Source organism: Fictibacillus sp. WQ 8-8 (genome assembly GCF_024494405.1).
Taxonomy (GTDB): domain Bacteria; phylum Bacillota; class Bacilli; order Bacillales; family Fictibacillaceae; genus Fictibacillus_C; species Fictibacillus_C marinisediminis.
In genome coordinates, this window is the sequence record NZ_JAMXKG010000014.1 from 1 (window position 1) to 57,671 (window position 57,671).

Sequence of the window (57,671 nt, forward strand, 5' to 3'; positions counted from 1 at the left end):
AAGTAAAAAACAACGGTTGATTATTAGTGCCATAGGCTTAGATAGGCTACTTTTGTAAATTGGTTATTACAGTACAGAGGATCAACTAAAGCACTGCTTCATTTCTATATTTTCGGGTGCTTTACTTGAAAAAATATTTCAACTGTTAAGCACACAGGAATCTAATAAAAGAAAGCAACCTGTTGTGGTTGCTTTCTAATTATTATTCTTGATTGTCTGCTGTTTTTGATTCTATGTTAGATCTGTCAATTGACTTTGTATATTTTTCTTTGTTGCCAGATTGGTCTGCATCTGTTCGTGTATTCCATATACTATATTTAAATGTATTTTCAATTGATTCATCCAATAATCTTTCCCGATTAGGGTCTTCATTAATATCTGTATCCATTTCCATTTCTTGTTTAAATATGCCGTATGTATCATCTTCTTTATTTTGATTACTATGTTGGACTGGTTTAGTTCGATTATCTTTTTGATGTGTCATAATAATCTCCTTCTGTAACAAGTATTTTAATTTAGTATGAACAATTGATCCAATATAATCCAATAAAGGGCAGGTCATTCAGGAAATTAGAAAGGGAAAAGGCGTTTCTAACAGGTGGAATGCATTTATTTCTATTTTGATCGATATCTATTCACCACAAACAACACAAAAAATGCAAATGTGATCCTTGCCGCCAAATTGCCCGAGCATAAACTCTTGCACAATCGTTTTTAGAAAATTAAGGTTTAATAGGTACACTTATGGTTTCACTTTGTTCTGAAGAAAAAATAAGAAAGACATTTGAATCAATTGTCTTGAATGGAGCTTGGAAGACGTAAAATAAGAACCAAAAAGGAAAGCTCAAGAGCGATCCTTTCTTGTAAAATTGGTTTCAAAATGTGTCTTATGTCTTATGTATTCTACATACAATCTCTTTTCGGTATCAGTTAGGACATAATCTTTTGAATTACTCCATGTATGATTTAGGACCTCATCTGGTTGACTTTGTTTAAAGTTAAAAATCTTTTCATCCTGAAGAGCTTTTTTTGTTTCTTTGTCTCCATTAATCAACCTTTAATCACCTCCAATTTACAATTAATTGAAAATTTCGACTTGAGTGGACAAATTCCTGCAAATGATATCCATCATTTGTAAATTATTTTCAGTGTTAACCGAACGTATATTCGCATATAATGAAAGTAGGAAGGTGATGAATATGCTTCGTGACCGCGGAAAGATGAAATGGCAAGGAATGTTCATGCCAGAACGTGTGAAAAGCTTGCGAGAATTTGATTGGGACAACAAAAAGAAAACGAAACCTGAACTGGATGAGCAGCAACTAGAGATTATGGAGGAAACAATCTGCGAGGCAATGGCTGAGAATTTGGATTTGTGCTTTACTTATTTTAGAGATGGGGATTTTCATTTGCTGATCGAAAGGTCCATTATTCAGTTGGACCGGATAGTGTGGGATATCGTCTGCCTGAAAAAAGCTTAATTTTTGGAGGAGATACCTTAACCACTACGGATGTAGCCGTCGCTCTTGGTAAGGTAAATTTAGGTGATTCCTCCAAGGTTGCTCATCTTGATAAGGAACTTTTAAATAAAGTTTATCTTAAGATGGTAGATCTTGTAGAAGAAGCCATTGATAGGATGAAAACAAGTGCAGCACCTGTACCCGTCATACTTGTTGGAGGCGGCAGCATTTTACTACCAGAAGAATTAAAAGGTGCATCTGAAGTTATTCGTCCGCAGCATTCCGGTGTTGCAAATGCTATCGGTGCGGCTATCGCACAGGTCAGCGGACAAATTGAAAAGGTTTATGCTTTAGATGGTGTTGGAAGAGAAAAAGCTTTGGAAATGGCCAAAGAAAAAGCGAAGTCTGAAGCGACAAATGCTGGTGCGGATCCAGAAACTCTCGTTATTGTTGATGTGGAAGATGTTCCGCTTGCATACATGCCTGGCAATGCGACTCGAATTCGTGTGAAAGCTGCCGGGGATTTAGCGAAAGAGGAAGTCAATGAGTGGGTCTGAGCCTTGCCAGTCGTGCTCGACTGACTCTTAACCTAGTATGTGCAAAACACCTCCCTCAATGCTATTTAGTGGAGGTGTTTTTCTTGTGGAAAAAAGTCGAGTTGAAGAGTGGTTTCCAGATTTTTTATCAACAATAAGGATTATTAAGTTTACGGGCAGGATAATTGGACTCATTAATGTAAATGGAGAATGTTATTTGAATGAAAGAAAAAAAGCTTGAAAACGAAAAACAGAAGGGTTCGTAAGAACGCCTTCTGTTAAATTATATCCGGCCTTGACAAAGGGATAACTTTTTATATTGGTTATCAATATATAAAGAATTGCAAAAGTGGGTATTATACAATGAAGTATTTATCGACTTTCTTCCGGTAACTTTGTATCCATTTATGTTGTCTTTTAACTACTTCATTTACTTTGACTTCATTGATGAACTTTTCAAACTGGGGCCTATCGTATCTATCTGTATATCGTTCTTTTAGATATTCCACGGTCCCAGCATTAAATTTTATAGTATCAAACACGCCCTCGAAGTCTTCATCCTCTTTTGGAACACCTACTATCTTTTTATGGATAGAGAACAATGGTGCCGTTGACTCTACCACTACCAAAATCGCATTTTCAAAATCAATTTTGGCCGTTTTCTTTTGACCCTTTCCATCTTGGAATTCTGGTTTTAATACATTTAATCCGTTTAGGTCAAATTCATGATGTAGGGGCACCTTTAAACAGAAGTCATATTTTATGTCTGATAGTTCTGTTCCTTTTACATGAGCAGACCTTTTAATGTCGAAAATTAGAAAGTGCTGCTTGTTAAACTCAACAATGTTCACCCAACGATTTTTTAAAACGCTAAGAATATTAATAAGTTCTAATTTCGTTAGTTCTAAATTGAGACTTGTAGAGTCTTTCTTTATTTCTTCCTTTTTTTGAAATAACATATCCCACACCTCCGTGTGCACATTGTATCATTCCTAACCCCTATTTAAAGGAGTAATATATAGGTATATTCCCAGTTACCGGTTATTCTTCAAGATGAAGGTTTAGAGAAAAATTTGTTTTGAAATTTATTATCGCACATTAAAGTGTCATATACTTAAAGACTACAAGCAACTTGAGCTGAATATAATTATTAAGAAACATATATAGAGGTGACTTCGTTTTGGAATGGAAACCTGACCGGTTATTATATATAATTCTTTTTTATGTAATGCTTAGTGGTTCTTTCATGCTTATGGATTATTCGTGATATTAGAGCAACTTTTTTTCTCCACTTACCCTCATGGAAAAGATTAACGTCAACGTTACCGTTGCAAAGATTGTGGGAAAACATTTACTGATGTGACGAATATTACGATGGGCAAAGGCGGTGTGGGGAAAACGTCTGATTTTTAGGACATTTTGCCTGATGCAGATTTGGACCTTGCGATTACGAATATTATCGGTGCAGCTTTCGGTTCCGCGGGCTGGAGCAATTCATGCAATCTTAACCAGAAGCACAAAGTTAAAAAAGAGGATAAGGCCATGTGAATGATGGCCATATGTATCACCTCTCTTTTTTCTATTCATAATATATTCTATTTTTTCCTTATAACCCCTTTTGACAACCTATTTTCTGCAGATACGTTAAAGGTATAAGATTTAGCACGGAGTTAATTGAGTGGCTGAAAAAGGATTTAAGGAGAACAGCTTTAGCAAGCTCTAAAAAGACTTTTCTCTATGACTAGGAAACTTTTAGGGTACTGCTGACAATGAATAACAAATGAAGCGGTGGAACGAGCTAGGAGCAATAAGAAAAACAGCTTGAAGGTTGTTGTATATCCAAACGGCTCGCAAGAAAACTAACAGTAGAAACCAAAATCCTCATAGATTAAGAAGAAAGATGATGCTTGAAACAATCAAGCGGTAGCCTGAACCGAGAGAACGGGTAAGGATCATTATAATTGAGTTTTTAATATCCAGTTTTCTTTGATCAGATCAACCCGCGGAAAACCCCCTAAATTATAAGCAGGCTGTCCGCAACATATCTGGCTTTGGGGAAAGGAAAAGCCGTTCGAGTAATTCCACTCTGGCTTTTCCTGCATTGCTCTGGAACATGTCAATCAGGCAGGTTGCAAAAAGGCTTACTTTCATCTTTCACCTCTCCTTGAAATCGTTCTATCTCTTTTACATTTGAAGCTGAATCGATAGATGACTAAGAGTATATAGCTTGACTAGAACAGGTCATCAGATGACCTATACACATATAGAAACAATATTCTAAATAATTTGATTAAATATTATCTCTTATGTGTGTGTTAATTAAATGTAATAATCTTAATATTTATAAAATTCTTAATAATGGTTGAAAAATATAATTAAGGCTGTTTTAATAAATGTAAGCGAAAACTAATCAGATACGCGAAAGTTTAATAAAGAGATCTAATCAGATAATGAATTTTACTTTTTATTTTGAAAGAAGTTACTTAAACGAATTTTTTTAAAATAATTCTGAAACGTTGTTTGTTATTACGAAACAAAAGGAGGAGTCAGTTTTGATCACAACAGATCTTTTTTCAGACTTAAAGTCTATGTTAGCTGAAGAAAGAATAGGGGAAAGCCAGGGGCATCCGCTTGGGAATGGCGGCCGAGTAACGGTTTACCCGGAAACAGAAGAAGAAATAGCAAGTATTCTAAAGTATGCAAACGATAATGGAATAAAATTAACTGTTACCGGGGGAGGAACGAAGAGAGGTTTTGGCGGACTGACTGAATCGGCTGATATCTTACTTTCATTATCAAATTATAAAGGCATTGTCGAACATACTGTAGGAGATATGACCTTAACAGTTAAAGCAGGTACTCCATTTAAAGAATTACAAGAGTACCTGGCACAAAATAATCAAAGAATTTCGCTGGACCCGGTATGGCCAGAAAACGCAACAATTGGCGGAATTATCGCATCAAATGAAAGCGGTCCCAAGAGACTGGGTTACGGCTCTTCCAGGGATGTGGTCATTGGACTCCGCCTTGTTTACCCGGATGGCAGCATAATCAGGGCCGGAGGGAAGGTAGTAAAAAATGTTGCTGGATATGATATGAACAAACTTTTTATAGGCTCCATGGGTACACTCGGCATTTTATCCGAAGTGACTCTGAAGCTAACGCCACTTCCAAAGTACGAAAGTCTTGTATTATTGGCTTTCCCTCTTGAAAGCCTTGATGAAATTCGGTCATTTGTGATAAAGCTGTTGGACTCGGTGATGGAACCAATCTCTCTTGAACTGTTAAATCCGGCATTATCACTAAGGTTAACAGGACAACAAAATGTTTATACCCTGGCGATTGCCTTTGAGGATGTGGAACCTTCTGTCCGCTACCAGGAGGAATATGTGAAGAGCATTCAACCTTCCAACTCAACGATGGCAGTGCTTCGACAAGACGAAGCTAAAACCTTCTGGGATAGATTTAGTAGAATTTCTCCAAATGGGACAGGACCTGCTGGTGGAGATCAATCAAAAGCAGCTTTGAAAATAGGTGTTGTTAACCTGGATGTTCTAAAGGTTATAAAAGAAAGCCACATATTGCACGAATCTAGCAAACTTACAGTAGAAGCGCATGGCGGGCTGGGACATGGATTATGCCAGGTAAACATAAAAGGTGCTGAAGAAGACATAGAACTGGCAATAAAACAGATGAGACAATTTGCTGAATCGTTGGGTGGCTATGCTATTGCAAAGCATCTCTCTTTTTCTCTGCGCCAAAAGCTGGATGTGTGGGGTGAAAAACCATCGCATTTCTTCCTATTAGAAGGTATTAAAACAAAAATTGATCCGAACAGGGTGCTTAACAATAAAAGATTCGTAGGGGGGATTTAATAGTGAGTGTAAAAGAAATGGATATAAAGCAAGATCCATCATGCACGAATAACAGTTTAAGCAACTATCTTTGGAAAGATGCGCCCGATGAAAACAAATGGGCAGATTGCGTACATTGTGGCATGTGCTTGGAATCATGCCCGACATATGAGCTGACCGGTCAAGAACAGCATTCTCCCCGCGGACGTGTCCATATTATCAAATCAGTAGCAGAAGGCAATCTTGAAGTGAATGAACAATTCATGGATCCAGTGTTTGCCTGTCTTGACTGCCGTGCTTGTACCACTGCCTGTCCAGCGAATGTCGATGTAGGTGGCTTGATTGAAGAGGCACGTGGACAAATTCGCCAGGCAATGCCATTGACAGGTGTGAAAGGAGCAGTTAGTAAAGTATTTCTTGAAGGGCTGTTTCCGTATCCAAACCGATTGAATGCAATGGGCGGGTTATTAAAGTTCTACCAAAAGAGCGGATTGCAGAAGGTTGCCCGTAAAACCGGGCTAATGAATATCATGCCACAGCATTTAGTTGAGATGGAAACCATTATGCCTGAAATTAAAAAGCCTGTACGCAAAAAATACAAGAATGATAATGTCGTCAAAGCAAAAGGTGAATCAAAGGCTGAAGTGGCATTTTTGACAGGCTGTGTGATGGACGTTATGTTCAGTGACATCAATCAGTCCACAATCAATGTTTTAACGCGAAATGGAAATGATGTCGCGATTCCGAAAAACCAGACCTGCTGTGGTGCGCTGCATGTGCATGCTGGTGACCGTGAAACAGGAAGAAAGCTTGCAAAGCAAAATATCGAAGCGTTTAAAGATGCCAAAAAAATTATCGTGAACGCGGCTGGCTGTGGCTGCATGATGAAGGAATATGAGGAATTGTTTCGTGAAGAGCCGGAATGGCATGCGAAAGCGCAAGAGTTCTCGGCCAAGGTAGAAGACATTTCGAAATATCTTCATGACACGGGCTATGAAAGACCGCAAGCGGAAATGAACACTCGTATTACGTACCACGATGCTTGTCATCTAGCCCATGGGCAAGGAGTGCGGGAGGAGCCCCGCAACATTCTGCTTGATATTCCAGGGGTAAAAATGGTCAACATGCCAAACTCGGACCGCTGTTGCGGAAGTGCTGGGATATACAATATTACCAATCCTGAAATGGCTGGTGCTGTGCTGGAAAGTAAAATGGAGAACGTACCCGAAGATGTGGAAATGATTTCAATGGGAAATCCTGGATGCATGCTCCAGATGGCAATGGGTGTAAATAAGTACGGAAGAAATCAAAAAGTCGTCCATACCATTCAGCTCCTGGATTGGGCTTATCAAAAAGAAGATACTCTCAAGGGGGGACAGTAATGTCATTAAAAAAAATCAAATCGAACGATCCTCATATAAAGAACCTGGCTGAAATCGTAGGAGGTGCCAGTTCGATACTGTATCACAAAGAGGATTTGCTTGCTTATGACTGTGACGGCTTTACGCTTCACAGGCATTTGCCAAAAGCCGTCGTGTTTCCGAAAGATACAGAGGAAGTGGCAGCAATCGTTAAGTACTGCTCCGATAATCAACTTCCGTTCCTGGCCCGTGGAGCAGGGACGGGATTAAGCGGGGGCGCAATACCATTGAATGAAGAAGTGATCATCAGTCTGGTCAGGATGAAGAAGCTATTAAGCGTCGACCTTGAAAATAGGCGAGCTGTTGTACAGCCAGGATTTGTCAATCTAAAACTGACAAACTCTATCTCGGATAAAGGCTATTACTATGCTCCCGATCCTTCGAGCCAATATTGCTGTACAATAGGAGGCAATGTGGCAGAGAATGCCGGAGGGGCACACTGCCTTAAATATGGAGTAACAACAAATCACATTTTAGGGTTAGAAGTTGTCCTGCCAAACGGTGAAATCATTGAAATTGGCGCCAATGGCATTCCTGACACACCGGGATACGACTTGCTGGGTCTGCTGACTGGTTCTGAAGGAACATTGGGAATCGTCACGAATATTACTGTGCGTATTTTAAAAAACCCGGAAGCGAAACAAACTGTACTTGCCTACTTTGATAAAGTAGAAGACGGAAGCCAGGCGGTCTCTGATATTATCTCAGCAGGAATCGTGCCAGCAGCACTTGAAATGATGGATAAAACAGCGATTGAGGGAGTGGAAGCCGCTGCATTCCCGGTGGGTCATCCACGGGATATTGAAGCTGTGCTGCTTATTGAAGTGGATGGAATCCTCGCAGGGATTGATGAGCAAATCAATCAAATTCTTGATGTATGCAACAGCAGAAATGTACGTGAAGTGAAGGTCGCCCAGGATGAACTCGAACGTGGGAGATGGTGGGCAAACCGTAAAACAGGATTTGGTGCGATGGGAGCCATTTCGCCGGACTATTTAGTGCAGGATGGCGTGATTCCTCGAAGCAAGCTGCCTGAGGTTTTGAACAAGATTAACCGGATCAGCGAAGAATTTGGCTTGCGGATCGCTAATATATTCCATGCAGGTGATGGGAATTTACATCCGCTAGTCCTATTCGATGCCAGGATACCTGGCGAAAGTGAAAAGGCGCTGGCTGCAGGAAGTGCCTGTCTCCAAGCGTGTGCGGATGTTGGGGGGACGATTACTGGCGAGCACGGAGTCGGAATCGAGAAACGGGAGGAAATGCGCTTTGTCTTTACTGATGAAGAAATTATTGCCCAGACTGATATCCGGGAAGTATTCAACCCTCATAACCTATTGAATGCGGGTAAGCTGTTCCCAATGCCGGGACGCTGTGTAGAAATTAAAAAAGATCTCAAAGAAAAAGAAGCGGCCATATCGTAAGAATTTTTGGAGGGACAGAGCAAATCACAAGGGATTCTTTTACATTACTGCTCCGTACCCTCCAAACGATGCAAAGAAAATGAAATAAAGTAAATTTTGTGAAAATTGTTGAAACAACACCTGATATTATGCTATCATTTTTTAAACAAATAGTGAAACATCGTTTCGTAATAACAAACAATACATCATGACATACATAAGTCGATCTTAGAAGAAGGAAACCCAAAACCTAGGATCTGTTAAAAAAGAGAACAAACAGATTATCTAAAGATTACATTGATTCCTGACCTAGAGATTTTTTACGCTAGATCGCTACAACTAACTGTTTATTAACAAGGAGGAAATTATAATGACAAACTATGTAAATTCAGGTAATCTTCAAGTTGCTTCAGAGCTATTTGAATTTATCAATTCAGAAGTTTTGCCAGGGAGTGAAGTCGACCGTCAGGAATTCTGGTCAGGTTTTGAAGAACTGATCAATGACTTGACACCGATCAACAAGGAGTTATTGGCACATCGCGATGAGCTACAGAACCAGATTAATGCCTGGTATCGGGAAAACATGGAAAGCTTTGATTTTGACAAATATAAAACATTTTTAAAAGATATTGGGTATCTTGAGCCGAAGGTTGAAGATTTCATGATTACGACTGAAGGTGTGGATGCTGAAATTGCTACTCAGGCTGGACCGCAATTGGTTGTTCCGGTTAATAATGCCCGCTATGCCATCAATGCAGCCAACGCCCGCTGGGGAAGCTTGTATGATGCCTTGTACGGTACAGATGCAATAAGTGAAGAAGATGGTGCAGATCACCAAGGCGGATATAATCCATTCCGTGGGAATAAGGTTATTGAGTTTGCAAGGGAATTTCTTGATCGTACGGTTCCATTAAAGGAAGCCTCCCATAAAGATGCTGTAAAATACAAAATTGAATCCGGAAAGTTGAATGTTGAACTCCGCAATGGAGAAGTAACAGGACTGGAAGACGAATCAAAATTAAGCGGCTATCAAGGACAGCCAGACGATCCGAGTGCGGTGCTATTAAACAATAACGGGCTTCACTGTGAAATTCAAATAGACCGTAATCATCCAATCGGAAAAACAGACGAAGCAGGCGTAAAGGATATTCTATTGGAGGCTGCTGTAACGACGATCATGGATTGTGAAGATTCAGTAACTGCGGTGGACGCCGAGGATAAGGTGTTGGTTTACCGTAACTGGTTAGGACTCATGAAAGGGGACTTAACCGCAACCTTCAAAAAAGGTGACAAAACAATGACACGGACCCTTAATCCTGATCGCACTTATTCATCTCCAACTGGAGAAGAATTGACTCTTTCAGGGCGCTCCGTTTTGTTTGTTCGTAATGTAGGGCACTTGATGACAAATAATGCAATACTTGATCAAAATAATGAGGAGATCCAGGAAGGAATTTTGGATGCGGTCATCACTAGCCTTATCGGAAAACATACTCTTTTAGGCAACGGTCGTTACCAAAACACCTCTGAAGGATCGATTTATATCGTTAAACCAAAAATGCATGGATCAAAAGAGGTTGCTTTTGCTAACCTGTTATTCGATCGAGTGGAGGATTTGCTCGGATTAAAACGCAATACTTTAAAAATAGGTGTTATGGATGAAGAGCGCCGCACATCCTTAAATCTGAAGGCTTGTATTAGCCAGGTTAAGGAAAGGGTTGTATTTATCAATACAGGATTCCTTGACCGTACTGGCGATGAAATCCATACTTCAATGGAAGCAGGCCCAGTGATTCGCAAAAATGATATGAAATCATCAACATGGCTGCAGGCTTATGAACAATCAAACGTTATTACAGGCCTTGCAAGCGGATTCCAGTCACGTGCCCAAATCGGAAAAGGAATGTGGGCTATGCCGGACTTGATGGATGATATGCTGAAACAGAAAATCGGTCATGTGAAAACAGGGGCTACAACCGCCTGGGTTCCATCACCAACTGCAGCTACACTGCATGCCCTTCATTATCATGAAGTGGATGTAAAACAGGTTCAAAATGAAAAGATCAATGCTCAAGTAAACGATTTAACGGATGAAATTCTGCAAATCCCAGTCGCAAAAAATCCTGAGTGGAGTGCCGAGGAAATCCAGGAAGAGATTGATAACAATGCTCAAACTATGCTAGGTTATGTTGTCCGCTGGGTAGAACAAGGCGTAGGCTGCTCCAAAGTCCCAGATATCAATGATGTCGGTCTTATGGAAGACCGTGCAACGTTGCGTATCTCCAGCCAGCATATGGCGAACTGGCTGCACCACGGCATTATTACCAAGGACCAGTTGCTTGAAACGCTTAAGCGTATGGCAAAAGTAGTAGATGAACAAAATGCTGGAGACCCTGCATATCGGCCAATGTCCTCGAATTTTGACGAGTCAGTCGCATTCCAGGCGGCCTGCGACCTTGTTTTTGAAGGCTATAATCAGCCAAGCGGCTATACGGAGCCAATCCTGCACCGCCGCCGCATCGAAGCAAAAGCTAAGTTTGCTGTAAAACAATAAGTATGTTGAGGGGACATTCTATTTTTTAGAATGTCCCGTTATACAACTTTGCTAATTTAATAGAAAGATTATTCTGTTGAAACGGAAAGAAAACATAATTACCGAAGACATCAGTTTCAACAACCGACATTCATTAAATAGAATGATAAGAATTGACAGGAGGAGTTGAAGCTATGAAAAACCTTCAGGAGCAATCACTGGACCTTCATAAAAGGTCTAAAGGAAAAATAAATGTAAACGTAAAAGTGCCAGTAGAGAATGCATTTGATTTGAGTTTGGCATATTCCCCTGGAGTGGCAGAACCATGTAAAGAAATCTTCCAGAATCCAGAAAAGATTTATGATTACACACTGAAAGGGAATCTTGTGGGAGTTGTTTCTGATGGATCGGCTGTATTAGGGCTTGGGGATATTGGTGCAGCCGCATCGATGCCTGTAATGGAAGGGAAGGCAGCATTGTTTAAAGCTTTCGCAGACATTGATGCTTTTCCGATATGTTTAAATACACAGGATGCAGAAGAAATAATTTCCATTGTCAAAGCGCTGGAACCAACTTTTGGAGGAATCAATTTAGAAGACATATCAGCTCCGAATTGCTTCATTATTGAGGAACGGCTAAGAAAGGAAATGAACATCCCTGTCTTTCATGATGATCAGCATGGAACTGCGATTGTTTCAGCAGCAGGGTTAATTAACGCATTAAAAGTGGTCAATAAACAGATTGATGAAATCCAAGTGGTTATCAATGGTGCCGGTGCAGCCGGAATCGCCATTACTAAGCTGCTGCTAAACTTGGGTGTGCAGGATATCATTATATGCGATACAAAAGGAGCGATCTATAAAGGCCGCGAAAATAGAATGAATCCCATTAAGGAAACCATTGCTGATATCACGAATAAAAACAGGATCACCGGCTCATTAGAGGATGTTATAAAAGGAACTGATGTTTTTGTCGGTGTATCAGTTGCTGATGCCGTTACAGTTGAAATGGTACAGTCCATGAATAAAGACAGCATTATTTTTGCAATGGCAAACCCTGTTCCTGAAATTATGCCTGTTTTAGCGAGGGAAGCTGGCGCAGCCGTTGTTGGTACAGGGCGTTCGGATTTACCTAACCAGGTTAATAATGTGCTTGCGTTTCCTGGGATTTTTAAAGGGGCACTTCAGGTGTTTGCCTCTGAAATCAATGAAGATATGAAGGTGGCGGCAGTTTATGCCATTGCCAATTTAATAAAACCAGAAGAACTCACGCCTGACTATGTTATCCCAAATGCTTTCGACGATCGAGTAGCTAAAGCTGTCGCAAATGCTGTCGCAGAGGCAGCCATACAATCGGGTGTTGCGAGGAAAAAAACGGAATTAGTAGTCTGAGAGGAGCAAAATACAATGAGATTTACTAGATTTACAGTTAATTCTTCCATTCATGCAGGTGTTATTGAAGAAGACACAATCAGAGAGATTTCAGGGGATATCTTTGGTGAATGGGACTATACAGGGCAAACATTTTCTGAGGGCGAAGTAAAGTTACTTGCACCATTGGAACCAAATCAAATCATTGGGATTGGTGCGAACTATGTATCGAAAGTGGAGGATATCCCGGAACAGCTACCGGAGATACCAGTATTCTTCTTCAAGCCAACTTCATCAGTCATCGGACCTGAAGAAGAAATTGTTATTCCAGAAGGGATCGATCAAGTAAAGTTTGAATCCGAATTAGCGATTGTTATTGGGAAAGAGGCAAAAAATGTATCTGAATCCGACGTTTTGGATTACGTATTTGGATACACAGTTGGAAATGACGTCACAGCACCACAGTTTTTCCACCAGGATGGCCATTGGACAATCGGCAAATCGTTTGATTCGTTCACTCCATTAGGCCCTGTTATTGAGACGGAGCTTGACCCTTTTAATGTAAAAGTCGAAGCAATACTCAATGGTGCTCAAAAACAAAACAGTGCAACAGAACTAATGATTATTCCAATTCGCAGAATGGTTTCCTATCTGACAAAAGTCATGACACTTAAACCAGGAGATGTAATCTTAACAGGCAGTCCTGTTGGTGCAGAACTCGTTGGAGCAGGCGATGTTATAGAATGTGAGATAAAGGAAGTTGGAACACTTCGTAACACGTTCGTTACCGCTAAGGAAGCGGCTAAAGTGTTTTAGAAAACGGTCGAATGCCCGGCAGAAATGGTGCTATAATAAAAGATATGATAGAGCACAGAGGTGAACAATTTGGAAAGAGAGAATATGGTAAAGTCTGTTAGCCGGGCATTAGATATCATTACACTTGTGAGTTTAAAAAAGGGTGGTTTGGGTGTAACAGAAATTGCCAATCAAATAGATATCAATAAAAGCTCTGTTTATCGAATCCTTTCAACACTTGTACAGTATGGATATATTGAACAAGATAGTGAAACAGGGCGTTATAAACTGGGTTACAAATTGCTTGAAGTTAGTTCCAAATTGCTTGAATCGATTGATCTGCGAGCAGAAGCTAGGCCTTACCTGCAGGAGCTGGAGAATCTCACGAATGAAGTAATCCATCTAGTTGTGTATGACCAGGGTGAAGTGGTCTATATTGAAAAGCTGGAAGGAAACGAAACACTGCGAATGCACTCAAAAGTTGGAAAAAGAGCACCCATGCATTGCACATCAGTGGGGAAAGCAATTCTCGCATATTTACCTACCAATGTCGTACAAGATATTCTTGATCGCAAGGGAATGCCTATGAATACTGACAAGACGATTACGAATAAAGATAATTTTCTTCAGGAATTGATAGAAGTTAGAAAAAGAGGCTATGCATTGGACATAGAAGAAAATGAATATGGCATTACTTGCATTGCAGTACCGATTTTTGATCATTTAGGAAAGGTAATTGCAGCTGTCAGCATATCCGGTCCGACAATGCGTATGACTAAAGAGCGAATGGAACAGCTACAGTCACAAATGATCCAGATAGGAAAGAAAATTTCGAAAAGGCTTGGGTTTGAAAGCAGGGTCATTTGATTAATCTTTATTGAAATTTGCCTGATTCTTTGAAAAAAGATATAAAAGGCAATTTTTTTGTTGAATTTTCAATTTTCTAAAAATTATTGAAATAATAAGAATTATTCGTATAATAATAAATAGCTTAGTGATGGTTGTATAACCATAAACCTATTGTTATACAACAATGTTGCTTTGTCGCAAACAAACAGAAACAGTGTTTCTTATTAAGCAACGGAAGGGGGTATTATTTTATAAGGATAAAGTTGGTAGGAGATTTTTGAAAAGAGCATAAGCTTAAAAGTTTATTATATGTTACATATCTAATGGTAATTGTTTTTCTAAATGTGAACCAATATCAACCAACCTATGAATTGCTAGTCATACACACTGCATGGTTCTTCAACACACCACCAATAGAAGGTCATAAACATCTGGACTCAACTACACAAAGTTGTATATATTTTCAGCAAAATTTAAAAGTATAACATTTAAAAAAAGCAGTATAGACACTGACGAAATTGACGTATATATACTGAGAAAAATGTAAGCGGTTACTTTTGGGAAACTTAAGTTATTTTTAACTTTTTATATTGGGGGTTAAGTTTATGATTTTTACACAGAATTTTAATGCTGTAGGAGATAGCCTCGTTCTATCCGCTCTAGTGGCAGTAATTCCAATCCTGTATTTTTTCTGGGCATTGGCAGTAAAGCGTATGAAAGGATACATTGCGGGGCTCACAACACTATTAATTGCTTTGGTGCTTGCGGTTGTTGCATTTGGAATGCCTGCACAAATGGCATTCATGTCTGCGACACATGGGGCAGTTTATGGGGTCTTGCCGATTGGCTGGATCATTATCAGTTCAGTTTTTCTTTATAAACTAACGGTAAAGACAGGTCAATTTGATATTATCCGTAACTCGGTTGTTGCACTTACTGAAGACCGTCGCCTTCAAGCACTATTGATAGCATTTTCATTCGGTGCATTCCTCGAAGGAGCTGCCGGTTTTGGTGCACCGGTTGCAATTTCTGCTGCGCTTTTGGTAGGTCTTGGTTTCAATCCTTTATATGCAGCGGGTTTATGTTTAATTGCCAATACAGCCCCAGTTGCATTTGGTGCGATTGGGGCACCAATCCTAGCGTTTGAAGGGCCTACTGGAATATCTGCTCAGGAAATTTCAAAAATGGTCGGGCGTCAATTACCGTTTTTATCAGTAGTCATACCATTTTACCTAATCGTGATTATGGCAGGCTTTAAGAAAACAATGGAAGTCATGCCTGCGATTTTAGTTACCGGTATTTCATTTGCCATAACTCAATTCTTGGTCTCCAACTATCTCGGGCCTGAACTTCCGGATATTTTGTCAGCACTTGTTTCATTGCTTGCTTTAGGTATCTTCCTTAAATTTTGGAAACCAAAAACAATTTTCCGTTTTTCGGCAGAATCAGAAATGGCTGCAGCTCTGGCTGCAGAAGAACCTGAACAGAAACCAACTTATACTGGGGGACAAATATTTAAAGCCTGGTCACCATTCCTGGTTTTAACAGGGATCATTTCCATTTGGGGGATTCCGTCAGTAAAGCTGGCCCTTACAGGACACTATGAAGGGACTAATCCAGTTTTAATAGCAATTAATTCAATCGGACATGCATTATCATTTGTGCCCAATGTACCTTTACTGAATAACAAGGTCATAAATGCTTCAGGAACCCCTGTGCCTGCCTTTTTCAAGCTGGAATTACTGGGAGCTGCTGGTACGGCGGTCCTGATTGCAGCTATCATTTCTAAGTTTATTGTGAAGATTTCATGGAAGAATTGGATTGCTACATTTGGTGAAACATTGAATGAACTTAAATTTCCGATTATCACAATCGCCTCGGTTGTTGCGTATGCGTATGTGACAAACTCTTCAGGAATGAGTACATCCATGGGGATGACATTGGCCAAGACAGGATTTTTATTCCCTTTCTTCTCCCCAATCCTGGGGTGGCTGGGTGTGTTCATTACGGGTTCTGATACGTCTTCCAACTTGCTGTTCGGAAACATGCAGAAGGTTACAGCTACTTCCATAGGCATGGATCCGGTTCTGGCCTTGGCAGCAAACTCTTCAGGAGGAGTTACTGGAAAGATGATTTCACCACAATCTATTGCGGTAGCTTGTGCCGCAGTTGGTATTGCAGGGAAAGAATCAGACCTGCTGCGCTTCACCTTCAAGCACAGTATTATACTGGTAATTTTAATTGGAGTCATGACATACTTGCAGAACGGTGTGTTATCCTGGATGATTCCTTAAGGGACTATATGTTCCGCACACAAATCCATCTTTGGGTTCGAACAATTTTTAACCATTATTCAAATTCGAAAAGGTAAATAGGCTTTTAAGCATCCATTATGGGTGCTTTTTTATTGCTGCCTAAAGATAGTAAGGATCGTTGCCGGAGTAAATACCATAAAGGTATTTAAATAGATATAGTGCAACGTTGATTGCGGGTATGAGTTTTGGGATAGAAATTCCACTAAAAAAGAGTCTTATAACCAACTCTAATGATCCATCCCAAAAACCACCGTTTATGGTACGTGGAACAATAGAGAGCACGCATAGCGGCCATGTGGAAGTTGTGAAAGCGGAGTTAAACAGGTACAAAAGTTCAATAACTACAAACCGGACTATAGGATACAAATATTTTGGTATGCACAAAGGTAGGCTCTTAACCCTTTAACTCGCCCTTAAGTTATATTAGGGGCAGAGGTTGATATTTTTAAGGGAGGGGAGTTAACGTGACCAATCAACAATTGACAGAAGAATTGAAAACGCTTATAGATCAATATGCAAATGGTAACCTGAGGGGTGAGAAATTACGCTTGCTCAAAAACATGCTCTTTGTCCTGGGAGACAAAGTAAGTGATGATATTGACCTTCATCGAAAACAAAAAGAAGAGGAAATGAAATAAGTTACTAGATAACCCTCCGAACCGACCACCATACAAAAAAGGAAAACTGAAATGGATTGGTTAGACAACGCCTTTAACAATACACAATGTAAAGTGCCCATTTATTATAATGCAATTATATGATTCCGAGAATGGGCATTAGGCCGTTATACGAGCCTTACTTGCTTAAAGCGTAATCTAGAGTAGTTGATTTTACTGAACATGTTCATTCTTAACTGTATGGCAAAAAAGAGGAGGGCATGCGGACGCATCCCTCGCTTTCTTGGTTTAGGGTTAAATCTAAACAGAGATTACTAGTTCTTCCCTATTTTAAAGTCGTAAGGAACTGGATTAAGGTTCTGCCAAAAGAGGGAGCTGTACATGTTATGGAAACTGTTTACGAGATTCAACGCATTAAGCAAGTGATTTCGGAACTTGAAGGAGGGGAAAAGTATTTGGTCCTTTTTCCGCAGGATGGCGCGAGAGTCGCTGCTTTATTCATCGGGGAGGATGATCGAGAAATGTTCTTCGTCATGTGCCTGAATACCAAGAACCGAGTAATTGCCATTCATCGCTGCCATGTCGGTGCCCTGAATTCCAGTATCGTTCATCCAAGGGGAGTCTGCAGCGATCTTGAATAATGCCTCTTCCATTCTTGTATATCATCAACATCCGAGCCAGGACACGATGCCTTCCCGTGAAGACATTGAGGTCACAGGAAGACTCGCAGCTGCCGGGAAACTCATCGGTATTGAAGTACTGGATGACCTATCATTAATGCGAAGGCGGAATACACTAGTCTGAAAGAAAAAGGCTATTTGTACATTTACAGGAAGGGAAGGAGATCTCCTTTCCTCTTTTTTTAGGGAGAGGCGAAAAATGATTTGTTTCGAAATTGAAAACACAAACAAATTTGCAAGCGGAAATGATTGTGTTGCCATTGAAAGAACATCCACACAAATTGTATGAAGTCTTCATAGATTATCTCACTTCAGTATTCTGCGGAATGGTCTGTTGTCTATATTTAAACATTATACTAAAGATTTTTTTCGTCACTACTTGCTGAAGAAGATGAGGACAACCTATAGCAGGCAAACGCTAGGCCAAGATAGAGACTGACTTAGAAAAGGAGGAGAGAGCTTGGAGGTAAGAAGGCATGTACTTATTTTCTGCAAATGGGTGTATGGAAAACAAGAGACGGAAGGCGGCTTACTACATTAAGGCTGGATGAATTGGAATTCGAATACTCAAAAATGTTGGACAAGAAAGATGAAAGTGTTTAGAGAAATTCTACAAAAGAAGGGTTCTCAATAAACCAGCTTTTGTATAGTTCCGGAATTTCACTTTTGCTTTTATAGGATCGGTACTTTTCATATTTGGAACTCTCTGCCATACTATACACTTTCTGGCGTGCATGAGAAGGGGCGAATTCAAGTGTGCCGGCTGGCAATCCGGTGTCAAAATTAAGGATCCACCCAAATTTAGATTTACGGTAACCGGTGATCAGCACATCCTCGAAAGAGTAATTGATTACTTTAAGCCAGTTTTTTGAGCGTTGACCAACCGTATAAGCAAAATCTTTCCTTTTGAGGACAATTCCCTCTAACGATTGACTACAGCATAGAGAGAAAAGCTGTTCACTGTTCAAACCTGAAAGCGACTTTACCTTTGCGATGGTTAGCTATATCTAAGTCTTGTACTTTATGTCTTATTCAGTTAATTCGTCTCCGGTTACAATCTTATCCTAATCATCCTCAAAACTAGTAAAAAACCACCGTCTTATTAGCATAAGGCGGTGGTTGTGGTACGACTATTTTTGTTTAATTACGATGATCCAAACGACACCTCTCAGGGTATTTAACTTAGAAAATCAACAGCCAGTTTGATAGAGGACCAAAGGGCAAGAACGGTACAAGCGACTAACAGCACATTTTCATACCATTTGTTGACATACTGCCCCAATGACTTTTTCTGATTCGTCATAATCAGAAGGCCTACGGATATTACTGGTAAACCAACCACGGATAGTATATTTATAAATACGACCAAACTAACGAACCCAGGCATACCTGGAATCGACCATATGACCGGAGTAATAAGGATAAAAATACTAAACCATTTGAACAATGGATCGTTTTGGGGTTTGTCACCGTATTTTTTCTTACGTTCTTTATTCGCGGTATGAAGGCCATCAATCGCGACTTTCGGAAATACCGTAGCAAAGGCAATCGCGCTACTAAATAACCCGCCGATGACACCAAGGTAGAACACAACAAATCCGAAAGTGCCTAGATGAACAGCAAGGGCTTGAGCGAGATCTTGAAGACTAGTGATTCGAATTCCGTTTGGTTTTAATACCTCCGCTCCAACCACCCATACGGCCAGGTCAAGAACGATAGCCACACAAATCGCGAATAACAAATCTCTACGTTGAAATTTTAAATGAATAGGTTTCGTCCATCCTTTTTCCTTAAAACCATATGGGTAGATAAAATTCGCAATAGAGCCAGAAACAGCACCTACAAGTGAAATCGCCATTAGAAAGGCACCGTATACACCAACGTCGTTAGGGATGCTAAAACCAACTGTTCCTTTTGCAATGGCACCCACATCCGGTGTCGCCATAATGGCTACCAGAATTAAACAAAAGGTTTTGAGTGCGAGTAATAACTTCATCCCATTTTCAAGCGTATTATATATACTACGTCCAATTAGAATAAAACCAGCAAGAACGACAATAATGGCCCACATAAAGACATTGCCAAAGCCTAAAAGATGAGTTAATCCCTCAGCAGCACCCTTGATCATGTAAGAGTTAAATAAATGGCCCATAATGAGGGCATATCCCCCAAGGAAATAAGGATAGAACTTGTGAAGGCGGCTGAAACCTTGTATAAGAGTAAGGCCTTCTACGTTACATAGTGTGTACCGTGACATGATGGAGACGATTACATAACGAATGATTAAAGAAAGGGCGAGGACCCACATGAGGGCATATCCGTAGTGGGCTCCAGCAATGGAAGAGTCAACGAGGTCCCCGGCTCCAAGCCATGCTAGAACAGCAATAACGCCCGGTCCAAATGAAGCCAATAATTCTTTAAATCTTTGTAATCTAGATTTCGCTGGAAATGCGGTTGACGTTTCAGGCGATAACTCAAGATTCGAATTTGGCTGATTTTCCATTCAACTAATCCTCCCTAAAGTTGATGTTCTAACCATATTTTTTCCAAACTCTTGAAACCGCTTTCAATTTTCAGGTGTTATTAAAATGAATTTGACCTACTCAGCTCTACAATCTACATTAACAAAATAGAGGCAATTACAGAGCCAGAAAGAAACTCAGCAAGCCAAAAATGGTCAGCGTATGCAGATACGGTTCGTTTTGGATATGAGGTTAAACTTCTTCTGGAAACGCCTTACGTTCATTCTCATTGCTTTCTATTTCAAAGTGGAGAAGAGGTAAAACAAGAATGCAAAAGAAACTACCAGGAAGAAGTTACAATATCTATGTATGTTCTAAAAAGAGTGATTGATAGATGTACGCTAAGTCAAGCCATTGCCTGGCTTGTACCCTTTCGTCTGGAACGACCATTTTTAATTATGATGTATAACTTCTCTTATTTTTCTTCAATATCTGATAATATCCCTTTTTACTGAATGGTCACAAAGCTAACTTGGACCCCTCAACCCCTTTTCTGTAACCCCCTTTCGTCTAAACATACGAAAACACTGAGCTTACGAACGTTTCTACTTCCTAAAACAGGGTGTTAGAGTACGTCTTCGCAATCATGACAGTTACCCGTCTTCACTGAAGTAGTAAGCGTTTACATAAACCATTGCAAATACTCGTGATGTCTTGTATACTTGTACTCAAAGTTTATTTTATATTCAGAATATTGTCAAATATTAATATTTTTTATGGAATTTTAATGGTTGAGTTCAAGATATTCAATAGCAGATTTAGAAAAGGTGGGAGGAAGCTCACAATGACGAACAGCCCTTTTAAACTGAGTTATAAAGAAGACCTTAATCTGGACCCTTTAGATCATACTCAAGCGTTTATCCCCCTTGGTGAAGCCGTGTACCAAAAATTAAAAACAGCCATTGTACAAGGTCACTTAATACCAGGACAGCTGTTAAGCGAAAACAAGATTGCAGAAAAGTTAGCTGTGAGTCGTACACCTGTCCGTGAAGCCATTCGGGTATTGGGATCTAAAAATTTAGTTACGTTTCTGCCAGGGAGAAAAGTTATTGTCTCGATCCCGACGGTCCAAGACATTAAAGAAGTTTTCGAAATTCGCCTACTTTTAGAAACAGAAGCATTGAGGAGAATAACGACCCAACATACAAAAATCATCGAACAAATGGAAGAGTCCGTCCAACTTGGGGAAGCGTACCGTAAACAAGGGGATCTCGTAAAAATGGGTGAGATGAACACTTGTTTCCATCTCACCATTATCTCTGCCCTTGAAAACCAAAGAGTGCAACACTTTATCGATTCACTTCATGAAACCATATCCCGGTTACGTTCTTATTCGCTAACAGCAGAGTGGAAGATCGATAGGGAAAAAGAACATAAGGAAATTGTTACGCTCGTAAAAAAGGGCTTTACGGAAGAAGCAGTATCCGTCTTAAAGCAGCATTTAACCACTTCTCAAGAAAATTTACTTACTTTATTTGCGCAGAAATAAGAGGAAAAAAGCAGTTTTTAGTTGTATACATGTATACAAAATAATATAGAGCAAAGGAGAATAAAACATGGATGATGCCATAACACTGGAAAAGGAAACCTTGGGCAGCCTAGCCAAGACTGCTGTAATCGATTGTGATGTACATAATGCCGTTCCTTCCATACAGGCTCTTTTCCCCTATCTACCAGACAGGTGGCGCGATTATGTGGTGGAACACGGAATTAAAAGCTTAGAACCCAATTATTACCCAAGGGGGGTTTCCTTATCTGCAAGGCCCGATTCGGTATTGCCAAACGGCGATCCTCCGGGTTCGGATCTTGAGGTTTTGCGACGACAGGTGCTGGAACCCTGGAATATGCAATATGCGATCCTTAATTGCCTTTACGGCGTACAGATGATCCACAATGAGGATTGGGCGGCAGCCATGGCCCGCGCGGTTAACGATTGGCAGATCGCTGAATGGTTGGATAAAGAACAAAGGTTGCGTGCCTCAATCGTCGTTGCCAGTCAGAATCCGGAGCAGGCGGCGGAGGAAATTCACCGATTAGGCCAACATCCCGGTTTCGTACAAGTTCTTTTGATGGTCCGTTCCGAAATGCTCTACGGAAAAAAACATTTCTGGCCGATTTACGAAGCAGCCCAGCAGTATGGGTTAGTGATCGGAATTCATGCCGGTGGAGTTACCGGTTATCCAACGATGCCTGTCGGTTGGCCCTCTTATTACCTTGAGGATTACGTCAGTCAATCACAAGCCTTCCAGTCGCAAATCGTCAGCCTGATATGTGAAGGTACTTTCCAAAAGTTTCCTCGCCTTCGAGTTACGCTTCTCGAAAGCGGTTTCGCCTGGATGCCCGCACTGATGTGGCGATTGGATAAGAATTGGAAAGGCTTACGCCGAGAAATTCCATGGGTGGACCGATTACCGTCAGAGATTATACGGGAACATTTTCGGTTGACGATCCAGCCGCTAGATGAATCACCAAAGCCCGAACACTTGCTGCAAACGATGGAACAAATGCGTTCCCAAGACATGCTGCTCTTTTCCACCGATTATCCTCATTGGCACTTCGATGAGAAAGAAGAGGCTCTCCCAGCCAATCTCCCGCCAAGCCTGGAGAAGAAGATTCTATCGGAAAACGCCCGCTCTTTTTACCGTTTTGATTGATAAATACAGGGATAATCCCTAGTGAGGAGGAACATACATGCCCATTGTAAATACTAAGTCGATAGAGGCCAAGCCAAAAACCGGAATCCGTTTCATCGACTGTGATATTCATAATGAAGTTCCGTCAAACGAGGTGCTTAAACAATACCTTCCGACACGTTGGAAGAATTATATGGACATGGTCGGCCTGCGAAGCTACCATGGCTTTGTTCAAAATATTCCATATCCAAAAGGGAATCCGGGTGGGACACGGGCAGACGCCTGGCCGTCGAACGGTCAAATACCCGGCTCCGACCTAAAGTTCATGAAAGAACAGCTATTGGATCCTTTGAATATGGAGATCGGTATCTTAAACTGCCTATATCGTGTCGGGGAACAGCTGAACGATGAATACGGAGCAGCACTGGCCCGCGCGGTCAACGATTGGCAGATGGCCGAATGGCTGGACAAAGAACCGAGGTTGCGCGCATCCATTGTCATCCCGTACGAGAACGCCGATCTGGCGGTAGAAGAAATTAATCGGCGCGCTAGCCATCCTGGTTTTGTGCAAGTGTTATTCATGCCCCGTACCCGGGAACCGATGGGTCGTCGCAAATATTGGAAAATCTTTGAGGCGGCGGAAAACCACGGACTACCAATCGCGATTCATTTTGGAGGTTTGGGCGGAAACGCAATCACCTCTTCTGGATTTCCTTCGTTTTATATCGAGGATCACACCGACATGGCTCAGGCGTTCCAATGCCAGGTCATTAGTATGGTTTGTGAAGGGGTGTTTGAACGGTTTCCCAACCTGCAAACTGTGATGCTCGAAGGCGGGTTTGCTTGGGTGCCTTCCTTGATGTGGCGGCTTGACAAGCACTGGAAGCGACTGCGTGAGGAAGTCCCTTTCTTGAAGCGAAAGCCGTCCGAATACATTCGAGGGCATATGCGATTTACCACCCAGCCGATAGAGGAGCCGCCAGTTCAGGACTATCTCCTTCAGGTAATCGATCACCTGGGATCCGATGACATGCTCATGTTTGCTACTGATTATCCGCACTGGGATTATGATGCACCCGATCATACATTTCGTGGAAAGTTTCCAGAAACCTTAAAACAGAAAATCTTTTATGAAAACGCTCGTTCTTTATACCGATTTCCGGAGAAGGAGTGATGAATCTATGAAAAAATACTTTGTGGCAACTGTCGATGAGATCCCACCCGGTCACCGAAAGATCATTTCTATTGCCGGAAGGTCTATCGGTATTTTTAACATAAACGGTGAATTTTTTGCCATTCGAAACCGGTGCCCTCATGGAGGGGCCCCGCTTTGTGAAGGAGAATTGTCCGGTTTTGTTCATTCCCCAGTCCCGGGGGAATACACCTACACTCGAAAAGGAGAGATTATCCGCTGTCCATGGCATCAATGGGAATTCGACGTCAAGACCGGACAATCATGGTTCGATCCAGTCAAAACCCGTGTTCGTTCTTACGACGCGAAGGTCGAACAAGGATGCGCTATCGCTGAACCTACAGGGACCAAATTGGAAGAAGGGCCTCACGTGGCGGAAACCTTCCATGTTTCCCTGGACAAAGATTATGTAGTGCTTGAGATGTGACCTTCAATGTTAAAGGTGAAATTAAGGTTCCATCACGTAAACCGTGGGGTTTGGAGAGATTTTAGTAAGGAAGGTTATACCGGCTTATTAGTATACTGTTTTGAAAATAAAAAAGGAGGTCTCAAATTATGTTGGACATGGATTGTGATGTATTAGTTATTGGAGGTGGCGTAACAGGCGTAGCCGCGGCGACCGCTGCCGCACGCAATGGTGCCAAGACGATTCTGCTCGAATCCAAACCGTTTCTGGGTGGTAATGCGACAACAGGACTTTGCTTACATAATTTTATTACACGATACGGTCGTCAAGTTGTGTTCGGAATCGCGCAGGAAATGGTGGATCGATTGATTAAAATGGGAGGCGCTGTCGGACATATTCCATATGGGGGGTTTGTTCATTCTGTCACTCCAGTGGATGGAGAACTATTCCGAATCCTATCCACTGAGATATTAGATGAAGCAGGGGTCATTGTATTTTTAGGGGTGAATGTAGTTGGAACTGTGCGTGACCGAGGAAATGTCACGGGCGTTCAAGTTGCGGTAAAGGGTGGGATACGAACCATTAGAGCCAAAACGTACATTGACGCAAGTGGAGATGCTGATGTTGTAGCAGCTGCCGGCGCAAACTATACGAAGGGCGATCGAAAAACTGGAAAAATGCAGCCCGTTTCGATGGTCCTTCGCTGTTATGGAACCAACAATAAGGAGATCGCTGAAGCCATCGCCGTCTCTACACCTGCAATGGCCACACGAGCTGACCATCCCGAACCGATTCCTGTTTACTTTAATGGGGCATTCAGTCAATGGAATGATATCATTCGTGAGAATCAGATCTTCCCGAATGAAGATCACAAAGTGTTTTTTAATACGGTTTGGCCGAATCACATCAATGTTAATACTTCTGCGGTGGTGGGTATTGATGGTACGGATCCCCTTTCGTTATCCCGCGCTACCGTTGAATTAACAAAACAAGTATATCGAATTAGTCAATTTCTAAAAGAAAATGTTCCCGGGTTCCAAAATGCCTACTTTGTTCCTTCGGCATTTGCAGGTGTAAGGGAAACACGAAGAATTGAAGGACTCTATGAGATTACGGACGAGGATGTTACCATAGGGCGAAAATTCGAAGATACCATCGGACAAATTTGCTTCCCTGTTGATATTCACGATCCCGATACGGGTCAGGCTTCTTTTTACCAAATCGGAGACGATGGAGCATTTGATATTCCATTCCGGGCATTAATTCCAAAAGGCCTACAAAATATCCTGGTGGCAGGGAGATGCGTTTCAGCTACATCTTTTGCCAACGGAGCCACTCGAAATATGGCGCCGTGTATAGTAATGGGTCAGAGTGCCGGCGTCGCAGCCGCTATGGCATCTCAGCAAAACCTGACTTTTACACAATTGAACATTCATAAACTTCAGGAAAAACTTGAGGAACAAGGTGTCTATTTAGGAGAACGAAGCAATAAAAGAGTCACACATCCCACCATCTGACTTAAAAAGTAAAAAAAGGAAAATAGGTAGTCTGTAAAAGACAAAAAGGATAGAATTGAGGATGAATCACACCATCTTTTGTACCTCTTTTTTTGCAAGTGGTAGATGATTACAATGGGAGGCCACTAAAGCCGTTTTTACAGAAGAGGGAGGACAAGCTGATTGGAAGGGGAAAAGGTCCTGCATTTTTCCAGCCCAGCATATCCGAACGATTAATAGATACTGGCTAAACAACAATCGAGGAACCATTATTGGTTCCTCGATTGTTGTTTTGTAAAAGAATGCGTACAGTAATTTCATTGATTCAAGCACCTAATTGTTGGGCTAAATCAATGAAATCTCTTGCTACCACATCATAGTTTTCTTCAGGCATTAGATTAGGGATTGCCTCACATCCATACTCCAATGGTCGAAAAACATAAGCTGTTTTCATCCCTAGCTTTTTGGCTGCCTGTAAGTCATGTTGATGCGCCGCAACCATCATGACTTCATTGGGTTGAAGATCAAGAAAGTCGATCGCCATGTGGTAAACGTTTGGATCGGGTTTGTAACTTTTGATCATTTCAGGGGACAAGATCAAATCCCAAGGTAGTCCACTATGTTTTGCCATATTGGTGAGTAAAGATACATTCCCGTTTGATAGTGGACTGATTATGAATTTTTGTTTCAAGCGTTGAAGACCTGGGACGGCATCACCCCATGGCTCCAAACGATGCCAGACTCGATTGAGGTGAATAATTTCTTCCTCTGTTAGATGGTTGATCTCAAATTCATCAAGAAGCTTTCGTAATACCATCAAATGCAATGAATCCAAATTCATCCACGAAAGCTCGCCGCTTAGAATACGATCCAAGTTGGGACGATAAGCCCCTCGCCAGGCATCAGCAAACTTCGGCGAATTCAGCTCAAGGCCTTTCATCTCATTCAATTTTTCGCCTTCTTTAATGATCGATGATCGATAGTCTACAACCGTTCCAAACACGTCAAAGGTAAGTGCTTTAATCCCGTTAGTTTTCATGTCATCATCACCATCCTTTTTTATGAATAGGATCCATACATTAACAAGAAGTATAGAGATATTTCACTCTATTACCTACGCTTTTAATAACTGCACCTTTGCTTTTCGTAAATCCTCTATTGTAGCGGAAACTGAAATTTGTTCCGGGCTTATCGCCACTTCAATAATGGAAGGTTTACCTGATTGGAGTGCTCGAGTAAACGCTGCCTCAAATTCTTCGTTAGAATCGATGTACTCACCATGGCCACCAAACAATTTAGCCAATTGGGCGTAGTCAGGATTTGTGAGCAACGTCCCGGAAATTCGCTCAGGATACTCGCGTTCTTGGTGCATCCGAATGGTGCCGTACATATTGTTATTATAGACTAACGCGATAACAGGAACCTTATAACGAACGGCTGTTTCAAATTCTTGCATGGTCATCATAAAACCGCCATCACCGGATAAGGAAACCACAACACGATCGGGATGTGCTAATTTAGCTCCAACTGCAGCGGGAAAACCATAACCCATGGCACCATTTGTCGGGCCAATATATGTTCCAGGTTGTTCAAACTGGTAAAATTGGTGTAACCAGCCACAAAAGTTTCCTGCATCGTTTGTTATAATGGCATCTGCAGGCGTTAGACGCTGAAGATCGGCTAGGAGTTTCTTCATATTTAATTTGCCACTTTGATCTAATTCGACATGAATCCATTGATCGTACAAACGGCGACGCTCGGAAATCCAATCCAGACGTTCTTGTTTAGTTTCTGGTTGATATTGGTTAGAAGCTTCAACTAACGCATTTAGTGCTTCTCCTGCATCTGCTACAATACCAAGAGCTGGATTATATACTTTGCCGATACTATTTGGGTCAATATCAATATGAATCATCGTTTGCTCCGTTGAAAATAACGAGTACCCTTGTGTCACAATTTCTGAAAAACGCATCCCCACTGCCACAATCAGATCAGCAGTTTTCACTGTTTCTAATATATTCTTAGGCGTACCCAGTCCAATATGGCCTAAATACTGCGAATGGTGGTTTGGAAATACATCATGGCGGCGGAAAGACGATAAAACAGGTAAAGCCATGGATTCCGCAAATTGAATCAATGGTTCGTGTGCGCCGCTACGAACTACACCGCCACCAGCAATCATAATAGGATGCTTGGCCTCAGAAATGAGAGAAAGTGCCCGAGCCACTTCATCTTTGCCTGGAGCTGGCTTTGGAATAGTGATGACTTGGCCAATGTCCATTTCCACTTCTGCATCGATGACATCCACTGGCAATCCGACCACAACCGGACCCGGTCTACCGCTTTTAGCAATCCGGAAAGCCCGTTGAACTAGCTCAGGAATTCGATGGGTGTCCGTAATTTCAATGGTCCACTTTGAAATCGGTGCAAAAAAGTTTTCTTGATTGACCTCCTGGAACCCTTCCCGTGTCCGAAAATGACTATGTACTTGTCCTAAAAACACCACCATAGGGGTTGAATCTTGCATGGCGGTATGGACACCGATAGAGAGGTTGGCTCCACCTACACCTCGTGTAGCCATACAAACGCCGGGCTTATTGGTTGCCTTCGCATATCCTTCTGCCATAAAACTGGCCCCGCCTTCATGGCGAGCGGAAATCAGGTTCATTTCCTCCGTTTCATAGATGGCATCTAATACACTTAAATAGCTTTCACCGGGCACACAAAAAACATGATCAACGCCTTCTCTACGAATACATTCAACAACCGCTTGAGCACCAGTCATTTTCTTTTTCATGTTTCGTTCACTCCTTGTTTGTTCTCTTTACAAAACGAGAGGGTACGTCGTATATGGTTACGCATCGCTTCTTCAGCACCATCAGGATCGTTTAAAGCTATTTTTGTAAATATTAAATGATGCTCTTCATAGGCACGGTCTAGTTCATTGACATTAGCTAACGCATGCTTTCTTACAACATTAGCAAAAGCCTTGAGGGAAGTTACCTGTTTTTCGATATAATCATTTTTGGCTGCCTTTATAATGTATTGATGGAATGCTTCATTACTTTTGCTTAATCCATCGCTGTTTTTATCCACCGTATAAACTTCCATTTGTTCTATGATGGTTCCCAGCTGTTTTTTTTGCTCCTCTGTAATCTTGGACGCGGCAAGCCGTGCAGCTACTCCCTCAAGCGAGGATCTCGCTAACGTGATCTCTTCCACCGACTTCATAATTTGGGTGGAAACAAAGGTGCCTCTTCTTGGACGTGTATAGACCAACCCTTCCAATTCCAGCCTGCGAAGCGCTTCTTTTATAGGGGTTGTACTAACGCCCAATTGTTCCGATAACGCCCGTTCTTTTAACTGCATTTTCGGGGTAAGTTGTTCCGACAAAATGCCTTTTTTAAGCGTTTCATAAACAACGTCTCTCACGGAACGGGTTTGTTTTTGTATCGTTTCATTCATCATGAAATTGTCAGCTTCCATGTTTATCTATCTCCCTTTTAAAGTCATTCAACATTCTAAATCCTTACCCTTACCTACGTTGCGAATTTCATGAAAAACTGACTCAGTCTGGAGGATAGTGAAAGTCTTTTAATTTTAAATAACGGTGTTAAACTCTCTTCTTACTTAAATTTTGCCTGTTTAGTTGTTTTCACCCCTTATCAAGAAATTTGAAGTCTGATATATCAGACTTTTTATTATAATGGTAAACTTAGTAAAGTTACGATGTCAACTAAATATTTTATATTTTTAAAATTTTCTGAACATGTTTGAGTAAGTTACCAAACAAAAAAGAGTTTACGAATGAACGATCTCACCCCAAAAGGCTATAAACAGTCTTAAAGGTCATGATTATCACCATCGAATACATCAGGCATACTAAGAGATACACAACGTCTCCACTACAACCGTTTGAAAAAACCTAGCTTCCGCTCCTTGTAATACTTTTATTTGTACAGTGGAATGAAATTACATAACTAAAACACATGAAAATCATGCAAATAATAGATTTGACAATTTGTTTTGGTAATCTTTATGATTAACCTTGAAAATCATTTTTTAGAAGTTAGGTAGAAATAATCCTTTTTTATTAAGACTGAAGGATATTTTTTCGCCAATGAATTTTTTTAGCAGTGGTCATTATTCTTTGAGAGGAACACTTATGATGAACTATGGAAATCGATTCAGAAAACGGCGGGTGATGAAATCATGAGTTCTATCAAACAGGGGACATCCGCGTTTCGCAAGACCAATCTCGCTTTATTTACGGGTGGCTGTATCACGTTTGCCAACTTATACTGCTTACAGACACTTCTTCCCGAGTTTACGAGGGAGTTCCACATCTCCCCAACTTTGGCTAGCCTTTCGATGTCGCTAACGACCATCGCCTTGGCAATCAGTATGTTGCTCGCAGGCTCCTTTTCCGAAGTGTGGGGACGCAAGTCAATAATGACATTTTCTATGTTCGCCGCATCCATTCTGGCCGTACTAATGGCATTTACCCCCAATTTTCACTTCTTACTAATCGTTAGGATCCTCCTCGGGATCGTTTTAGCAGGATTGCCTTCGATTGCGATGGCTTATCTTGGTGAAGAGATCGAGCCGAGCAGTTTAGGAGTGGCAATGGGCCTGTATATCAGTGGCAATGGGTTAGGAGGTTTGGGTGGTCGTATCATAACCGGAATGTTAACCGACTTCTTCAATTGGCGAATCGCGCTCGCTGGTATTGGAGTGTTGAGTATCGTTGCCAGTTTCATATTTTGGTTAACACTTCCACCATCCAAGAACTTTCATCCACGTAAGCTAGAAGTAGGGAACCTGATGAAATCGATGATTCGCCATCTTAAAGATCCTGGCTTACTTTGTTTATATGGCATTGGCTTTGTGCTGATGGGCAGTAATGTTACCATGTTTAATTACATCGGGTTTCATTTGATGGTACCACCGTATTCTTTAAGTCAAACGTTAATCGGTTGGATTTTTATTGTTTACATTATCGGGACATTCAGCTCGGCCTGGATGGGGCAGATGGCGGACAAATATGACCGGCGCAAAGTTTTGTTGATTTTACTTTTGGTACTATTTCTGGGTGCATGCATCACTTTGAACCATAACCTGTGGATTAAAATTGTCGGAATTGCCATCTTTACCTTTGGTTTTTTTGGTTGTCATTCGATAGCCAGCAGCTGGGTAGGACGTCGTGCCACCCACAACAAAGCGCAAGCCTCGTCGCTCTATCTGTTCTTCTATTATGTCGGATCAAGTGTGGTAGGAACTGCTGGAGGAACGTTTTGGACTACTTTTGGATGGGGAGGCGTGATCAGCATGATCGCGAGTTTCTTAGCAATCGCCATTCTCTTGTCCATTCTCCTGTCTCGCTTACAAGACGAAAAAATGATCGTTACAAAGCTGGTTAAGCACAGAAATAACTGATGACTCCGTTATCTTAAAAGTTACTCACTTCAGACATCCTTTCAGATTAGGATGTCTATTTTGTTAGGAGTAACGTTTCAATCGTATGAAATCCCCCCAAAAAGCAACGCCCCCTACATTCCGATATTTATAGGCAACGATTGTTAAAACCAAGTAGTCAAATATATTTGTTATACATATTTAAAGAAATGGGTTCAATTTTTGTATTTTCAATTTTGTAAAAATATTGTATTTTTCCTCCTTTGTGGTTATAATTAACACAAAGAAAGCCCTTACAAATAAAATGATACTTACGGGAAGATTGAAATTTGTTATACAAATTTAAGAAGGTTGCTAGAGAAATTGATTTCTACTGCGTGCGAGAAGCTAAAAGATTGAATGGAGAAAGAGTATGACCAAAAAAGAACAGATTTCACAAATGATATCTCGTGAATTATTAAAACTGATTGAGACCGGGCAATACCCTCCAGGATCAAAATTGCCAACCGAGATGGAACTGACTGCACGTTTTGGCGTAAGCAGGATCCCTATCCGCGAGGCGTTAAGTGTATTGCGGGCCGCGGGTGTCATTTCCTCCCGTCAAGGAGGAGGGAGCTATGTGGAAGAGGCAGCAGGTTCGGCATTATTGCAGCATATACGGATTGAGAGCGATGACGTGGAAGGTATCAAATATCTATTTGAGATGAGAAAGATTTTGGAACCTGAAGCGGCATATTTTGCGGCACTCAGACGTACGCCTGAACAGCTTACACGAATGAAGCAACTATTGAAACGGTTAGAAAACGAATCGGTTGATGAGGGGAAAAGCGCAATGAAGGCTGACGTCGAATTTCACCGTTCCATTATTTTGGCTACGCACAATCCCATTATGATTCAAATGCTGGAGAGCTTATCCTCCCTTTATGAAAGGGTATTAAAGATTACCCTTCAGCCTAATTTGCGATTAAAACAAAAACGCAAAGCAGTCTACAAAGAACACCAGAATATTCTATTGGCCATTGAAGCGGAAGAACCAGAACTGGCTAAAATCCAGTGTGTTATACATTTGAAAAATGCGGAGAAGAAATTAAGCCTGTTCTTAAAGGATTATCCGATTTAGCCAAAAAGAAAGGGAGGGTTCACATGAAAGTGATGATATCTGCTCATATTGAAGAGATTACAGCCATCGTAAAGACCGGCCGAGTCCTAACGGATGAAAGTGATCGTTTTAGTTATTCATTTGATGGCTCTTTCGGTACATTCCTGCCGGATGCAGTGATTCAGACCAAAAGTGTCGAAGAACTGGCAGCTCTTGTGAAACTAGCTAATCGGGAGAAAATTCCCGTTTATCCACGTGGCCAGTCCACTTGCTTAAGCGGGGGCCCGCTTCCGGTTAAGGGCGGTATGGTATTCGATTTATCAGTAATGAACGAACTGCTTGAAATTAGTGAAGAAGACCTGGTTGCCGTTGTTTCACCTGGTGTTTTAACCGGAAATATTCATAAAGCAGCCGAACAAAAAGGATTACTTTATCCTCCTGATCCAAGCAGTTCACACGTGTCTACCATCGGTGGTAACCTGGCTGAGAACTCTGGCGGACCCCGAGGGTTAAAATATGGGGTGACCAAGGATTATGTGATTGGTTTAGAAATGATTACACCCGAGGGAGAAATCATTAAAACCGGCGGGCGTACGGTGAAAAATGTAACGGGTTACGATTTAACGAAACTGATTGTCGGATCGGAAGGGACGCTTGGCATTATTACAAAAGCGGTACTGCGCCTTCTTCCGAAGCCGCCCGCTTCGGAAACTGTGATGGCTGTATTTGATAGCTTGCTTGACGCTTGCAGTGCGATTTCAAAAATCCTCTCCTCAGGTATTTTGCCGTCCAAAATGGAGTTGATGGATCAGGCGTCGATTGTGGCGGTTGAGCATTATGAACCGCTGGGTCTGCCTGTGGATGCGGGAGCAATTATTTTAATCGAATTAGACGGTCATCCTGCCGCGTTGAAGGATGAGGTTAACCAAACAGCTGCACTATGTAAAATGGTCGGGGCGCGTGAAATACGCATTCCTCAAAACGAAGCCGAGAAAGCGGAAATATGGAAAGCCCGCAAGTTGGTATCTCCAGCCATTGCCCGCATTAAACCAACTAAAATCTCCGAAGACGCTACCGTTCCGCGCAGCAAGATACCACAAATGTGTGCAAGATTACAGAAAATACGGGAAAAGTACAATGTTCATCTTGTGGTATTCGGCCACGCGGGTGATGGCAATCTTCATCCGAACATCATTTGTGATAAAAGTGATAAAGAAGAGATGCGTCGTGTAGAACTGGCGGTGGCCGAAATCTTTTCGGCGGCGATTGAACTTGGCGGAACGTTATCTGGTGAGCACGGTATCGGAACGATGAAAGCCCCCTTTATGGAAATGGAATTGGGAGCGGTTGGCTTGGACATGATGAAACGCATTAAACAAGCGTGGGACCCGAACAACATCATGAACCCGGGCAAAATTTTTCCGGAAACCGGACAGAAATTGGAGTTGAGTTAATATGACCCCGTCTCTTGAACAACTCAAGGAAGAATTTAAGTATGAAAAAACAAACAATTGTGTCCAATGCGGCTATTGTTTGCCTGTATGCCCCACCTATGCCACGATGGGGAAAGAAACACATTCTCCGCGGGGCCGGATTAATCTTGTGAAAATGGTCGGCGAAGGAAAAATCACCGATTTATCAGTGCTTGAAGAGCCATTTGATTTGTGTCTTGGGTGCCGTGCTTGCGAGACGGCTTGCCCAACGGGTGTTGAATATGGTTCCATTCTCGAAGCAACACGGGCAGCGCTGGTCAAACGAAAAAAATTATCCATCCCTGTTCGCCTGCTGCGTAAGACCATGTTTCGAAATGTATTCCCAAGTAAACGCATTGGAAATGCCTTTTGGCTCTATAAAAAAAGCGGTCTGCAAAAAGTGGCTCACAGGTCTGGAATCATGAAGAAATTGCCGTACCATCTAGGTGATTTCGAAGCTATATCACCTCCAGCAGTTTCGCCTGCGGAACGGTATCGGACGCCTACCCAAGTCAAAGGAAAAGGAGTTACGAAATATACCGTTGCGTTTTTTACGGGATGTATTATGGATGCGATGTTTCAGCGTATTAATCAATTGTCGATTCGGCTGCTCGCAGAAGCGGGTTGTGATGTGGTGGTCGTACCAAAACAGACATGCTGCGGCGCACTGCATGCGCACTCTGGGGAATTAGATGAAGCAAAGCGTCTTGCCAAGCAAAACATCACCGCATTTGAACAAGCAGAAGCCGATTTCATTGTGAATAATGCCGGAGGATGCGGTGCTTTGATGCATGAATATGGCCACCTATTGGCAGATGAAAAAGAGTGGGCTACCAGAGCGTCCGCATTCTCTGCAAAATCAATGGATATCAGTCAGGTACTTGCGGCATGCGGGGACGTTCCCAATCTGCAGTCGCGTGAGGGAGAACGGGTGACGTACCAGCGTTCCTGTCATATGACCCATGTCCAAAAAGTCACAAAAGAACCGGTGCAGCTGCTGTTAAGCGTGCCCGGAATCGAGTTTGTAGAGATGGAAGAAGCGAATATGTGCTGTGGTTCAGCGGGCATTTATAATATTGTTCACTATGATGAATCCATGGACATTCTTGATAAGAAGATGAAGGATGCGAAAGACACCAGGGCTTCCGTCATTATTACCACCAACCCTGGATGCCTGCTACAAATGAAACTCGGCATTGAACGCGAAAATCTTTCTGGTTCAGTACGGGCCTTGCATCTAATTGAGTATTTATCGGAAGTAGCCGGGATTTCATAAAAATGTTGTTCCATTAAAAAAGCCGATCTTTCCTTAACAGGGGAATAATCGGCCTTTTTATGTTGGAATACAGATTCTAACATGGCTAAAACCATTGAAGAAGTTGTTTTGCAACTACTGGACACTCATTCTTTGTTTACTAAACTTCACGAAATAAAGTAATTAATGATCGTTAAGAAGGTGGTGCTAAACAGCATGAATCCAAACGCATAGCCTGCGTTCATAAATAAACCGATCCGGACCGGTTTAACATTCACCAACCGGCTTATTATCATATTAACAGCGGAAAAGGGAGAAATCATGGATGCGAGGGACCATGAAATTAGGATTACCATTGCATAAATGACCGGTTGAATTCCAAGCTGTTGCCAGTGGACAGAAGCAGTAAAAAGCGTAATGGTCACCAAATGATGAATGCCAAAAAATGCAATAAACACGACAAAGAAAATAAAGAGAAAAATAAACAGCCAAATATAACCGAGGGATACACTCGACCAGGCGGGTAATTGTACCTTCCAATTGAGCCATATAAGAGTATGAGAGAAGAAACCAACCGAAATAAATAATAAAGCTTCTACGCGTATAGTTGGTAAATCTCGCTGAACAAAATGACGGAGTCCACGTAAAAACTCTTTGACGGTTCCCTGCATCAATGACCAAGAAGTGGAATAGAAGATGCTTAGGAGACAGATGATGGCAATGGTGTTTATGGGCGTTATATACTCTATGAGCAACAAACTGCCTATTAATAAACCGTAAAAAGATAATAATTGTATTATTTTATGGTTAAATGGGGTTCTGTTATATGCAGGCAAATCTTGTTGCTGTTTCAATTTGGTTAGCCCGGGCATAATGGTAGCAAGAAAAATAATACAACATAGTGTTAAGCCAAGTAAAATAACCGATCCTGGATTCCCTTTACTATAGGAAACGGCTACCGAAAAAGCAGCAAAGTAAGGGGTCCAACAAACTGCCAAGTTAAATGAACGATTCAAGTATGCAGCATATTTGTTTGGGTTCTCATTCATTCGGCTATCTTTAAATTGGTCTACGAGCCGTATAGAGCCTAAATTTAAAAAAGAACTTAGAAAAAAATTAACCGCAGAAAGGGCATAAATAAAGGATCTCTTGTTTTTTAACGTTAATAAATTCCTAATTTCCTCTAAGTATTTTCCTTGATCAATAGGTATTTTAAGAAGCGGTATACAAACAAACAAAGCAATAAAAATAGTATTCGAGTTTAAGTGGTCAACCGCATCTGAATAAGGAATATGATAGATCCAGGTTAAAAAAATACTCAAGATAAAAAAGAAACTATAAACGATCCTAGGTAATCCATTTGTACAAAACATGAGAATGACAAACATAAAAAGAATGCTAACCCCTAACATGATTTTAATAAAATAAAGATCAAATAGGGATAATACAATACTTAACACAGCGATAATCAAAAGGAAGCAACTATGTAGTTTACTTACCATCATTCCAACTCCCTCAATTTAAACAAACGCATGAAGAAAAAAACAAGGAATGCCATACTTAAACAACCATGGATTCCCTGACCGTCGCTGCTCTTTCTAAAAACAGCCCTTGATAAACAATTTTACCTGCTCCAAATGAGGATTGGCTTCTTCTGGAAGATTGATGGTAACCGGAATTTTTTATTCCTTGAGGAAAACCTGTTTGTTTTTTTTCCATTCTTAAGAAATAAATAATACGGGCACCGTGAACTTGAATAGTTATGCATGTACGATAATAGAGTTCTTGTGTATCGTAACAGGATACGTTTCTAACTGAGAAAGGGCCATTTCCGATTCCAATACCCCTACGGTTACTTTATACGTTTTTACCAAGCATCCATTTGGATCAAATATGGATTTCCCCGTTTTAATATCAAATTCCCAACCATGCCAAGGACAACGAAGAATTTCACCCTTCTTAATAAACTCAACCTCACCCCAATTTCCTGTTTCTTTTTCTCGACAAACCGTCATGCCTCCAACACTCCCTGAACACACCGGTGCTCCTTGATGGGGGCAAACGTTCCGCAATGCATAAAACTCCCCATTCACATTGAACACGGAAATCGAACGTCCTTCTACTTCGACCATTTTGCTCTGGCCTACGCCAACTTCGTCAATGGACGCCACAACATGTGCACTCATTTATCATCTCACCCTTCACCCACCGAATTTTATTTGTTAATCCAGGTTATACAATTCCCTTGCATTCTCGAAAAAAATACGCCTTTTTAAGTCCTCCGGTAATTTAGGAAAGGACCTGGTCGGAGAATCGAAATCCCAATGCGGATAGTCTGATGAAAACATAAGAATATTTTTAGCGTCCATCATTTCAAACATCTGCAAGAGATGCTCTCTATTATCCGGGTTTTCTAGTGGTTGAGATGTGATTCGTACGTGTTCAAGAATATATTCACTCGGCCGTTTTTTAACCCATGGAACTTCTTCCCTCAACGGTTTCCACTCCGCATCTAAACGCCAGAGAAGGGGAGGCAACCAAGCGGATCCGCCTTCCACGAGCACGAGTTTTAAACCTGGAAAACGTTCAAATACCCCTTCAGTAATAAAGCTGATGAGATGGGCTTGAAATGAGAGCATTAAGCCGGTGTGCCATTCTATGTAAGTAGTAGGGTATCCAGGTGTCATTATTTCATTAGGACCGACACCTTCGGTTCCGGGGTGAAGGGCGATGGGAAATCCATTGCGTTCACATGCCTCGTATATCGGGTAATATTGTCTTTGTCCAAAAGGTGCGCGAGCTCCGGAATCCATCATCACTTGTACCATGTGGGGGTGTCCTGCCCAACGATCAATCTCTTTAGCCGCAGCTTGGGGATCTTGGTGTGCAACTGTGATCGACCCTTTGCAACGGCCATCTTCGTTGTTGTTATCCAACCAGACATCTGCCAGCCAATCATTAAAAGCGGATGCCACCACCGTGGCAAAATCCGGACTCGGGTATTTTGTCGCAAACGCGCGAGGTAATAATATGGCATAGTTTATCCCATATTCATCCAGTAACTGTTCACGCATATATGATGGATCAGAACATGGATATCCACCGTGGGGTGTTACTGAATCTAATCGGTTTACATGTATGGGATTATCATATATGCCCCTTTTCCCATTCCCATTAAATCGGCTCCGCCAGGGTTCTGACATATACGATTTTATGACATTATAATCGCTAGGATGTGGATGTACATCACAGTCAATAATTCCCTTTAATTTTTTCTCCTTCTGTTTATCCATAAAGCACACCTCCTGAATTTTGCAAAATAAATGACGTACTCATGCCTAGTTGACGGTATTCGTTATGAAAATAATTGAAATTTGAAGTCTGATATTTCAGGTTTTATGTTTTCATCATAATTTTGGAAATAGGATAAGTCAACAGAACATTCAGTATTTTTAAAATTATTCTTGTAGTGTAATGTTTATTTTGTAAGCAGGAGAAAGGGAAAAATCCTAAGGTCAACTTTCTATTGAAGAATAAATATGTTTAATTCCAGTGATAGGAAGTGGATGAAATGCTCTAAAATAAAGTATTTATCTTTAGGATTAAACTCTTTACGCGTGTTATTTTGATATGACACTTTCATTTACTAGAGTTTTGGGAATGTCGCCCAATAAAGCTGCCAGTAAATTCTCAGCGGCCAACTGGGCCATCTGCATTCGGGTGTGAAAACTTGCGCTTCCAATATGCGGGAGAGTTACGACATTAGACAAGGTAAGTAACGGATGATCAATTGCAACTGGTTCTTGCTCGAAGACATCGAGTCCAGCCGCCCAAATTTCTTTTTTTTTCAGAGCATCATACAATGCTGCCTCATCGACTATGCCTCCGCGAGCGGTATTAATCAGCACTGCGGTATTTTTCATAAGAGACAGTTCCTTCCGTCCGATGAGGTGGCGGGTTTCTGAGGTGAAGGGTGTCAAGATACAGACAAAATCTGATTCCTTCAAAAGCGTTTCCATGTCTGTATATTGGATACCTTTCTTTTCTTCTGCTTCTAGTTTGCGACTGCGATTGTGATAAAGAACATGCATCTCAAATCCTTTGGCGCGTTGAGCCACTAATTCTCCAATCTGACCTAATCCGATAATTCCAAGTGTTGAGCCATATACGTCCTGTCCCGTGAGAAGCATAGGAGACCAGGTTTTCCATTCACCTTTGCGAAGAAAATCGGATGATTCCACCAATCGGCGAGCTGTGGCCATTAATAACGCAAACGTTAAATCAGCCGTGGTTTGCGCTAAAACTCCAGGTGTATTGGTGACCATGATTCCCCGTTGGGAAGCTGTCTTGATATCAATATTGTTATAGCCCACTGCCATATTGCTTATCACTTTGAGTCTAGGGGATTTATCAAGCAAGTCACGGTCAATGTTTTCAGTCAAAAGGCAGTATAATCCATCGCTTTCAGCCAACTCCTTTTCCAGTACGTGTCTAGGGACAGGAATGTCTTCTTCTTCCCACATTCTCACATTACAGACTTCAGCTATCTGTTTTACCACTTCTTTGGGAATTTTCCTCGTTATATATACTTTAGGTTTCATTTTTTTAGCTCCTTTTCATCCATTATGAGATAGATTTTCAGCATGTTCAAAGAGAGTTTCATTGTTGGATCGGATAAGTCTAATTTTGTTCATGGGGTGAACCGTCCTTAGTAATCATAATGAAAACGCCGCCACTTCGACATAATCTTCTATACGCGTTCCACATCTCCTTTAAGCAATCAATGAAAAGTATTGATTGAGGCGTATTCATTACAACGGGAAATTGGAGAACCACAAATTGCTAGATACCTAATGTCTAATCATATAAAACATGTTTTTATGAAGAACCCCATAATGGGGTTCAAGCGTAACCGTTGAGGCCTATATACTGGAAAAACTCATTAAAAAAGAACAGATTATATATAATTTAAACGTTTGTTTAACCGTTTGATTGCTTAGGTTTAGAGTGTTTGTGAAATTTAGATGTAAGGAGGATAATTTCAAGTTATTGAAATGTCTATCAATAGAAAAGGAGGCTTTTTTCTTTGGATACAAATCTAAATTTCAGACTTTTTAAAAAAACTTGTTGTAATTGAAAGAAAATTGTGAATATAATAGAGGTAGGACGACCATCGTGGTACGTTGTCTGAATTTATTATAAGTGGTGAAAAAAATGAAGTTGGCTAACAGAAGTTTGTACCTGCAAGCACGAGACATGATTATGGAATTGATTAACGACAACTTTGAACCGATGCAGCAAATTCCATCCGAACAAAAGCTATCCAATCAATTGGGGGTGAGCAGAAATACAATCCGGGAAGCCATCAAGACGCTTGAACAGGAAGGTTTTTTGTTCAGCAGACATGGAGTTGGAACCTTTGTGATCGGATCCAACAAAAGTTTAAAGACCAATATTACGACGCTGGAAAGCTCCACAAACATCATCCAGTCTCACGGTTATGAGCCTGGAACCATCAACGTTATTTCCTATAAAAAAAATACGCCTGCCGAAGTCGGGAAGATGCTTTCCATCGAAGGGGAGGAGGATGTTTATTACATTGAACGTGTAAGAACAGCGGATGGGGAGCCTGTCGTATATGTGGAAGATTACATTCCCTATTATCCTGGCATGGAGGATGAATACGAGGAAAAATATTATGAATCTCTTTTAAATTTCATGGAGCAGTTCAACCTGAATGTGTCTTTTGCGGTTTGTACGCTAAAGGCAGTCATCAGTGATGAAAAGATAGAATCGAAGCTTCACCTTAAAGAGAAAAGTGCATTGCTTCTCTTAAAGCAAACCCATTACTCAACCAATGGCGTACCTATTCTTTATTCTGACAGTTATTACTTAAGTGAAAAGTTTGAGTTTAACGTTATCCGAAAGAGAGTGTAAAAGGGATATGCAAGATTAAGAGTGAATAGGGAGGGTTTTGAAAATGGAAAGTGCGTTGCAGAATGTCTCGAAAAAGAAGAAGAGATCGACTAAGCTAACAACGGTTGATATTGTGCTGATGGCCATTCTGGCGATTGTTAATGGTGTGGCGATGACATATCTTGCCATGCTGAATCAATTGCTGACCGCATTGGGAGGACCTATTCTTACTTCAATTACACTGGGGCTGTATAGTATTTCAGGTGTTCTTGCGGCCTATATCATACGCAAACCAGGTGCTGCTTTTTTTACCCTCACTTTATCCGGAGTCGTTCAAATCATATCAGGCAATCCGAATGGCCTGATTGCCATTACACCCGCAATGACGGACGGGCTGGGGGTAGAGCTTGCGTTTATGATGTTCCGCTACAAAAAGTGGAACTGGACCAGCACCGCATTATCCGGACTGTTTGCGGTGCCCATTTGGTTCATTATCGCCTCATTCTGGTTTGGTTATTACAAGTGGGGGATGGGCGTTCTGCTCGTGGCCTTTGTCATCCGCTGTTTGAGCGGAGTGGTTCTGGCAGGCTGGTTAAGCAAAATCATCGGTGACATTCTTGTAAGGACCGATATCCTTAAGGGATTCAATATTGCCAAACAGCGCAAGAAGGAAGAGGGGAGTCTGGATGGAACCAATCATACAGCTTAAAAATGTTACCTACGTGTATGAAGATGAAACTGAGCCGGTATTAAGGGACATTTCACTTGATATTTACGAAGGGGAATTTGTATTGATTGTGGGTCCGAGCGGATGTGGGAAGAGTACCCTTTGCCAGACATTCAACGGGATTATACCGAATGTGCTGGAGGGGGAAATAGGAGGATCCATCACTGTCGACAAAAAGGATGTCCTTCAATTGGAGCTGAAAGATCTGTCCACAAGCATGGGGCTAGTCTTTCAAGACCCGGATGCCCAGCTCTGCAATATTTATGTAGAGGATGAGGTAGCATTTGCTCCCGAGAATTTAAAGGTGGATCCTGAGGAAATACACCGGAGAATCAAAGACTCTCTGCAAAAAGTCGGCATGTCAGGCTTTGAAGACCGGAAAGTGTTTGAATTGTCGGGTGGCCAAAAGCAAAAAGTCGGAATTGCTTCGGTTCTGTCCATGAAACCCAAGATCCTGGTACTGGACAATGCGACAGCCAACCTTGATCCTCAAGCGACAAAAGATATTTTTGACCTGCTTCAGCTGCTTCACCAAACCTATGGGCACACCATTATTGTTGTTGAAAACAAGATTGACGATATTATGCATCTGGTGGACAGGGTGGTGGTTATGGATCAGGGAAAAATCATTCACAATACCACCCCTCGCGACATTTTGGAACACTCCATGGATGAGCTGGTAGGCATGGGAGTCTGGGTTCCGGAAATCTCTGAGCTTGCTCAGCACTTAAAAGCAGAGGGATATCAATTCGGTCAATTTCCCATATCCGTAGAAGAGGCTGTCCATGAATTAGAAGGAAGATGGAGTTTTAGCATGGATAAAGCTTCGGATGTTCTGCCTTCCTCATCTGTACAAGAAGAAGCCATAAGAGTGAAGAATTTGAGCTACCACTACCCTAATGGCACAAGAGCATTGAACAATGTAAATTTCACGATAAAAAAAGGAGACTTTGTCGCCATCCTGGGTACAAATGGATCTGGAAAGACAACACTCGTCAAGCACCTGATGGGAATCATTAAACCTCCCAAAGGCAACGTTTATTTGAAAGGAAAGGACACTTGTAAAAGAAATCTTCTTTCCATGACGGATGATATCGGTTATGTGTTTCAAAATCCGGAGCATCAATTTGTCGCTGATAACGTTTTTGAAGAAACGATCTACAGCTTACGTGTTAAACACCAACTGGACCAACAGGATGAGCTCCCTGAAGAAATTATCAATCAAGGAATTAAAGCATTAAAACAGATTAAGCTTTTTGATCAGAAAGATAAGCATCCATTTATGTTAAGCGGAGGAGAAAAACGGAGGTTAAGTGTGGTGGCGTCTCTTATTCTTGGACAAGACATCGTGATCCTCGATGAACCGACAACCGGACAGGATTATGCAAGCGCTTCCAAATTATTGGAGTTGTGTGCCGAGCTTCAGGAACAGGGCAAAACCGTCATCATGATCACACATGATATCCGCCTGGTCTGCAAGTGGGCGAGCTCAGCGCTCGTCATGCATCAGGGAGAACTCATTTTTGACGGAAGTGTAAAGTCACTTTTCATGCAAGAAGAAGTGCTTGAGAAAGCTTCACTGATCGAACCGCCCATTTCACAATTAACGAAAAAATTGCAGCCCGTATGGCGAAAGGAAGCCATTATTACGATTGATGAATTTTTGGCAGAAAGAGAGAGGGTGAAACAAGTATTATGAGCCTTGCCTTTCAGTATCACCAAAAAAAGTCATTTATGCATGGGATCGACCCCATTACCAAGATTATTTGGATGATGTGCATATCGATTCTGGTCTTTATTTATGAATCGGCAGTTCCACAGCTGCTTCTGTTTGTGGCAGTACTTGGGACAGCTTTGATTCTTGCCAATCTCGGACTGCTTTTTGTCTTACGGGGTATTTGGATTATGCTGCTGTTCAGTATTGGATTTTTTATCCTTCAAGTGCTTCTTGTTCCGGGTGAAACGCTCCTCTATTCGTTGGGACCGGTGAACATTTACAGTGAATCTCTGGATTTTGCGCTTGCTATCACCATTCGTATCCTTACGATTTTTACTTCGTCTCTCGTTTTTGTCGCAACCAGTGACCCAAGGGACATCGTGATCTCCCTGACCCAAAAGCTGAAAGTTCCCTATCGATATGCCTATTCCATCTTTGTTGCTCTCCGGTTTGTTCCGACCCTGGAACAGGAGGCCAAGATTATTGAAGCCGCCCAAACCATTCGGGGGGTAGGCAAGCAAAAGGGGTTAAAGTACAAGATGGAAAACATGAAGAGATTCAGCCTGCCACTGTTGATGGGCGCGGTCCGAAGGGTGCGGGTGACTGCCAACACAATGGAAGCCAAGGGGTATGGCGCCTACAGTGACCGGACCTATATCCGGACAATCCAATACAGCTCCAAAGGAATTGCCTTTCTGTTTGCCTGGGTGGCTTTGACACTTTATTTGCTCGTGATGAAAATACTCTAAAAGGAGATGCCGGATGAAGGAACTAAAGTTTGAGGTAGCCTACATACCTAAGGAAATCAAGCAAACAAAGCAGCAAGTCTGCGTGCTGGTGGATGTTCTCCGTGCCACCACCGCCATGGTGACCATGCTCGATAAAGGCTGTTCGGAAATCGTACTGACGATGGACGAGAAGGAAACGATGGAAGCCTGTCAAGAGTTCAATGAAGATGGGACGCTTGTTTGTGCAGAGGATGTGTTTGGCAATGTATCCGAGCATGCGCAATTCAGCCCTTCGCTTATCTCGATACATCCCATGGAAATCAAGGACAGACGGGTGGTGCTTCGTACAACAAACGGCACCCTGGCCGGAATTACCTTATGGAATTCAGGCATTGAACATATTTTGGTAGGGTCGATGCAAAATGCACAGGCTGTAATGGATAAAGCGGTTTCCACAGCCATTGAAAACGACTGCAGTGTGACCATTGTATGCGCGGGCAGGGAGAACGGGGAAATAGCCGCTCTCGATGATGCCTATACTGCGGGAGTACTCCTGAAATACGGTACAGAGGCGGCCTTTTCGCATAACCGAGTACCTTTGCTGAAAGATTCCGCTAAAATGAGCAGCCATCTCCTTTCCGTTTATTCAGATGCTGCTCAGGCATTTGAGGATTCAGGAAGCGGAGAAACAATGAGAAACATTCAGTGTGAAGGAGATATCGCCATCTGTGCCCAGGAAAATGTTTCAACCACTGCCCCCATCCTGTATGTAACGACTGACGGCAATTTTGTTGTAAAAAATACTAATGAGGTGATTGCTCTATGACAAATTGGAAATCGAACGCATCAAAACCGGTAATGGATGAAGGTCTGCAATACCATATTCGCTGCAAGGAAGGCGATATCGCCAAGTATGTTTTACTGCCGGGAGATCCTGACCGGGTGGATATGATTGCTGAAGAATGGAATGAACCGCGTAAGATTGCCAACTATCGGGAGCATCGCACATTCAGCGGGAAAACAGGGAATGTTGACATCTCTGCGTGTTCCACGGGAGCAGGCGGGGGTTCAACGGCCAGTGCGTTTGAAGAATTAGCCGCCCTTGGAGGAGAAACATTCATACGGGTGGGAACAACGGCTGCCCTTCAGGAGCATATTTCACCGGGAGATCTCATCATTTCCTCTGGAGCAGTAAGGCACGACGGGACAAGCCAGTTTTATGTGGATGACCGGTATCCGGCAAGTGCCCATTATGAAGTGACAGCTGCGCTTGTGGAAGCGGCTGAAAAACTGGGCTACACCTATCATGTCGGAGTTTCATGCTCTACCGCCTCATGGTATTGCGGACAGGGCAGAACGGGATTCAAGGGCTATGAACAGTCGTTTTTTAAAGATAAAGTTTCTGATTTGAACAAAGCAGGTGTTCTGAACTTTGAGATGGAGGCAGCGACCATTTTTACTCTTGCAGGATTATATAACTTGAAGGCGGGTTCCGTCTGCACGGTTGTCGCCAACCGAATTAGGGATGAATTTACCTACGGCGGCGTGGAAAAAAGTGTCCAGACGGCGAACCTGGCTGTACAGATTCTGGCGGAATGGGACCAGGTGCGAAAGGAACGGGACAAAAAGTACTGGTTTCCTTCCATTGGGAAAAAAGAGCAGGTAGAGGAGTGAGAATATGATCGTTGATACAGTGACTGGCATCTTTGTGAATGGAAAATGGAAGACTTCAAACCATGGTAAAACGTTTGAAGTGAACAATCCTGCTACGCTGGAAAAAATAGCAGAACTGCCGTATGGAGGAGGAGAGGAGACACGGGAAGCTATTGACGCAGCCAAGGCTGCTTTTCCGGCCTGGTCTGAGCTTACGGGAAGAGAACGCTCGACTTACCTGTACAATGCGTATCATCTTATGCAGGAAAGAAAAGAGAAACTGGCCCGTCTGTTAACGGAGGAACAGGGAAAACCGCTGAAGGAAGCACGAGGTGAAATTGAATTTGCGGCCAGCTTTTTACTGTGGTACGCCGAAGAGGCGAGCCGCATCTACGGGGAAATGGTTCCGGCCACAAAGAGAAACAAAAGATTGTGGGTCGTGCCAAAGCCCATCGGAGTGGTAGCCGCGATTACACCGTGGAATTTTCCGGCAGCAATGGTTACCAGAAAAGTGGCTCCCGCACTGGCTGCCGGATGTACGGTCGTACTCAAGCCGGCAGAGCTTACTCCATTAAGTGCCATTGAGATCGTTAAAATCTTCGAGGACGCAGGACTTCCTAAAGGCGTTTTAAATATGGTGGCAGGAAATCCTGAGGAGATTGGTGAGGCATTAATGGAAAGTAAAGATGTCCGGCTCGTAACCTTTACCGGTTCAACCGAAGTAGGAAAGCTACTGATCGAAGGCAGTGCGAAGACCGTTAAAAAGCTTTCTCTGGAGCTTGGCGGCCATGCTCCATTCCTGGTTTTTGAGGATGCGGACTTAAACCTGGCAGCTGAACAAGCGCTGGCCAGCAAATACCGAAACTGCGGCCAGACATGCATTTGCACTAACCGTATCTATGTACAATCCGCCGTTAAGGAGGAATTCACCCGTATTCTAGAGGAGAAAGTCAGCAAACTGAAGATCGGCAATGGGCAGGAGGAGGATGTGGACATCGGTCCTCTGATCAATGAAAGCGGCTTGAAGAAAGTTAAGGATCAGGTGGAGGATGCCCTGTCGAAGGGCGCAGACCTGTACACGGGCGGCAGCCAATGGTCAGGGGAAAATGGCTATTATTATGAACCTACCATTCTCGCAAATGTAACAGAAGAGATGAAAATCATGTCACAGGAAACGTTCGGTCCGGTGGTTCCGGTCATGGCATTCGAAAACGAAGAAGAAGTGATTTCAAAGGCGAACGATACAGATTATGGGCTTGCTGCCTTTCTGTTCACCAACGATTTAAACCGGGCGATTACGATCATGGAAAAGCTGGACTATGGGATCATCGGAATCAATGATGTCTTCCCCGGAACCGCCGAAGCACCGTTTGGCGGGATCAAGGAATCAGGTATGGGAAAAGAAGGCGGGCATGAGGGCATACAGGAATTTGTTGAAATGAAGTATGTTTCCATCGGTCTGCAGAACGGAAAACAATAGACCATGAATTTGCCAAAGATGGCATTGGTGAAACAGCAGTTTTCAAGCCAAAAGATACAAGATGTAAAGAGTCATCTCATTCAGGAGCTAACCGATCATCTTCCTCCGCTGGCTCCGGGGTCTTCGGTTGCGATTACGGTTGGCAGCCGGGGAATCACCAACAGAGTGGAGATGGTCAAAACGCTCATCGAATATCTTCAATCCAAAAAGGTTTCTCCTTTTATTATCGGGGCGATGGGAAGCCATGGCGGAGGAACACCGGAAGGGCAGATGGAGATTCTGCATAGTTTAGGATTTTCAGAGGAAACCATGGGCTGCCCGGTGTTAACCTCTTCTGACGTAGTGGAGGTGGGAAACACCCCAAATGGCCATACGCTATATTGCGACAAGCTGGCATGGGAGGCGGATGGAATCATTGTGATGAACCGGATCAAGCTCCATACTGCTTTCCGGGGGCCAAATGAAAGCGGCCTTTTGAAAATGATCACAGTCGGGCTTGGCAAGGCAAAAGGAGCCAACCAGCTTCACCGCCAGGGACCAGAGAAAATGTCGGAAACCGTTCAGAAAGTGGGCGGCAGCTTTTTAAACACCGGTAAAATCTTTGCCGGCATAGGTATCGTGGAAAACAGCTTTGATGAAACGGCACACATTCATGTGATCCCGCCTGATGAGATTATCGAAAAGGAAAGAGAGCTTTTGAACGTTTCCAAAGACTACTTTCCGCGTCTTCCGGTTGATGAATTAGATGTACTCGTTGTCCGCAGCATGGGAAAAGCGTTCAGCGGGACAGGAATGGATACAAACGTACTCGGACGCACCAAGATTTTTGGAGTACCTGAACCTTCCACTCCGTCCATAAAGAGGATTGCCATTCTTGATCTGGATGACGGTTCCCATGGTAACGCGACGGGAATTGGATTAGCTGATTTTACGACTGAAAAGCTTTACCAAAAAATAGACCGGAAAAAGACGTACTTGAATTGTATGACGAGCACCTACGTACAACGGGCGATGATTCCCATGATACTGAGTACGGATCAGGAAGCGATAACGATGGCCGTTGAAAGCCTTGCGTCAGATCAACCTGAGCAGCTGCGCATCGCTGTGATCGAGAATACACTGCATCTGGAAAAGCTTTACCTTTCTGAAACGCTGCTCTCGGAGGTTGAGCATAACGTCAGCGTGCAATCCAATCCTGAATCTTTCACATTTGATGAGCAAGGAAACCTTACTTTTTTTACATAAAGCCGAAATGAGGTGGAGATATGGGGAATTCACAAACATCCTATGGAGATGCCGGGTTTAGTGCCTTTATACGCCGGGCGTTCAGCCGGCATCTGGGGCATGGATCGGAAGACTTTGATAAGCCGGTCATCGGCATCGCTAACACGTTCAGTGAAATTAACCGGTGCCACAGTCATGTAAAACCGATGATTGAAGCGATCAAGCAAGGTGTGATTATGGAGGGCGGAACCCCGCTGGAATTTCCGACAATCTCGATCGGTGAGATGTTTACAAGCCCTACAACCATGCTTTACCGGAACTTGGTGGCCATGGATACAGAAGAAATGATCACCGCACAACCGATCGATGGCACCGTGCTGATTGGTGGTTGCGACAAGATGGCCCCTGCCCAGCTCATGGGGGCGGCAAGCGCGGATAAGCCGGCGATTCTATTCACTGGTGGTCCAATGAACAATGGAGAATACAAGGGGAGAACGCTCGGTGCTTGTTCGGATTGCCGCCATTTTTGGCAGGAGTATAAAGCAGGAACCGTCAGTGAAGAAGAGATAAATGAAATCAATGAAAGGCTCGCCCCAACGGCAGGCCATTGCATGGTGATGGGATCGGCGAGCACAATTGCCGCATGTGCAGAAGCCATGGGCATGATGCTTCCTGGAGGCGCTGCCACACCCGCGACCGCAAACGAACGGATGCGGCTCGCCAGAGAAACCGGGCGCGCCATCGTCAGACTGGTAAAAGAGAACGTCCGGCCGTCTGATATCTTGACCAAAAAAGCACTGGAGAACGGTATTCGGACCCTTATGGCGGTTGGGGGATCAACCAACACCGTGATTCACTTGATTGCGATCGCAAAAAGGCTCGGCCTGTCCCTCACGTTAAAAGAATTTGATGAGCTGAGCAGAGGAACTCCGTTTATCGCCAATTTGCGGCCAGCAGGGAAGTATCAGCTGCAGGATTTGTTTCATGCGGGCGGGATCAACGCGGTGCTGAAAGAACTTTCCCCGCTTCTGCATCTCGACCAGATTACGGTCACAGGAAAAACCTTGGGTGAGAATATCACTGGGTTCGAGCTGTCAGAAGAATACAGAGACATTATCCGTTCCTTTGAAGATCCTCTTTTTGAAGAAGGAGGGATTGCGGTATTGTTCGGAAACCTGGCGCCGGACGGAGCGATCATTAAACCAAAAGCGGCCTCCAATCAGCTTCTGAACCACCGCGGTCAGGCTGTTGTCTTTTCATCAATCGAGGATATGGAAAAAAGAATCCATGATCCGGAACTAGACGTGACGACTGAAAGTGTTCTCGTTTTGCAGAACGCGGGGCCAGTCGGCGCACCGGGAATGCCGGAAGCCGGTGGAATTCCGATTCCTGAAAAGCTGCTGAAACAAGGGGTCAGAGACATGGTCAGACTGTCCGACTGCCGCATGAGCGGGACAGCATCAGGAACCGTGATTCTTCATGCAGCACCCGAAGCGGCTGTTGGGGGAGCCATCGGACTTGTGCAAAACGGGGATTGGATTGAGCTTGACGTGGAAAACCGATCCCTGGAGCTGTTGGTTTCCAAAGAGGAACTGGAAAACAGAAGGCGTCTGTGGAATCCAACTACATTTAAAACGTATCTTCGCGGATACCCGCTTTTATACCGGCAGCATGTTCTTCAGGCCAATGAAGGGTGTGACTTTGATTTTATGCTGCCTGTTACAAAAGAAGAAAGTGTCAGTGAGAAAGTACTGGCAGACGGAGGGGATATGAAATGAAGGAACTTATCCTTTCCCTGGTCAGCGGGATTATCGTCGGAGTCATCTTCAAGCTGATCCGCCTTCCCATTCCTGCTCCTCCCGTTCTTTCCGGTGTGATTGGCATTGTTGGCGTCTGGCTGGGAGCCTCCTTAATTTCGTTGGTTTTGGATAAGGTACAGGGTTGAATGATGGATGAGGAAGACACGATTAAAAAAGGAAGGAATGGTTGGAATGAAGCTGGGGATTATTGGCGGCACCGGATTCTATGGACTTTTGGATGACATGTCTGAGGAGTCAGTCAACACAGAATACGGGGAGGTTACGGTGTTTCAAGCTGTCCATGAAGGAAAGGAGATTATTTTTCTTCCGAGACACGGAAAAAATCATGATACACTAGCGCCTTTTGTTAATTACCGTGCCAATATGCTGGCCATTAAAGAACTGGGCATTGAGCGTATCCTGGCTTTTTCGGCTGTAGGCGCCATTCACCCCGACATTCAGGTAGGCAGCCTGTCATTGCTTGAGCAGTTTGTCGATCTGACGACTAGAGTGAAAACCTATGGGCGTTATTCGGTGGATATGACAGAACCATTCTGCCCGGAGCTCAGGCATACGTTTATGGAGGCAGCAAACGAGATTGATGAACCGCTGAAGACAAATGCCACGCTGATATGTGTGGATGGGCCCCGTTATGAAACAAAAGCAGAAATTCAGCTGTATGCGGCCTGGGGAATGGATGTGGTCGGAATGACCAATGCCACGGAGGCTGCTTTGGCCAGAGAGCTCGGCATGTGCTACGCCGTTGTTACGCTCGCAACCAACATGGCTCCCGGCATTACAGAAAAAAAACCATCATTGAAAGCTCACAAGGCGGTCAGTGAAAGCAAAAAACACAGAGTGCGGGAATTGATGCTGACAGCGATCGAGCATGCCCGTGAAAAAGAGTCCTGCACCTGCCATGCTGCATACGAAAGTGCACTACTGGCCCAAACCTGAGGTTAACCATAAAGCTTTTATAAAAGGAGAGCTGTGAAATGGAAATGGAGGAATTAAAAAAATCGCTGCAATATGTGTCCCACAAGGTCTATAACCGAGGGCTGACTCAGGCTACCGGAGGCAATATCAGTGTGCGGCTTCCGGAGCGTGATGCCATCTTAATCAAACGCTCAGGAATCAGTCTGGGAGAGGTTGCACAAGAGGATGCACTGGTTTTATCCATGGAAGGAGAAGTTTTGGAAGGAGAGGGGTTCCCTTCCAAGGAGTTTCGTTTTCACCTTGGGATTTACCTTGAGAGACCGGATGTTCAGGCCATTGTCCACTGCCACCCTAATTATGCCATTGGCTACGCCTGTCTGGGAATGGAGCTGCCGCTTCCTACCGTGACGGCCCAAAAGATTTTGTCTCATGTTCCCGTGGCAAAATCAGCTTTATCCGGTTCCCTGGAGCTGGCGGAGTATGTGACAGATACTTTTCGCCAGAATCCCGGCATAAAAGCTTGCCTGATGGAAAATCACGGAATATGTGCCGTGGGCAGTGATTTGGAAGAAGCCTATAATATAGCGACCCTTGTAGAGGACACAGCCAAACAAGCTTATATAATGTCACAGATTCTGGCCAACCGGACGCTGGAGAAGGCCAATTCCTGAAAAGAGGAGTGATCAATTGTCACAGCTGCAGGATTTAGTACAGGACTTTAAGGAACGGGGATTATTATTACCCATTTGGTTTGAAGGGCGTTCTCTGAAACTGATCGATCAGATCAAACTACCCCTTTCGGAAGAGGTATGCCGTGTGGACAGGGTTTCAGATCTTGCCATGGCCATTAAGAACATGACCATTCGGGGATCCGGGGCTATAGGAACTTGCGGAGCCTGGGGGCTTTATTTGGCAGCTGTTCAATCCGAAGGGAAAAAAGAGGACGTACAGGAAGCTGCAAGGCAATTAAAACAAACTCGCCCAACAGCAGTTAATCTTTCCAAAACTATTGATGAAATGTTGGGTGCTGCAAGTGGCAGCGACGGGGTAAGCCTTATCGTAAACCTGGAAAACAAGGCTGTTGAAATTTTGTCGAGGCAGCTGGAGTTCGAATACCGGCTGGGAGAGCATGGTGCCGCCCTGATCGAGGATGGTGACCGGATCCTTACTCATTGCCATTCCGGGGCATTGGCGGGCTCAGGGTATGGAGGACGTGCTTTGTCGGTCATTCGGAAAGCTCATGAAAACGGGAAACGCATTCACGTTTTCACATCCGAAACAAGACCCTATCTTCAAGGAGCGAGAATTACTGCATATGAACTTAAGAAGTTTGGCATTCCGCATACCTTGTTGACCGACGGGATGTCAGGGTATTGTATGAGCCAGGGAATGATCGACAAGGTGGTTGTTGGTTCTGACCGGGTGGCATCCAACGGAGATCTGGCCAATAAAGTCGGTACCTATATGCACGCATTGGCAGCCAGAGAGCATGATGTTCCTTTTTACACAGCCACATCGAGCCATACCGTTGATTTTGATTGTCCAAGAGGACAAGACATTGAAGTGGAATACAGGGATTCTCGTGAAGTAACATCGTTTCTTTCGATAAGAACTTCACCCAAGGGGACGAAGGCACTGTATCCTTCGTTCGACATTACTCCCCATTCTATGATTAGCGGAATCATTACAGAAAAAGGAGTGATTCAGGCTCCTTACTCCACAAACCTGCAAAAACTGAATCATGCTCCTGTAAGCTGATCGAATAGCCCTTTTCCTACTCGGAATAAGGGCCTTCTTTTGTGTTCGGGTAATGCAGCTTTTCCGAATGCTTACTTTTTAAAAAAACAGAGGAATACCCATTATGGTCCAAAAGCTTGAAGCTCTACTCAGGAGACTTCCTGCCAGTCACCCAAGGCGCCAAGAAATGGCTGATCAATTGGCAAAAAGGATGGCGGGGTACAAAGGGGAACTGTCGATAGACTATCATTTGAGGCCTCTTTTAAAGAAGGGTTACCTTATCCTCCAAGCGGTTGAACTCATCGCGCAAAACTTAACGGTCGCCGTCCAGCAAGGTAGTAATTTAGAAACGCGTTCCAATATGCTGCTGGCCAGTTTACTTGCAGGTATCGCCTTTTCAAATGCCGGAACAGCGGCAGCGCACGCATTAGGGTATCCGATTGGTGCAGTCGGCAAGTCACCGCATGGCGAATGCCACCCACGAGGGTCAAATTGTGAGAAAAATATATGGAGCAATTAAGTCTGGGAGACGAATGTACTTAACTTTGTAGAATTGACGACATGCCGCAATGCCAAAGGCACATGGGTAGTGGTCCTATTTATGTCATTGATGGACCATTTTAATGGCAAGAGTGGACTAAAAAACATGGCAACGGTGGAATTATTCAATGGCTGTAGTCAATGACATATGCATTGGTGTTAATGTTGAAGTTGAAGTTGCATTATATTTTGTTGTGATTTCTTGAAACAGTTCCTAATACAAACTTTCCTCCTTCAATGGATGACAGCGAAGAGCAGGGCAGGATATCTACTACTAGGAAAGAAAATTTAATATATTGTAAAACATTCAATTCACAATGTACAAATACAGGGAATAAGATCGGAAACAAAAATCAAAACGGTAGATAAAAGATCCTTGATGATAAATAGCTTTAACTTAACTTTCTTCTTTTATAAATAGGGGAGAGAAACCGTCCATAAAGAAAAAAAGTTAGTTTACATAAGATAAATTCTAGGAAGCTATGTGAAACTAAAATAAAATGTCTCACTATCTTAAGATTCCTCAGGATAGTGAGACGAAATAGAAAATTTAATTATAATTTGGTCAATAAATGTTGTGCCTTAGAGTGATCTTCTTCCTTAGCATAAAATTCATACATTTCTGGTGTCTGATAATCATGTGCCACAAAATCTATGCCTGGCGTAGAACTGTGATTAGACAGCCTTTTTACTCTGTAAGCAATATTGTTGTTTTTTAGTACATTAACAGCCGCAAAATAAATTTCCTTGCCAGTGGCAGTATAAGCTAAACATTTCTTTCTACCTGAAAATAGCTTTTTAAAGAATGACACATGATTCCTCCTTACCGTTTATGGAGTTACAGAAGTTCTAAAATTATCATACTTCTTTACTCCATCATACCAAATATCGCCACGAATGTAAGACCCTGCACCACCAGCTACGGGATCATAGTATGTATATTCACAATTAAAGTAATCCGTGTATGTAGATGTTTCGTTGGCATAAAAGTCAGGGGTATTAATATCCCAATCACTTAGGCATGAAAGTGATTTCCCCCCTTTAAAGCCTCCTTGATCGGCAATGTCATTAAGTTAAGCCCAGAGACACCACCGGGAATAAAATGGAATCCGAAACGGCATGGGAAAAAGCCCTGTACCGTTTGTTTTTTTGTGCAAGCAAGGAAAAAGCGTACAGCAAACAAAGCGGATGGAATATCCGCTTAAAAAATGTTCATGGGAACCGAATTATGCTACTCTGTAGACGAAGCTACTTCAGAGATGCGTGAGGATGTTTCCCAATAAGTAAAATAATCCTAATGTAGCTGGTTTCATACAGCCATCTCTGTCGACGTCGCCCAAGGGTAAAATCTATCCTCTGGTTTCAACCACTACCGGTAAAAGGCTTACCTAATAAAGGTGGGTAAACGGAAGTTAAAGTAAACCCGGCTAACAAAGATCATGGAGAAATAGAAAGAATGGCGATTACATATGATTATGGCTTAGGACGTTTTTTTAATTTCCTTTTAATTTCACGATCTTATGTAAACTAAATTTTCTTTATGGACGATTTTTCTCCCTTGTTTATAAAGGAAAAAACTATGTATAAAGTGTCTGTCTTTTTTAGACATCATAAATACACCACCTAAAATTGTACAGTTCAAACCCAGGGGTTTAACGTATCTAAGGGGTGCAATTCAGATTTCTTAGGATTTTTTCTATAAAAGATTTGTTTTTGCTGTTTGAAGTTTGTATGGTATCCATTAAAACACGCAAAGAAACATAGCCTACTATTTCCTCTGCAACATAAATAAAGCAATGGAGCTATTGTTTTTTATCAGCTGCTTTAAAGCCAAGGAATTTGTTAGTTCTTTTCCTAGTTTGATTGTTATCATTTTAAGTAAGTCCCTCCATAAAATCACCATCAATTCCCCCTTGCAAATAACTTGATTTGTACATTATCGCCTTCCATTTTAGGTTGGGAAAGAATGCGTATGGAGGGATTTTTGTCAGAAGATCTCTTTTATCGGTTTAATTTGAATATCATTCTTAGTCAGTGCTTCACTAATTTTTCGAATGAGAGCCGGGGCTCCAGGCGTATCTCCGTGTATGCAGATTGTTTCAGCTTTTAGAGATACTTCTTCATTTAAATGGGTTGTTACTTTTCCTTCTTTAACCATCCTTACAACCCTGTCAGCCATGGCATCATAATCCTGTATTTGAGATCCCTTTCTTGTTAAAACAATGGATCCTGAAGCCGTATGTTCACGGTCTGCATAGGTTTCCAATGCCACAGGGATACCCATATTCCTGCCGATTTCCTCAAAAGCAGAATTATTAAGAGCAAACACAATCATGCTAGAGTTGATTTTGGCTAGTCCTTCTAAAATCGCCCTTGCAATATTTTCATCCTCCATTGCCATCATATAAAGAGCGCCATGAGGTTTACAATGCTGCAATTCTACATTGTAATAAGAAGCAAATTCCCTTAGCGCGCCTGTCTGGTAAATCACATAATCTCGTATTTCATTGGGCGTCGCTTTCAAATAGCGCCTCCCAAAGCCCATTAAATCCGGAAATGCAGGATGCGAACCGATTCCCACCCCATATTTCCTGGCCAGCTCAACAGTTTCCCTCATAATGTGAGGATCCCCTCCATGATACCCGCAGGCAATATTCGCGGATGTAATATACTTCATCATCTCTTCATCATTGCCCATCTGATATAAGCCGAAGCTTTCTCCCATATCACAATTTAAATCAACTGCAAGCATGGTAATCTCACCCTCTCCTCTTACACTTTTTCCTTGCTTAGTGGTTTTCAACAAATTTCGTTGTGTTTCCGCTCATAAACGATACATAAATGAAGGAACAGGCATTTACAGAAGGGAAAATCACCGCTTTATTGAAAGATAAAAAGGCATCGTTTAATGCCTTTTTACTTCGTACATTATTTACCCACAAATTCTCTTTGAATATCTGGGGCCTTACGTGGGCTAGCATGATGTTCAAATGAATAAGCAATTTTGAGTAAAGTTGCTTCATCGAAGGCTTTCCCCATGATTTGTACACCTACAGGAATGCCATCCTTTGTAAATCCACCGGGCATTGAAATGGATGGAAGTCCTGATTGTGAAGAAATAAGGGTATTCGTAGGAAAGGTTAATACTGTCCATTTTTCTTTATATAATTCTTTTTTTAGTGGTGGGAGGATTTGAACATCGGGAAACAAAATTGCATCAAGCTGGTGCTGGGCCATTACATTTTCTATTTCTCGACGAAATTTCACTTGGGAGAAAAGTTGTTTATAGTACCCTGGATAATCTTCTGGATTGGTTGGCCCTTTAACTATATCCTTAAGCAGATCCAGCAGTTTATGATATTGATCGTTGTTGAAAACCTCATCAATAGAAGATACGGGAGCATCCGGTCTCTGTTGAATAAATTTATTAACATCATGTTTGGATTGAACAAGGTACATAGCGGTATCGTCAATATAATTTTCGAGATTAGGTATGGAAACAGGATCAATAATCTTAGCACCAGCATTCTTCATCGATTTAATCGCTTCATTCACAACTTCATTCACTTCGGAAGACTCCGTGTTTTCTTTTGGCCCAAAAACCTCACGAAGAATGCCAATCCGTGCTCCTTTTAGTGCGTCCTCTTGAAGCTGATGTGCATAATTGCCTGCGTCTTTTGCATGCAACGCTGCTGTTGTAAATGCATCTTTAGGGTCGTAACCAACTAATGTATCTAGAAGAATAGCTGCATCTCGTACAGAACGGGTCATTGGTCCTGCAGTGTCTTGAAAATGTACTAATGGAGACATTCCACTTCGGCTAATTAGTCCGGTAGTTACCCGTACGCCAAAAACATTGTTAAATGAAGCAGGAAGCCGTATGGAACCGCC

General features: G+C 42.5%; 47 protein-coding genes and 4 pseudogenes (1 of these 51 running past the window's edge). 36 read left to right on the top strand and 15 right to left on the bottom strand.

The window, feature by feature from the left end:
• Nucleotides 1–202: 202 nt before the first annotated feature.
• On the bottom strand, nt 203–484 hold the full coding sequence (locus tag M1K46_RS20935; protein ID WP_256227550.1) for a hypothetical protein: 282 nt from the start codon (nt 482–484) through the stop codon (nt 203–205).
• 709 nt (nt 485–1,193) lie between these two features.
• Here M1K46_RS20935 and M1K46_RS20940 point away from each other — a divergent pair.
• The gene (locus M1K46_RS20940; protein WP_256227551.1) at nt 1,194–1,481 is read left to right on the top strand and encodes a YolD-like family protein; all 288 of its coding nucleotides are present in this window, start codon (nt 1,194–1,196) and stop codon (nt 1,479–1,481) included.
• A pseudogene (locus M1K46_RS20945) lies at nt 1,430–2,017 on the top strand (hydantoinase/oxoprolinase family protein); the annotation flags it as partial. The gene M1K46_RS20940 and the pseudogene M1K46_RS20945, both read left to right, overlap by 52 nt.
• A 335-nt stretch (nt 2,018–2,352) precedes the next feature.
• On the opposite strand, the gene M1K46_RS20950 reads toward M1K46_RS20945, so the two are convergent.
• On the bottom strand, nt 2,353–2,955 hold the full coding sequence (locus M1K46_RS20950; RefSeq protein ID WP_062232428.1) for a hypothetical protein: 603 nt from the start codon (nt 2,953–2,955) through the stop codon (nt 2,353–2,355).
• 355 nt (nt 2,956–3,310) lie between these two features.
• Between M1K46_RS20950 and M1K46_RS25990 the strand changes: the two are divergent.
• A pseudogene (locus tag M1K46_RS25990) lies at nt 3,311–3,409 on the top strand (IS1/IS1595 family N-terminal zinc-binding domain-containing protein); the annotation flags it as partial.
• Nucleotides 3,410–4,008: 599 nt separating this feature from the next.
• On the opposite strand, the pseudogene M1K46_RS20955 reads toward M1K46_RS25990, so the two are convergent.
• Nucleotides 4,009–4,147 (bottom strand): annotated as a pseudogene (locus tag M1K46_RS20955) (heterodisulfide reductase-related iron-sulfur binding cluster); the annotation flags it as partial.
• A 401-nt stretch (nt 4,148–4,548) separates the two neighbouring features.
• Between M1K46_RS20955 and M1K46_RS20960 the strand changes: the two are divergent.
• The 10 genes and pseudogenes from M1K46_RS20960 (at nt 4,549) to M1K46_RS21005 (ending at nt 18,019) form a co-directional block, all read left to right on the top strand.
• Nucleotides 4,549–5,871 (top strand): FAD-binding oxidoreductase, encoded by a 1,323-nt coding sequence (locus tag M1K46_RS20960; protein WP_375162231.1) that lies wholly within the window; start codon nt 4,549–4,551, stop codon nt 5,869–5,871.
• Between the two features lie 17 nt (nt 5,872–5,888).
• Nucleotides 5,889–7,232, top strand: coding sequence for a (Fe-S)-binding protein (locus M1K46_RS20965; RefSeq protein ID WP_305586157.1), 1,344 nt, complete (start codon nt 5,889–5,891; stop codon nt 7,230–7,232).
• On the top strand, nt 7,232–8,695 hold the full coding sequence (locus M1K46_RS20970) for an FAD-linked oxidase C-terminal domain-containing protein (protein ID WP_256227553.1): 1,464 nt from the start codon (nt 7,232–7,234) through the stop codon (nt 8,693–8,695). Before M1K46_RS20965 ends, M1K46_RS20970 begins: the two co-directional genes overlap by 1 nt.
• Nucleotides 8,696–9,044: 349 nt before the next feature.
• Complete coding sequence (locus M1K46_RS20975; protein ID WP_256227554.1) at nt 9,045–11,228, top strand: malate synthase G; 2,184 nt, start codon at nt 9,045–9,047, stop codon at nt 11,226–11,228.
• Between the two features lie 173 nt (nt 11,229–11,401).
• On the top strand, nt 11,402–12,598 hold the full coding sequence (locus M1K46_RS20980) for an NAD(P)-dependent malic enzyme (protein WP_256227555.1): 1,197 nt from the start codon (nt 11,402–11,404) through the stop codon (nt 12,596–12,598).
• A gap of 15 nt (nt 12,599–12,613) precedes the next feature.
• Nucleotides 12,614–13,393: a fumarylacetoacetate hydrolase family protein gene (locus M1K46_RS20985; RefSeq protein ID WP_256227556.1), complete on the top strand. Its 780-nt coding sequence runs from the start codon at nt 12,614–12,616 to the stop codon at nt 13,391–13,393.
• Nucleotides 13,394–13,462: 69 nt separating this feature from the next.
• A complete protein-coding gene (locus M1K46_RS20990) occupies nt 13,463–14,239 on the top strand; it encodes an IclR family transcriptional regulator (RefSeq protein WP_256227557.1) in 777 nt (258 codons plus the stop codon).
• A 587-nt stretch (nt 14,240–14,826) separates the two neighbouring features.
• Complete coding sequence (locus tag M1K46_RS20995; RefSeq protein WP_256227558.1) at nt 14,827–16,515, top strand: L-lactate permease; 1,689 nt, start codon at nt 14,827–14,829, stop codon at nt 16,513–16,515.
• A 485-nt stretch (nt 16,516–17,000) separates the two neighbouring features.
• On the top strand, nt 17,001–17,174 hold the full coding sequence (locus tag M1K46_RS21000; RefSeq protein WP_256227559.1) for a hypothetical protein: 174 nt from the start codon (nt 17,001–17,003) through the stop codon (nt 17,172–17,174).
• A 365-nt stretch (nt 17,175–17,539) separates the two neighbouring features.
• A pseudogene (locus tag M1K46_RS21005) lies at nt 17,540–18,019 on the top strand (JAB domain-containing protein).
• A 413-nt stretch (nt 18,020–18,432) separates the two neighbouring features.
• Here the strand turns inward: M1K46_RS21005 and M1K46_RS25910 are convergent.
• Nucleotides 18,433–18,801 (bottom strand): hypothetical protein, encoded by a 369-nt coding sequence (locus tag M1K46_RS25910; RefSeq protein ID WP_375162232.1) that lies wholly within the window; start codon nt 18,799–18,801, stop codon nt 18,433–18,435.
• 209 nt (nt 18,802–19,010) lie between these two features.
• On the bottom strand, nt 19,011–20,336 hold the full coding sequence (locus M1K46_RS21010; protein WP_256227560.1) for an Nramp family divalent metal transporter: 1,326 nt from the start codon (nt 20,334–20,336) through the stop codon (nt 19,011–19,013).
• Between the two features lie 803 nt (nt 20,337–21,139).
• Here M1K46_RS21010 and M1K46_RS21015 point away from each other — a divergent pair.
• From M1K46_RS21015 to M1K46_RS21035, 5 genes are all read left to right on the top strand, one after another.
• Entirely contained in the window at nt 21,140–21,844 is a 705-nt protein-coding gene (locus tag M1K46_RS21015) for a GntR family transcriptional regulator (RefSeq protein ID WP_256227561.1), read from the top strand.
• Between the two features lie 67 nt (nt 21,845–21,911).
• The gene (locus M1K46_RS21020) at nt 21,912–23,009 is read left to right on the top strand and encodes an amidohydrolase family protein (RefSeq protein WP_256227562.1); all 1,098 of its coding nucleotides are present in this window, start codon (nt 21,912–21,914) and stop codon (nt 23,007–23,009) included.
• Between the two features lie 37 nt (nt 23,010–23,046).
• The gene (locus M1K46_RS21025; RefSeq protein WP_256227563.1) at nt 23,047–24,162 is read left to right on the top strand and encodes an amidohydrolase family protein; all 1,116 of its coding nucleotides are present in this window, start codon (nt 23,047–23,049) and stop codon (nt 24,160–24,162) included.
• 7 nt (nt 24,163–24,169) lie between these two features.
• A complete protein-coding gene (locus M1K46_RS21030) occupies nt 24,170–24,607 on the top strand; it encodes a Rieske (2Fe-2S) protein (RefSeq protein WP_256227564.1) in 438 nt (145 codons plus the stop codon).
• A gap of 128 nt (nt 24,608–24,735) precedes the next feature.
• A complete protein-coding gene (locus M1K46_RS21035; protein ID WP_256227565.1) occupies nt 24,736–26,103 on the top strand; it encodes an FAD-dependent oxidoreductase in 1,368 nt (455 codons plus the stop codon).
• A 304-nt stretch (nt 26,104–26,407) separates the two neighbouring features.
• Here the strand turns inward: M1K46_RS21035 and M1K46_RS21040 are convergent, their stop codons facing one another.
• The 3 genes from M1K46_RS21040 to M1K46_RS21050 all read right to left on the bottom strand — a co-directional run bounded on the left by M1K46_RS21040 (nt 26,408) and on the right by M1K46_RS21050 (nt 29,568).
• On the bottom strand, nt 26,408–27,121 hold the full coding sequence (locus M1K46_RS21040; RefSeq protein ID WP_053358148.1) for a haloacid dehalogenase type II: 714 nt from the start codon (nt 27,119–27,121) through the stop codon (nt 26,408–26,410).
• 75 nt (nt 27,122–27,196) lie between these two features.
• Entirely contained in the window at nt 27,197–28,879 is a 1,683-nt protein-coding gene (locus M1K46_RS21045) for a thiamine pyrophosphate-dependent enzyme (protein WP_256227566.1), read from the bottom strand.
• On the bottom strand, nt 28,876–29,568 hold the full coding sequence (locus M1K46_RS21050) for a GntR family transcriptional regulator (protein ID WP_231689238.1): 693 nt from the start codon (nt 29,566–29,568) through the stop codon (nt 28,876–28,878). Before M1K46_RS21050 ends, M1K46_RS21045 begins: the two co-directional genes overlap by 4 nt.
• 726 nt (nt 29,569–30,294) lie before the next feature.
• On the opposite strand from M1K46_RS21050, the gene M1K46_RS21055 reads away from it, so the two are divergent.
• The 4 genes from M1K46_RS21055 (at nt 30,295) to M1K46_RS21070 (ending at nt 35,344) form a co-directional block, all read left to right on the top strand.
• Nucleotides 30,295–31,518, top strand: a complete 1,224-nt coding sequence (locus M1K46_RS21055; protein WP_256227567.1) for an MFS transporter — start codon at nt 30,295–30,297, stop codon at nt 31,516–31,518.
• Between the two features lie 391 nt (nt 31,519–31,909).
• Nucleotides 31,910–32,617 carry a FadR/GntR family transcriptional regulator gene (locus M1K46_RS21060; RefSeq protein ID WP_256227568.1) on the top strand — a complete coding sequence of 236 codons (708 nt, stop codon included), beginning with the start codon at nt 31,910–31,912 and terminating at the stop codon, nt 32,615–32,617.
• Nucleotides 32,618–32,649: 32 nt separating this feature from the next.
• Entirely contained in the window at nt 32,650–34,050 is a 1,401-nt protein-coding gene (locus M1K46_RS21065) for an FAD-binding oxidoreductase (protein ID WP_256227608.1), read from the top strand.
• 1 nt (nt 34,051) lies between these two features.
• On the top strand, nt 34,052–35,344 hold the full coding sequence (locus M1K46_RS21070; protein ID WP_053358152.1) for a (Fe-S)-binding protein: 1,293 nt from the start codon (nt 34,052–34,054) through the stop codon (nt 35,342–35,344).
• 146 nt (nt 35,345–35,490) lie between these two features.
• Here M1K46_RS21070 and M1K46_RS21075 read toward each other — a convergent pair whose 3' ends face one another.
• The 4 genes from M1K46_RS21075 to M1K46_RS21090 all read right to left on the bottom strand — a co-directional run bounded on the left by M1K46_RS21075 (nt 35,491) and on the right by M1K46_RS21090 (nt 39,924).
• Entirely contained in the window at nt 35,491–36,825 is a 1,335-nt protein-coding gene (locus tag M1K46_RS21075) for a hypothetical protein (protein ID WP_256227569.1), read from the bottom strand.
• Between the two features lie 258 nt (nt 36,826–37,083).
• Entirely contained in the window at nt 37,084–37,509 is a 426-nt protein-coding gene (locus M1K46_RS21080) for a Rieske (2Fe-2S) protein (protein ID WP_256227570.1), read from the bottom strand.
• Nucleotides 37,510–37,545: 36 nt separating this feature from the next.
• Nucleotides 37,546–38,616, bottom strand: a complete 1,071-nt coding sequence (locus M1K46_RS21085; RefSeq protein ID WP_256227571.1) for an amidohydrolase family protein — start codon at nt 38,614–38,616, stop codon at nt 37,546–37,548.
• A 327-nt stretch (nt 38,617–38,943) separates the two neighbouring features.
• Complete coding sequence (locus M1K46_RS21090) at nt 38,944–39,924, bottom strand: 2-hydroxyacid dehydrogenase (protein WP_256227572.1); 981 nt, start codon at nt 39,922–39,924, stop codon at nt 38,944–38,946.
• 613 nt (nt 39,925–40,537) lie between these two features.
• Between M1K46_RS21090 and M1K46_RS21095 the strand changes: the two genes are divergently transcribed.
• The 14 genes from M1K46_RS21095 to M1K46_RS21160 all read left to right on the top strand — a co-directional run bounded on the left by M1K46_RS21095 (nt 40,538) and on the right by M1K46_RS21160 (nt 53,760).
• Nucleotides 40,538–41,260 (top strand): GntR family transcriptional regulator, encoded by a 723-nt coding sequence (locus M1K46_RS21095; RefSeq protein ID WP_256227573.1) that lies wholly within the window; start codon nt 40,538–40,540, stop codon nt 41,258–41,260.
• Nucleotides 41,261–41,303: 43 nt separating this feature from the next.
• Nucleotides 41,304–41,948: an ECF transporter S component gene (locus M1K46_RS21100; protein WP_053358163.1), complete on the top strand. Its 645-nt coding sequence runs from the start codon at nt 41,304–41,306 to the stop codon at nt 41,946–41,948.
• Nucleotides 41,926–43,665 (top strand): ABC transporter ATP-binding protein, encoded by a 1,740-nt coding sequence (locus M1K46_RS21105; RefSeq protein WP_256227574.1) that lies wholly within the window; start codon nt 41,926–41,928, stop codon nt 43,663–43,665. The genes M1K46_RS21100 and M1K46_RS21105 overlap by 23 nt, the downstream gene beginning before the upstream one ends.
• Nucleotides 43,662–44,432, top strand: a complete 771-nt coding sequence (locus M1K46_RS21110) for an energy-coupling factor transporter transmembrane component T family protein (RefSeq protein ID WP_256227575.1) — start codon at nt 43,662–43,664, stop codon at nt 44,430–44,432. The genes M1K46_RS21105 and M1K46_RS21110 overlap by 4 nt, the downstream gene beginning before the upstream one ends.
• Nucleotides 44,433–44,445: 13 nt before the next feature.
• Nucleotides 44,446–45,237 carry a 2-phosphosulfolactate phosphatase gene (locus tag M1K46_RS21115; protein WP_256227576.1) on the top strand — a complete coding sequence of 264 codons (792 nt, stop codon included), beginning with the start codon at nt 44,446–44,448 and terminating at the stop codon, nt 45,235–45,237.
• Nucleotides 45,234–46,085 (top strand): nucleoside phosphorylase, encoded by an 852-nt coding sequence (locus M1K46_RS21120; RefSeq protein ID WP_256227577.1) that lies wholly within the window; start codon nt 45,234–45,236, stop codon nt 46,083–46,085. The genes M1K46_RS21115 and M1K46_RS21120 overlap by 4 nt, the downstream gene beginning before the upstream one ends.
• Before the next feature lie 4 nt (nt 46,086–46,089).
• Nucleotides 46,090–47,544, top strand: coding sequence for an NAD-dependent succinate-semialdehyde dehydrogenase (locus M1K46_RS21125; protein WP_256227578.1), 1,455 nt, complete (start codon nt 46,090–46,092; stop codon nt 47,542–47,544).
• A gap of 3 nt (nt 47,545–47,547) precedes the next feature.
• Nucleotides 47,548–48,789, top strand: coding sequence for a lactate racemase domain-containing protein (locus M1K46_RS21130; RefSeq protein WP_256227579.1), 1,242 nt, complete (start codon nt 47,548–47,550; stop codon nt 48,787–48,789).
• Nucleotides 48,790–48,809: 20 nt separating this feature from the next.
• A complete protein-coding gene (locus tag M1K46_RS21135; RefSeq protein ID WP_256227580.1) occupies nt 48,810–50,546 on the top strand; it encodes a dihydroxy-acid dehydratase in 1,737 nt (578 codons plus the stop codon).
• Nucleotides 50,543–50,713, top strand: coding sequence for a XapX domain-containing protein (locus M1K46_RS21140; protein ID WP_082316226.1), 171 nt, complete (start codon nt 50,543–50,545; stop codon nt 50,711–50,713). The genes M1K46_RS21135 and M1K46_RS21140 overlap by 4 nt, the downstream gene beginning before the upstream one ends.
• Before the next feature lie 7 nt (nt 50,714–50,720).
• The gene (locus M1K46_RS21145; protein WP_156316382.1) at nt 50,721–51,524 is read left to right on the top strand and encodes an MTAP family purine nucleoside phosphorylase; all 804 of its coding nucleotides are present in this window, start codon (nt 50,721–50,723) and stop codon (nt 51,522–51,524) included.
• A gap of 38 nt (nt 51,525–51,562) precedes the next feature.
• A complete protein-coding gene (locus M1K46_RS21150; protein ID WP_256227581.1) occupies nt 51,563–52,174 on the top strand; it encodes a class II aldolase/adducin family protein in 612 nt (203 codons plus the stop codon).
• Between the two features lie 16 nt (nt 52,175–52,190).
• Nucleotides 52,191–53,261 (top strand): S-methyl-5-thioribose-1-phosphate isomerase, encoded by a 1,071-nt coding sequence (gene mtnA, locus M1K46_RS21155; RefSeq protein ID WP_256227582.1) that lies wholly within the window; start codon nt 52,191–52,193, stop codon nt 53,259–53,261.
• 103 nt (nt 53,262–53,364) lie between these two features.
• Nucleotides 53,365–53,760 carry an iron-containing alcohol dehydrogenase gene (locus tag M1K46_RS21160; protein ID WP_256227583.1) on the top strand — a complete coding sequence of 132 codons (396 nt, stop codon included), beginning with the start codon at nt 53,365–53,367 and terminating at the stop codon, nt 53,758–53,760.
• 574 nt (nt 53,761–54,334) lie between these two features.
• Here M1K46_RS21160 and M1K46_RS21165 read toward each other — a convergent pair.
• The 3 genes from M1K46_RS21165 to M1K46_RS21175 all read right to left on the bottom strand — a co-directional run.
• Nucleotides 54,335–54,592, bottom strand: a complete 258-nt coding sequence (locus M1K46_RS21165) for a hypothetical protein (protein WP_256227584.1) — start codon at nt 54,590–54,592, stop codon at nt 54,335–54,337.
• A 1,175-nt stretch (nt 54,593–55,767) separates the two neighbouring features.
• Nucleotides 55,768–56,532, bottom strand: a complete 765-nt coding sequence (locus M1K46_RS21170) for a LamB/YcsF family protein (RefSeq protein WP_256227585.1) — start codon at nt 56,530–56,532, stop codon at nt 55,768–55,770.
• A gap of 176 nt (nt 56,533–56,708) precedes the next feature.
• Nucleotides 56,709–57,671, bottom strand: the 3' portion of a protein-coding gene (locus M1K46_RS21175; RefSeq protein ID WP_256227586.1) for an amidase. 540 nt of this gene lie beyond the right edge of the window; the window shows 963 of its 1,503 coding nt (coding positions 541–1,503); its start codon lies beyond the right edge, outside the window — the gene reads right to left on this strand; it ends in the stop codon at nt 56,709–56,711.

Coding starts and splice junctions, on each gene's coding strand:
- M1K46_RS20935 (WP_256227550.1), bottom strand. CDS start 484: ATGACACATCAAAAAGATAATCGAACTAAACCAGTCCAACATAGTAAT.
- M1K46_RS20940 (WP_256227551.1), top strand. CDS start 1,194: ATGAATATGCTTCGTGACCGCGGAAAGATGAAATGGCAAGGAATGTTC.
- M1K46_RS20950 (WP_062232428.1), bottom strand. CDS start 2,955: ATGTTATTTCAAAAAAAGGAAGAAATAAAGAAAGACTCTACAAGTCTC.
- M1K46_RS20965 (WP_305586157.1), top strand. CDS start 5,889: ATGGATATAAAGCAAGATCCATCATGCACGAATAACAGTTTAAGCAAC.
- M1K46_RS20970 (WP_256227553.1), top strand. CDS start 7,232: ATGTCATTAAAAAAAATCAAATCGAACGATCCTCATATAAAGAACCTG.
- M1K46_RS20975 (WP_256227554.1), top strand. CDS start 9,045: ATGACAAACTATGTAAATTCAGGTAATCTTCAAGTTGCTTCAGAGCTA.
- M1K46_RS20980 (WP_256227555.1), top strand. CDS start 11,402: ATGAAAAACCTTCAGGAGCAATCACTGGACCTTCATAAAAGGTCTAAA.
- M1K46_RS20985 (WP_256227556.1), top strand. CDS start 12,614: ATGAGATTTACTAGATTTACAGTTAATTCTTCCATTCATGCAGGTGTT.
- M1K46_RS20995 (WP_256227558.1), top strand. CDS start 14,827: ATGATTTTTACACAGAATTTTAATGCTGTAGGAGATAGCCTCGTTCTA.
- M1K46_RS21010 (WP_256227560.1), bottom strand. CDS start 20,336: ATGGAAAATCAGCCAAATTCGAATCTTGAGTTATCGCCTGAAACGTCA.
- M1K46_RS21015 (WP_256227561.1), top strand. CDS start 21,140: ATGACGAACAGCCCTTTTAAACTGAGTTATAAAGAAGACCTTAATCTG.
- M1K46_RS21020 (WP_256227562.1), top strand. CDS start 21,912: ATGGATGATGCCATAACACTGGAAAAGGAAACCTTGGGCAGCCTAGCC.
- M1K46_RS21025 (WP_256227563.1), top strand. CDS start 23,047: ATGCCCATTGTAAATACTAAGTCGATAGAGGCCAAGCCAAAAACCGGA.
- M1K46_RS21030 (WP_256227564.1), top strand. CDS start 24,170: ATGAAAAAATACTTTGTGGCAACTGTCGATGAGATCCCACCCGGTCAC.
- M1K46_RS21035 (WP_256227565.1), top strand. CDS start 24,736: ATGTTGGACATGGATTGTGATGTATTAGTTATTGGAGGTGGCGTAACA.
- M1K46_RS21040 (WP_053358148.1), bottom strand. CDS start 27,121: ATGAAAACTAACGGGATTAAAGCACTTACCTTTGACGTGTTTGGAACG.
- M1K46_RS21045 (WP_256227566.1), bottom strand. CDS start 28,879: ATGAAAAAGAAAATGACTGGTGCTCAAGCGGTTGTTGAATGTATTCGT.
- M1K46_RS21050 (WP_231689238.1), bottom strand. CDS start 29,568: ATGGAAGCTGACAATTTCATGATGAATGAAACGATACAAAAACAAACC.
- M1K46_RS21055 (WP_256227567.1), top strand. CDS start 30,295: ATGAGTTCTATCAAACAGGGGACATCCGCGTTTCGCAAGACCAATCTC.
- M1K46_RS21060 (WP_256227568.1), top strand. CDS start 31,910: ATGACCAAAAAAGAACAGATTTCACAAATGATATCTCGTGAATTATTA.
- M1K46_RS21065 (WP_256227608.1), top strand. CDS start 32,650: ATGATATCTGCTCATATTGAAGAGATTACAGCCATCGTAAAGACCGGC.
- M1K46_RS21070 (WP_053358152.1), top strand. CDS start 34,052: ATGACCCCGTCTCTTGAACAACTCAAGGAAGAATTTAAGTATGAAAAA.
- M1K46_RS21075 (WP_256227569.1), bottom strand. CDS start 36,825: ATGGTAAGTAAACTACATAGTTGCTTCCTTTTGATTATCGCTGTGTTA.
- M1K46_RS21080 (WP_256227570.1), bottom strand. CDS start 37,509: ATGAGTGCACATGTTGTGGCGTCCATTGACGAAGTTGGCGTAGGCCAG.
- M1K46_RS21085 (WP_256227571.1), bottom strand. CDS start 38,616: ATGGATAAACAGAAGGAGAAAAAATTAAAGGGAATTATTGACTGTGAT.
- M1K46_RS21090 (WP_256227572.1), bottom strand. CDS start 39,924: ATGAAACCTAAAGTATATATAACGAGGAAAATTCCCAAAGAAGTGGTA.
- M1K46_RS21095 (WP_256227573.1), top strand. CDS start 40,538: ATGAAGTTGGCTAACAGAAGTTTGTACCTGCAAGCACGAGACATGATT.
- M1K46_RS21100 (WP_053358163.1), top strand. CDS start 41,304: ATGGAAAGTGCGTTGCAGAATGTCTCGAAAAAGAAGAAGAGATCGACT.
- M1K46_RS21105 (WP_256227574.1), top strand. CDS start 41,926: ATGGAACCAATCATACAGCTTAAAAATGTTACCTACGTGTATGAAGAT.
- M1K46_RS21110 (WP_256227575.1), top strand. CDS start 43,662: ATGAGCCTTGCCTTTCAGTATCACCAAAAAAAGTCATTTATGCATGGG.
- M1K46_RS21115 (WP_256227576.1), top strand. CDS start 44,446: ATGAAGGAACTAAAGTTTGAGGTAGCCTACATACCTAAGGAAATCAAG.
- M1K46_RS21120 (WP_256227577.1), top strand. CDS start 45,234: ATGACAAATTGGAAATCGAACGCATCAAAACCGGTAATGGATGAAGGT.
- M1K46_RS21125 (WP_256227578.1), top strand. CDS start 46,090: ATGATCGTTGATACAGTGACTGGCATCTTTGTGAATGGAAAATGGAAG.
- M1K46_RS21130 (WP_256227579.1), top strand. CDS start 47,548: ATGAATTTGCCAAAGATGGCATTGGTGAAACAGCAGTTTTCAAGCCAA.
- M1K46_RS21135 (WP_256227580.1), top strand. CDS start 48,810: ATGGGGAATTCACAAACATCCTATGGAGATGCCGGGTTTAGTGCCTTT.
- M1K46_RS21140 (WP_082316226.1), top strand. CDS start 50,543: ATGAAGGAACTTATCCTTTCCCTGGTCAGCGGGATTATCGTCGGAGTC.
- M1K46_RS21145 (WP_156316382.1), top strand. CDS start 50,721: ATGAGGAAGACACGATTAAAAAAGGAAGGAATGGTTGGAATGAAGCTG.
- M1K46_RS21150 (WP_256227581.1), top strand. CDS start 51,563: ATGGAAATGGAGGAATTAAAAAAATCGCTGCAATATGTGTCCCACAAG.
- M1K46_RS21160 (WP_256227583.1), top strand. CDS start 53,365: ATGGTCCAAAAGCTTGAAGCTCTACTCAGGAGACTTCCTGCCAGTCAC.
- M1K46_RS21170 (WP_256227585.1), bottom strand. CDS start 56,532: ATGCTTGCAGTTGATTTAAATTGTGATATGGGAGAAAGCTTCGGCTTA.